Source organism: Novosphingobium sp. PhB57, assembly GCF_004342985.1.
Classification (GTDB): domain Bacteria; phylum Pseudomonadota; class Alphaproteobacteria; order Sphingomonadales; family Sphingomonadaceae; genus Novosphingobium.
Map to the genome: position 1 here is coordinate 1,590,037 of NZ_SMBO01000001.1, position 56,318 is coordinate 1,646,354.

At 63.6% G+C, this 56,318-nt stretch carries 53 protein-coding genes and 1 tRNA gene (2 of these 54 only partly in view); 21 read left to right on the top strand and 33 right to left on the bottom strand.

Annotated elements, in window-relative coordinates; all coding sequences use genetic code 11:
- Positions 1-98, top strand: partial view of a YdaS family helix-turn-helix protein gene (locus tag EDF58_RS07330; RefSeq protein WP_132263872.1) — the 3' portion only. The gene continues 202 nt to the left of window position 1, outside the view; only the last 98 of its 300 coding nucleotides appear in the window; its start codon lies beyond the left edge, outside the window; its stop codon occupies positions 96-98.
- Between the two features lie 358 nt (positions 99-456).
- Here EDF58_RS07330 and EDF58_RS07335 read toward each other — a convergent pair whose 3' ends face one another.
- Complete coding sequence (locus EDF58_RS07335) at positions 457-765, bottom strand: hypothetical protein (protein WP_132263874.1); 309 nt, start codon at positions 763-765, stop codon at positions 457-459.
- Between the two features lie 40 nt (positions 766-805).
- On the opposite strand from EDF58_RS07335, the gene EDF58_RS07340 reads away from it, so the two are divergent.
- The 3 genes from EDF58_RS07340 (at position 806) to EDF58_RS07350 (ending at position 4,917) form a co-directional block, all read left to right on the top strand.
- Positions 806-2,812, top strand: coding sequence for a tyrosine-type recombinase/integrase (locus EDF58_RS07340; RefSeq protein WP_132263876.1), 2,007 nt, complete (start codon positions 806-808; stop codon positions 2,810-2,812).
- A gap of 156 nt (positions 2,813-2,968) precedes the next feature.
- A complete protein-coding gene (locus EDF58_RS07345; RefSeq protein ID WP_132263878.1) occupies positions 2,969-3,214 on the top strand; it encodes a hypothetical protein in 246 nt (81 codons plus the stop codon).
- A 368-nt stretch (positions 3,215-3,582) separates the two neighbouring features.
- A complete protein-coding gene (locus tag EDF58_RS07350) occupies positions 3,583-4,917 on the top strand; it encodes a hypothetical protein (protein ID WP_132263880.1) in 1,335 nt (444 codons plus the stop codon).
- 358 nt (positions 4,918-5,275) lie between these two features.
- On the opposite strand, the gene EDF58_RS07355 is transcribed toward EDF58_RS07350, so the two are convergent.
- Genes EDF58_RS07355 through EDF58_RS07365 form a run of 3 tightly spaced genes read right to left on the bottom strand, consistent with a single transcriptional unit; the run spans position 5,276 to position 6,473 of the window.
- Positions 5,276-5,710 (bottom strand): hypothetical protein, encoded by a 435-nt coding sequence (locus EDF58_RS07355; protein ID WP_132263882.1) that lies wholly within the window; start codon positions 5,708-5,710, stop codon positions 5,276-5,278.
- Positions 5,707-6,183, bottom strand: a complete 477-nt coding sequence (locus EDF58_RS07360; RefSeq protein ID WP_132263884.1) for a hypothetical protein — start codon at positions 6,181-6,183, stop codon at positions 5,707-5,709. Before EDF58_RS07360 ends, EDF58_RS07355 begins: the two co-directional genes overlap by 4 nt.
- Positions 6,180-6,473: a hypothetical protein gene (locus tag EDF58_RS07365; protein ID WP_132263886.1), complete on the bottom strand. Its 294-nt coding sequence runs from the start codon at positions 6,471-6,473 to the stop codon at positions 6,180-6,182. The genes EDF58_RS07360 and EDF58_RS07365 overlap by 4 nt, the downstream gene beginning before the upstream one ends.
- Before the next feature lie 442 nt (positions 6,474-6,915).
- Between EDF58_RS07365 and EDF58_RS07370 the strand changes: the two genes are divergently transcribed.
- Complete coding sequence (locus EDF58_RS07370; protein WP_132263887.1) at positions 6,916-7,515, top strand: recombinase family protein; 600 nt, start codon at positions 6,916-6,918, stop codon at positions 7,513-7,515.
- A gap of 609 nt (positions 7,516-8,124) precedes the next feature.
- Here EDF58_RS07370 and EDF58_RS07375 read toward each other — a convergent pair.
- From EDF58_RS07375 to EDF58_RS07415, 8 genes are all read right to left on the bottom strand, one after another.
- Positions 8,125-10,026, bottom strand: a complete 1,902-nt coding sequence (locus EDF58_RS07375; RefSeq protein WP_132263889.1) for a hypothetical protein — start codon at positions 10,024-10,026, stop codon at positions 8,125-8,127.
- Positions 10,010-10,537 (bottom strand): ABC-three component system middle component 5, encoded by a 528-nt coding sequence (locus EDF58_RS07380; RefSeq protein WP_132263891.1) that lies wholly within the window; start codon positions 10,535-10,537, stop codon positions 10,010-10,012. The genes EDF58_RS07375 and EDF58_RS07380 overlap by 17 nt, the downstream gene beginning before the upstream one ends.
- Positions 10,525-11,097 (bottom strand): ABC-three component system protein, encoded by a 573-nt coding sequence (locus tag EDF58_RS07385; protein ID WP_132263893.1) that lies wholly within the window; start codon positions 11,095-11,097, stop codon positions 10,525-10,527. The genes EDF58_RS07380 and EDF58_RS07385 overlap by 13 nt, the downstream gene beginning before the upstream one ends.
- Positions 11,098-11,470: 373 nt before the next feature.
- The gene (locus EDF58_RS07395) at positions 11,471-11,947 is read right to left on the bottom strand and encodes a hypothetical protein (protein WP_165921344.1); all 477 of its coding nucleotides are present in this window, start codon (positions 11,945-11,947) and stop codon (positions 11,471-11,473) included.
- Positions 11,948-12,107: 160 nt separating this feature from the next.
- Positions 12,108-12,183: transfer RNA gene (locus EDF58_RS07400), tRNA-Lys, on the bottom strand.
- Positions 12,184-12,224: 41 nt separating this feature from the next.
- Positions 12,225-12,734: a 2-amino-4-hydroxy-6-hydroxymethyldihydropteridine diphosphokinase gene (gene folK / locus EDF58_RS07405; RefSeq protein ID WP_132263898.1), complete on the bottom strand. Its 510-nt coding sequence runs from the start codon at positions 12,732-12,734 to the stop codon at positions 12,225-12,227.
- 41 nt (positions 12,735-12,775) lie between these two features.
- Positions 12,776-13,639 (bottom strand): N-carbamoylputrescine amidase, encoded by an 864-nt coding sequence (gene aguB / locus EDF58_RS07410; RefSeq protein ID WP_132263900.1) that lies wholly within the window; start codon positions 13,637-13,639, stop codon positions 12,776-12,778.
- 14 nt (positions 13,640-13,653) lie between these two features.
- Positions 13,654-14,514 (bottom strand): class I SAM-dependent methyltransferase, encoded by an 861-nt coding sequence (locus tag EDF58_RS07415; RefSeq protein ID WP_132263902.1) that lies wholly within the window; start codon positions 14,512-14,514, stop codon positions 13,654-13,656.
- A gap of 116 nt (positions 14,515-14,630) precedes the next feature.
- Between EDF58_RS07415 and msrA the strand changes: the two genes are divergently transcribed.
- The gene (msrA, locus tag EDF58_RS07420; protein WP_132263904.1) at positions 14,631-15,176 is read left to right on the top strand and encodes a peptide-methionine (S)-S-oxide reductase MsrA; all 546 of its coding nucleotides are present in this window, start codon (positions 14,631-14,633) and stop codon (positions 15,174-15,176) included.
- 293 nt (positions 15,177-15,469) lie between these two features.
- Positions 15,470-16,546: a choice-of-anchor A family protein gene (locus EDF58_RS07425; protein WP_132263906.1), complete on the top strand. Its 1,077-nt coding sequence runs from the start codon at positions 15,470-15,472 to the stop codon at positions 16,544-16,546.
- A 181-nt stretch (positions 16,547-16,727) separates the two neighbouring features.
- Here the strand turns inward: EDF58_RS07425 and EDF58_RS07430 are convergent, their stop codons facing one another.
- Positions 16,728-17,957 (bottom strand): RsmB/NOP family class I SAM-dependent RNA methyltransferase, encoded by a 1,230-nt coding sequence (locus EDF58_RS07430; protein ID WP_132263908.1) that lies wholly within the window; start codon positions 17,955-17,957, stop codon positions 16,728-16,730.
- Positions 17,958-18,011: 54 nt separating this feature from the next.
- On the opposite strand from EDF58_RS07430, the gene EDF58_RS07435 reads away from it, so the two are divergent.
- Positions 18,012-18,203, top strand: coding sequence for a DUF1674 domain-containing protein (locus EDF58_RS07435; RefSeq protein ID WP_132263910.1), 192 nt, complete (start codon positions 18,012-18,014; stop codon positions 18,201-18,203).
- A 21-nt stretch (positions 18,204-18,224) separates the two neighbouring features.
- Here the strand turns inward: EDF58_RS07435 and EDF58_RS07440 are convergent, their stop codons facing one another.
- Positions 18,225-19,130, bottom strand: coding sequence for a LysR family transcriptional regulator (locus EDF58_RS07440; protein ID WP_132263911.1), 906 nt, complete (start codon positions 19,128-19,130; stop codon positions 18,225-18,227).
- Positions 19,131-19,221: 91 nt separating this feature from the next.
- Between EDF58_RS07440 and EDF58_RS07445 the strand changes: the two genes are divergently transcribed.
- A complete protein-coding gene (locus EDF58_RS07445) occupies positions 19,222-19,626 on the top strand; it encodes a DoxX family protein (RefSeq protein ID WP_132263913.1) in 405 nt (134 codons plus the stop codon).
- 28 nt (positions 19,627-19,654) lie between these two features.
- Positions 19,655-20,443 (top strand): class III extradiol ring-cleavage dioxygenase, encoded by a 789-nt coding sequence (locus EDF58_RS07450; protein ID WP_132263915.1) that lies wholly within the window; start codon positions 19,655-19,657, stop codon positions 20,441-20,443.
- Between the two features lie 66 nt (positions 20,444-20,509).
- On the opposite strand, the gene EDF58_RS07455 is transcribed toward EDF58_RS07450, so the two are convergent.
- The 4 genes from EDF58_RS07455 to EDF58_RS07470 all read right to left on the bottom strand — a co-directional run bounded on the left by EDF58_RS07455 (position 20,510) and on the right by EDF58_RS07470 (position 24,864).
- The gene (locus EDF58_RS07455) at positions 20,510-21,493 is read right to left on the bottom strand and encodes a sensor domain-containing diguanylate cyclase (RefSeq protein ID WP_132263917.1); all 984 of its coding nucleotides are present in this window, start codon (positions 21,491-21,493) and stop codon (positions 20,510-20,512) included.
- A gap of 264 nt (positions 21,494-21,757) precedes the next feature.
- Complete coding sequence (locus tag EDF58_RS07460) at positions 21,758-22,252, bottom strand: L,D-transpeptidase family protein (RefSeq protein WP_132263919.1); 495 nt, start codon at positions 22,250-22,252, stop codon at positions 21,758-21,760.
- A 4-nt stretch (positions 22,253-22,256) separates the two neighbouring features.
- Positions 22,257-23,546: an adenylosuccinate synthase gene (locus EDF58_RS07465; protein ID WP_132263920.1), complete on the bottom strand. Its 1,290-nt coding sequence runs from the start codon at positions 23,544-23,546 to the stop codon at positions 22,257-22,259.
- 166 nt (positions 23,547-23,712) lie between these two features.
- A complete protein-coding gene (locus EDF58_RS07470) occupies positions 23,713-24,864 on the bottom strand; it encodes an ATP phosphoribosyltransferase regulatory subunit (protein ID WP_132263922.1) in 1,152 nt (383 codons plus the stop codon).
- A 287-nt stretch (positions 24,865-25,151) separates the two neighbouring features.
- Here EDF58_RS07470 and EDF58_RS07475 point away from each other — a divergent pair, with 287 nt between their 5' ends.
- Positions 25,152-25,910, top strand: a complete 759-nt coding sequence (locus EDF58_RS07475) for an EF-hand domain-containing protein (protein ID WP_132263924.1) — start codon at positions 25,152-25,154, stop codon at positions 25,908-25,910.
- Between the two features lie 79 nt (positions 25,911-25,989).
- Here the strand turns inward: EDF58_RS07475 and serA are convergent, their stop codons facing one another.
- Together serA and EDF58_RS07485 are read right to left on the bottom strand one after the other, a co-directional pair.
- The gene (gene serA, locus EDF58_RS07480; protein WP_132263926.1) at positions 25,990-27,576 is read right to left on the bottom strand and encodes a phosphoglycerate dehydrogenase; all 1,587 of its coding nucleotides are present in this window, start codon (positions 27,574-27,576) and stop codon (positions 25,990-25,992) included.
- Between the two features lie 130 nt (positions 27,577-27,706).
- Positions 27,707-28,840, bottom strand: a complete 1,134-nt coding sequence (locus EDF58_RS07485; RefSeq protein ID WP_132263928.1) for a phosphoserine transaminase — start codon at positions 28,838-28,840, stop codon at positions 27,707-27,709.
- A gap of 272 nt (positions 28,841-29,112) precedes the next feature.
- On the opposite strand from EDF58_RS07485, the gene EDF58_RS07490 reads away from it, so the two are divergent.
- Positions 29,113-29,835: an extensin family protein gene (locus tag EDF58_RS07490; protein WP_132263930.1), complete on the top strand. Its 723-nt coding sequence runs from the start codon at positions 29,113-29,115 to the stop codon at positions 29,833-29,835.
- Here the strand turns inward: EDF58_RS07490 and EDF58_RS07495 are convergent.
- Positions 29,832-30,941 carry a hypothetical protein gene (locus tag EDF58_RS07495; RefSeq protein WP_165921345.1) on the bottom strand — a complete coding sequence of 370 codons (1,110 nt, stop codon included), beginning with the start codon at positions 30,939-30,941 and terminating at the stop codon, positions 29,832-29,834. The genes EDF58_RS07490 and EDF58_RS07495 overlap by 4 nt on opposite strands.
- 271 nt (positions 30,942-31,212) lie before the next feature.
- Positions 31,213-32,481, bottom strand: coding sequence for an amidohydrolase family protein (locus EDF58_RS07500; RefSeq protein WP_132263934.1), 1,269 nt, complete (start codon positions 32,479-32,481; stop codon positions 31,213-31,215).
- Between the two features lie 178 nt (positions 32,482-32,659).
- Here EDF58_RS07500 and EDF58_RS07505 point away from each other — a divergent pair, with 178 nt between their 5' ends.
- The gene (locus tag EDF58_RS07505) at positions 32,660-33,967 is read left to right on the top strand and encodes a cytochrome P450 (protein WP_132263936.1); all 1,308 of its coding nucleotides are present in this window, start codon (positions 32,660-32,662) and stop codon (positions 33,965-33,967) included.
- 69 nt (positions 33,968-34,036) lie between these two features.
- Here EDF58_RS07505 and EDF58_RS07510 read toward each other — a convergent pair whose 3' ends face one another.
- Together EDF58_RS07510 and EDF58_RS07515 are read right to left on the bottom strand one after the other, a co-directional pair.
- A complete protein-coding gene (locus EDF58_RS07510; RefSeq protein WP_132263938.1) occupies positions 34,037-35,407 on the bottom strand; it encodes an MFS transporter in 1,371 nt (456 codons plus the stop codon).
- Positions 35,408-35,462: 55 nt separating this feature from the next.
- Complete coding sequence (locus EDF58_RS07515) at positions 35,463-36,266, bottom strand: 2-keto-4-pentenoate hydratase (protein WP_132263940.1); 804 nt, start codon at positions 36,264-36,266, stop codon at positions 35,463-35,465.
- Positions 36,267-36,546: 280 nt separating this feature from the next.
- Between EDF58_RS07515 and EDF58_RS07520 the strand changes: the two genes are divergently transcribed.
- The 5 genes from EDF58_RS07520 (at position 36,547) to EDF58_RS07540 (ending at position 42,250) form a co-directional block, all read left to right on the top strand.
- Complete coding sequence (locus EDF58_RS07520) at positions 36,547-37,581, top strand: LacI family DNA-binding transcriptional regulator (RefSeq protein WP_132263942.1); 1,035 nt, start codon at positions 36,547-36,549, stop codon at positions 37,579-37,581.
- 171 nt (positions 37,582-37,752) lie between these two features.
- Positions 37,753-38,589, top strand: coding sequence for a 5-dehydro-4-deoxy-D-glucuronate isomerase (gene kduI, locus EDF58_RS07525; RefSeq protein WP_132263944.1), 837 nt, complete (start codon positions 37,753-37,755; stop codon positions 38,587-38,589).
- Positions 38,590-38,801: 212 nt separating this feature from the next.
- Entirely contained in the window at positions 38,802-39,572 is a 771-nt protein-coding gene (kduD, locus tag EDF58_RS07530) for a 2-dehydro-3-deoxy-D-gluconate 5-dehydrogenase KduD (protein WP_132263946.1), read from the top strand.
- A 14-nt stretch (positions 39,573-39,586) separates the two neighbouring features.
- On the top strand, positions 39,587-40,597 hold the full coding sequence (locus EDF58_RS07535; protein WP_132263948.1) for a sugar kinase: 1,011 nt from the start codon (positions 39,587-39,589) through the stop codon (positions 40,595-40,597).
- Between the two features lie 75 nt (positions 40,598-40,672).
- Entirely contained in the window at positions 40,673-42,250 is a 1,578-nt protein-coding gene (locus EDF58_RS07540) for a carboxylesterase family protein (protein WP_132263950.1), read from the top strand.
- 3 nt (positions 42,251-42,253) lie between these two features.
- Here EDF58_RS07540 and EDF58_RS07545 read toward each other — a convergent pair whose 3' ends face one another.
- Positions 42,254-42,535 carry a DUF1294 domain-containing protein gene (locus tag EDF58_RS07545; RefSeq protein WP_132263952.1) on the bottom strand — a complete coding sequence of 94 codons (282 nt, stop codon included), beginning with the start codon at positions 42,533-42,535 and terminating at the stop codon, positions 42,254-42,256.
- 145 nt (positions 42,536-42,680) lie between these two features.
- Here EDF58_RS07545 and EDF58_RS07550 point away from each other — a divergent pair, with 145 nt between their 5' ends.
- On the top strand, positions 42,681-44,849 hold the full coding sequence (locus EDF58_RS07550; RefSeq protein WP_165921346.1) for an RNA degradosome polyphosphate kinase: 2,169 nt from the start codon (positions 42,681-42,683) through the stop codon (positions 44,847-44,849).
- A gap of 47 nt (positions 44,850-44,896) precedes the next feature.
- Complete coding sequence (locus EDF58_RS07555) at positions 44,897-46,393, top strand: Ppx/GppA family phosphatase (RefSeq protein ID WP_132263956.1); 1,497 nt, start codon at positions 44,897-44,899, stop codon at positions 46,391-46,393.
- 163 nt (positions 46,394-46,556) lie between these two features.
- Here the strand turns inward: EDF58_RS07555 and virB11 are convergent, their stop codons facing one another.
- The 8 genes from virB11 to EDF58_RS07595 all read right to left on the bottom strand — a co-directional run bounded on the left by virB11 (position 46,557) and on the right by EDF58_RS07595 (position 54,701).
- Positions 46,557-47,627, bottom strand: coding sequence for a P-type DNA transfer ATPase VirB11 (gene virB11, locus EDF58_RS07560; protein WP_132263958.1), 1,071 nt, complete (start codon positions 47,625-47,627; stop codon positions 46,557-46,559).
- 18 nt (positions 47,628-47,645) lie between these two features.
- Complete coding sequence (locus EDF58_RS07565; RefSeq protein ID WP_132263960.1) at positions 47,646-48,725, bottom strand: TrbI/VirB10 family protein; 1,080 nt, start codon at positions 48,723-48,725, stop codon at positions 47,646-47,648.
- Positions 48,726-48,728: 3 nt separating this feature from the next.
- Positions 48,729-49,607: a TrbG/VirB9 family P-type conjugative transfer protein gene (locus EDF58_RS07570; RefSeq protein ID WP_132263962.1), complete on the bottom strand. Its 879-nt coding sequence runs from the start codon at positions 49,605-49,607 to the stop codon at positions 48,729-48,731.
- The gene (locus tag EDF58_RS07575; protein ID WP_132263963.1) at positions 49,604-50,944 is read right to left on the bottom strand and encodes a type IV secretion system protein; all 1,341 of its coding nucleotides are present in this window, start codon (positions 50,942-50,944) and stop codon (positions 49,604-49,606) included. The genes EDF58_RS07570 and EDF58_RS07575 overlap by 4 nt, the downstream gene beginning before the upstream one ends.
- Before the next feature lie 5 nt (positions 50,945-50,949).
- Entirely contained in the window at positions 50,950-53,379 is a 2,430-nt protein-coding gene (locus tag EDF58_RS07580) for a VirB4 family type IV secretion/conjugal transfer ATPase (RefSeq protein WP_132263965.1), read from the bottom strand.
- A gap of 31 nt (positions 53,380-53,410) precedes the next feature.
- Entirely contained in the window at positions 53,411-53,692 is a 282-nt protein-coding gene (locus tag EDF58_RS07585; protein ID WP_021233609.1) for a VirB3 family type IV secretion system protein, read from the bottom strand.
- Between the two features lie 28 nt (positions 53,693-53,720).
- Complete coding sequence (locus EDF58_RS07590) at positions 53,721-54,074, bottom strand: TrbC/VirB2 family protein (RefSeq protein WP_132263967.1); 354 nt, start codon at positions 54,072-54,074, stop codon at positions 53,721-53,723.
- A 252-nt stretch (positions 54,075-54,326) separates the two neighbouring features.
- Entirely contained in the window at positions 54,327-54,701 is a 375-nt protein-coding gene (locus EDF58_RS07595; protein ID WP_132263969.1) for a hypothetical protein, read from the bottom strand.
- A 297-nt stretch (positions 54,702-54,998) separates the two neighbouring features.
- Between EDF58_RS07595 and EDF58_RS07600 the strand changes: the two genes are divergently transcribed.
- Positions 54,999-56,318: the 5' portion of a hypothetical protein gene (locus EDF58_RS07600; protein WP_132263971.1), read on the top strand. Its footprint extends 276 nt past the window's final position; only the first 1,320 of its 1,596 coding nucleotides appear in the window; it begins with the start codon at positions 54,999-55,001; the stop codon falls past the right edge of the window.

The following is a 56,318-nucleotide window of genomic DNA, read 5'->3' on the forward strand; positions in this document are numbered from 1 at the left end:
TGGAACGCAAGCTCTCGCCCGCCTTCAGCGAAAACCTGACCGAAGCGCAGATCGAACACCTCGGCAATCCCGAAGGCAAGCGCCCCACCGCGCTCTGATCCCGGCGCTCCCGGGCGCTCTGATCTCAGTGCCCTCGGGCGCTCTGATCCCGCTGCCCTCGGGCAAAAAGAAAGGCCCCACGGAAAATCCGCGGGGCCCGAAGGATTGGGTCCAGTCCGAAATGCATTCCGAAAGTGCACGATGGCGACCGACGGGAAGCGTTCCTAAATTGCCGCGCGCGCATCCCGTGGGTGCGGGATAGGGTTCGCAACTGCGCCCGGCAGTGACTTAAGTCATTGGCGATGTCTTTGTTCCTGCGCGCAAAAATAAATCTCGCAGTTGCGAGATCGCACTGCCGCAAAGTCTCCCCGAATGCGCGGGAGACCTCTGCTTGTCTGGGGCCACCAGACCGGGCCGTTACTCCATCCGCTGCTGCGCGAAGGGCATTTCCTCGGCGGGACCGAGCTTCTCCGCGCCGGAGAAAATCGCGTCCAGACGCGCGCAGACATCCCGGCGAAAATCCTCTCGCAGGATCGGCCGCGGCGCGGTGAGAGCGATCTCGTTGGCGATCGCTTCCTTGACGCGGCTGACGGCGGCATCGCCCAGCACGCCCACGGCCTGCAACTCCTTGCAAAGCTGCACCAGCCCCGCCGCCGTCGCCTGCGCACGAAGCCCCACGTTCTTGAGGTCCTGATGCAGCCTCTTCTGTTCCACGCCGATCGACATCGCTCTCTCCTTTTCTGGCCGTTATGAATCTAACGCACAAATGCCGGAGAGTTCCGAAAAAGAACGATATATCGCGCTCGATCGCAGGGGCGCCGCAAGGCAGCACCGAGGCGAAGAGCAGCGACGTGGAAAGCCGCCGGAATGTCCGGAAAGCGGCAAAAACGGTGGTGAGCCCTGCTGGGTTCGAAAACGCGCAAAAAATATCCTAGAGATTCCAAATCCCCTTGATTTTACACGGTTCTACGAGCCAAGCTGTGAGTCATTTTGTGAGACAATCAAGGTGAAGGAAGAGCTTTTGGCGGCGGCGGTTAGGTATGTTCGGGAGCGTGGCCCCAACAAGGTTTTCCAATACGAAAGACGTGTTCCAGAAAGTGTAAAGCGCCAGCCCGCAAGCTACGCTCTTCATTTCGATTCCAAGCCGCTGTTTCGGCGGTCCCTGCGGACAAGTGACCAAGGGGAAATGCATACGGCTTGCGTCGCCGTACACCTTGAATTCGAACGGAAGGTCGCCGCAGCAACCGGGCAAGCTTCCATCATCCCAACGACAGCGCCAACTGCCGCTATCGTGGCGCCACGGAAGGTTACACAAACCGATCTGGACGAGCTTTCTGACCTGTATCGACGCCTAGTTGTCGAACCGCTTGAGCGCGCCCATGTTCGCGCCGACGCTGATCCTACCTATGCCGAAGAGTACGAGCGACTAATTTACGATATCGAGCTTCATGCCGAGGATGAGAACGAAGCGATTCACAAACGCGGCGTGGGAAATGGTCAGCATGAGACCCCAGCCGAAACTGCTGTGTGGGTAGTCGAAAATCGGGGCTGGGATGCGCCTATTGGTTCGCAAGAATTTGGCGCTGTTGTAGGAGCTATCCGTTCCGGCACTCTACGTGGTAGACGGGAGGCACAGGCCCTTATTATGGGTGAAGCTGCGCCCCAGCTCCTAAATGGAAAAAGTAGGCAAACAAAAGCAGCTCCAACGCTTAGAGATACCGTTGAAGCATACCTCTTGCAAAGAAATCTCCCGGCTCGCACCGCCGTGGAGGTAAAATCCTCCCTGCGTCAATTTGAGGAATTAATAGGAAACAAGCCTCTTGATGCTTTGACCCGTGGAGATTTTCAAACTTATATTATACATCTTGCCTCGCAATCGATTGGCGGAAAAACTGTTGGTAGTATAACTAGGCCTGCCAGCCCTTCCACATTGCGAAAAAAGATTGGCCTTCTTCGAGCGGCAATCAATCACGCTATCGACACTGACAAATTTACCGGCAAAAATCCTGCTAGCGGCATAAAGGTCGATCGATATGCAGCGCCCCCGAACAAGGCGATTATGCCCGAGAAACGGCGGTTCAGGGTCGATGAAATGAACCTCATTTTCCAGCACCCGTGGTTTACAGGTTGCGCTTCGCCTTCGCGGTCGCATCAACCCGGAAACTACCGGCTCACGGGATCTGAATATTGGGTTCCCGTCGTGGCGGCATATACCGGTTGCCGAGCAAGCGAACTCGGCGGCGTTATGCTTGATGAAGTCCGCCTGGATGGACACTATCCCCATTTTGTCATTCGCGATAACAAATGGCGTCGGACTAAAAAGGGCGAAGCTCGCAATGTGCCGGTTCTCGATGGGCTGCTTGAACTCGGTTTCGCCAGTTATGTTGAACGTGTGCGGAAGAGCGGAGCGGAAAGATTGTTTCCTGATTGGGAGCAGCCCAGCGGTAAGGGCACTGATCGCAATGACGACAACCAATGGTCGAATGGACGGGTGATCCGGTCCTTTAATCGAACCGTGATACGCCAGATGCTCGGAGATCGGTTGTCTTCGGAAGCTAGGCAGGAAGTAACGTTTCACGGGTTCCGTGGAGCGTTCAAAGCGATGCTCGGGAATAGCGAATACAAGCTACACCCCAACATCATCCATGAGATAGCTGGGCACGAGAAGGGCGGCATGGATGCTATTTACGTTGGCGAAATCCCTATTGAAGAGACGTACCCAGCCGTTCGGGGTTGCCACTACAAAGGTCTAACCATCCCCAAAATCATTTAACAGTGAGATAATTACATCTCTTTTTTAATGTAGTATTATTTCTTGATTTTACAGGTATAGATAATACTCAGAAACAATATTACGTCAAGACTTGAACCTTGCCTGCGGTCGGCGCAAATCCCCAACCTGTCCGACTGGCAGCAAAAGGGAACAATTATGACGCTAACGGAACTTAAGGCCGAAGAACTGCTTGCCGAGCAAGAGCTAATGCTTTTCAATTTTGACGGTACTCACGCCAACATTATGAGCCTGTCCGCCATTATACTTCACCTCCGAAGAGTTCGCCAAACCATATCAATGGTAGAGTTGGAAACGTGGAAAAACAAACAATCCCTCTGCCACGGGATAAACGTCGATGAATTTATCGAATTCACCGACGATGATGGCATCTTCATTCGCTAGCCCTACATCTGCGGCATAAAGCATTTAGCTGCTTCAAATACGATACAGAAACGACCCGAATTCGATGGTGAGGCATCTCAGATGCGTAAGGCAGGCCATAACCGTCGGTCTTGTCGGTACATCATTAGGCCTAGATTGAACCGAAAAAACTCCTCTTCTCGGTGTGAAGAGTGCGTTTCGCGTTCCAGCCGATTTCGATGAGCCGTTTCCCTCGCCATATTTCAATACAAATGGTCGATACTAACGGCTTTCAATTTGCACTCCCATTAATGGGTAAACAAAAATGAACATAGAATTCCGATTATTAAGCGATGAAATCGGTATATTTCTAAACAAAACTAAACATAGATTAATTTCAGAGAGTTTTTATGTCGGTAGATATTCACTCCCAAGAAGGGGTGCGCGAGACTGAAAGCCTTTATTCTAATAGCATACCCTTGTCCCTTCGGCAGCAGCCCTTGTCCGTGGAAGCTGTTGAGTTTGTAAGGCGGGTAGCCTCGGAGATTTCCGACCGGCGTAAGCCCCTGCGGAACCACGTTAAGATCGTAGGTGCGGTCATCGGTGACCTTTTGCGAGGTCAATCCTTTGTACCTGCACACTCCTGCTATCGGGCAGTGAGCAACCCTTCATTCACCCGTTTCCATTACGGATATAAGCCATTCGTTGCCGTCCGTGATAATCTTGTCAAAGGGGGCTATCTTCGGTTCGTGCGAGGGCAACAGCCCTTTGATGACGTTCCGGGCGTAGTTTCCCGTTTCCACGCCACTGACAAACTGATGTTGGCCCTTGCAGCGGCTGGCATTACCCCTGCGAACTTCACCAAGCATTTTGCCGTCCGAACCGACATTCCGTTGGTGCATGACCCTGTCCGTTTGAAAACGGCTTCCACGCGCCGTTACGGGCCGAAAGTCGATGGCAAACCGATGACGGTTAAGCGGACTTCGAAGGTTGTCAGGCTTGAAGAGGAAGTCCACCAGATAAACGACTTCCTGTGCCACCAATCCTTTGAAGGCATGACATTCGACGGACTATTCCGAGGCTTCAACGAAGGTGTTCGGGATGGCTATGGCTGGGATAAGGGGGGTCGGTTGTATGCCGTTGGTGGCGGCTTCCAAGCTCTAGATAAGTATGAAAAACGCCCCTTGATCCGCATCAACGGAGAGGAAACCGTTGAGGTTGATATCTGCGCCAGCCACCTGACAATCTTCCATGCCCTGATGAAAGCTACTTTGCCGGGTTCTGGCGATCCTTATGCCACCGGAGAGATAGGCAGGGATGGCATAAAGCTGTTCAGCGCCATCACCCTTGGCAACGGCAGCATTCCTTCACGGTGGTCGTCAAAGGCATCCGAGAATTACCTAAAGGCCTATAATAAAAGAATTAAACTTGGCCTTCCTGTCCCGGGAATGACGGGTGATCTTCGAAAGGATTATCCGTTTCAGCAGGTGAGAGACATTGCCATCCAGCATATTCCTTTGCTGAAAGCGGTTGAAGGTAGTGGATACACTTGGGCTGACTTCCAATTCATTGAAAGCCAAATCCTCATTGAGTCTATCAAAACCTTGATAGGAGAGGGAGTAGCAACCCTACCCCTACATGATTCACTTATAGCTAAAAGAAGAGATTCTAATAGGGTCGCAGAAGTGATATCAGATAGGTTTAATGAAGCATTGAAAGTAAGGTGCTATACTAAGATTAAGTAAAATATATATATTGAGATTATATTATCATACCAGTTCCATTTTTGATTGATCTGGATCGACTGTATTTATACGGTTGTCGATTTAAGGTCTGTACAGCGCGCTGATATTTGGAGGGGTAGGTTGGGGCCTTTTTCTCCATCTTCGCGCTGTACGGAGCCTTTGCGGGCAATTTAGAGCATATTCAATGCTGCAGGCGCTGATCACCCGCGATTTAGTCACCGTTATTTCCGTTTTTCGGGCAACCGGTGTGACGTTAGAGGCAATCGGGGTTGGGAGTAGGAATGGACTCGTTTTAGCCCTCCTGACCATTTCTAAGGGTTACCCCCTCCCCCGAGCACTCATGATTGAAGCCTAAGCTCTAGAACGTTTCATCCACTACGACTTTATCGCCATCCATGGAGTACGTCACCCGTTCATCGGCTGGATCGTCACGCCACCTTCCCGGACCAGAGCCAGGATTGATATCGACGGCACGCCACAAGATTCGATTGCCTTCCAGCCGACAATCATTCTTCCACAAGGTATTGTCCGAAGAGCGGCGATAGGAAACCCGGATGATCTCGCCCGCCATCGGCACGGCCTTCATGGAAGCAACAGGCTGTTGAAACAGCTTTGCTATCCCTGCCTTGCAGATGAGAGCCGCTTTAGCTGGATCGATGACCGCTGACGGCACTGGCATTGCATTAACTTCCACGACGGCGGAGGTAGGCACATCAGACGCCACCTGAGTTGGTCTCTCGCACCCCACAAGGGAAAGCGAACAGAGAAGGGGAAAGTATATCCCTTCCTTCATCGCAGCTTCCTCGTTTCGCCGTAAGGATCGGTAACCTCAAGGGATACAATGGTGTCCGTCTTGGAATTCCACTTGCAGGTGTAGCGGGAGGTAAGCTTCGCGCCGAAACCGTTAGTGGAGTCGAACTTCTTCGAAACGACTCCGATGTCACCTTCCGCATGGAAAGACCCACCCCACTCAGGGTCGAATGGGTCTTCCGACACCAAGACGCTTTTGACCGCCAAGTCGCACATAGCGTTGGTGTTGGTTTCGCTGGGGCCGCGTGTTGCCCTTTCCACTTCGGCAGCTTGTTCATCCTTTACGTGCTGAACTGCTGATTGCTGGAAGGAATATACTGTGTAACCGAAGAGCGCGAGCGCCCCCACGCCGAGGACGGTCAAGCAGCCGAAGCATCCCCGCTTCGCCGCCGGTCCATCATCAAAGACACCATCCCACCAATCGCGTTGCCTTTTTCCTCCAATTTCATCACTCATGCTGCTGGCACCGCCGCGCAAACCAGCGTTCCGATCAACTTACCATCTTGGTCGAAATCATCGGCAATCTCGCACCCGGTCACCTGCTTTGCTGCTTGGCGCATCCGGTTTCGAAGCTTGTAGCTGTACCCCGGAACGATCAGGCCAGTGCCGACAACCTTTACGCTATCGTTGTCATAACGAATGATCTTGAATGCCTGCCCTTCGACTTCGGTCTTATAGCGTGCCACCGCCTTTGCACCGGCGATGGCAGGCGATGCCAATCCATACACCGGCAGCAGAATGGACATTGTGAACGCAATACGTCGCAAACGCATATGATTCCCCCATGTTCACCGCGCCATCCCGCCAGCCGGGACGGTTAGTCGCACGTGAACACAGGGACACGCGCCCTGCGTATTCCCCGAAGGTATTTTATTCAGCAGGCCGCCCGACCTGAAAAGGCCGAGTACCTGTGTTCACCGCGCGAATGCGGGCTGACCCTCACGACTAAGATTAGGCCAACGATCAACCTTTAGATTGTACGAGCCGTTGAGTCTACGAGGTAATCCGCGACACCGTGACCCTGCTTTCCCACCGGGCGATACCGAAGCCGTTGGCGAGGCTCACAACTTGTAGGTATTGAGCCCGCCTTCCAACCAGCACTCTGCTTGGATCATAAGATATAACCTTGCATTATGATCCATGGCTCATAATAATATGGCATCTTATGAGCGACTCGAAGGGACATTTATGAGCAGGCTGGCATATTTTCGGGTTTCTACTGGCGATCAGTCCATTGAAGCGCAGCGCTCTTCATTGCCGGGGCCGTTCGACAAGGAGTTTGCAGACGAGGGCATTTCCGGTGCGATCCCAGCCGAAAGCCGTCCAGGATTCGCCGCCATGCTCGACTATGTTCGAGAAGGGGATACCATTCACGTTGCCTCTATCGACCGGCTTGGACGCGACGCCCTTAATGTCCAAGCGATTGTGCGGAAGCTCATCGAAAAGGGCGTCACCGTTGAAGTGCTTGGCCTTGGCGCTATCGCAAAGGGCGTAGGCGAACTCATTGTCGCCGTTCTCGCTCAAATTGCAGATATGGAGCGCAGCCGGATCAAGGAGCGCTGCGATGCAGGCAGGGAAGCCGCCAGGGCATCGCTAACGACAACAGGGAAGACCCATAGAGGGAAGGCAAGCCTTGGACGACCAATGGCAAACGATGCATCAACCGTTGCGCGTTGGCGCACCGAACACGAGGCGAGCATCCAAGTGACGGCTACTCATTTCAATTTGTCACCAGCAACGGTGAAACGGTACTGCGCATCTACTAATAAAATTAAGTCGAAATCTTAAAGTGTATGCACTAACCCTTGCTGCATTAACCTACGAGATGCTATAGACGGATTTACCTTGCACCCGGCGAAGGGCAATTCAGCTATTCCCGTAAAAAAAGGAGAATATTAGGATTATTGAACTTGACCGATACGACACCCAAAGAGGCCATTGGCCTAAAATGCTACGATTGTAATTATGACGAATTATCTGCCGGTACATTTTTACAGCAGACCGCTGCCTGTATAAATACCAGTTGTCCACTCCATGAACATCGCCCCCTTCCTCGATCCTGTCGAGTTCGCGGCGAAGTAGATGCCGATGCTATACGAAAAATTCGAGAAATGATTGATCGGGTAAATCGGGAGCGAAGCAACCGATAATGCCCTTCAAACGACCGGAAAACCCAGTCGTTTTGAGCGCCACAGCGCGATGAGGGCCTTCCCGTAAGGGAGAGGCCCTTTTCATTGTCGAAAGCCTGCGACGCGCCAATTGACAGTCTTTTCACGCCCATCTCTGCACGAATCCAACCCGCACATTGAAATCAACACAGATCATTACAGGCGCTAGATTTCGATACGGCGATTCGGGCCGAATCGGAACCGACAATTTCCGATGCGATGAATGCACTCACAAGTTGAGCGTCATTTTTTCCTGGGTGAAATAATGGCCTACAAATTTCACATCGCTGCGAACTGCCGGCGACAAGTCTGCTGTTGCTAACAGGATTTGCCAGTCTCCATTTAGTGCCTGCGTTCGCCGGACTATCGTCTCATGCAAGCGATAGTAGCGCGCAGGCTCCATTCCTTTATCCTCAAGGTTTTCGAGCATAAGAAATTGTAGATGCCGCATCGTTTTAAGCCAGTTTGCAGCGAACATTTCACCCATGAAAATTGAGTTACGCGCATAGCTTGTTGAACTAGCCGAAAATGAAGTTTTTCCACTGATTGAGAAAACGTTAGATCGATAGTCAATCTCGACACGCGGCTCGTTATGGAATTCAGATTGGCGGTCTAAGTCGGCATCGAGGATTTTTTCCGCCTCCCCGCCCACGGCAGAGAGGGCAGACCCAAGTCTAAGAAGGGCACTGTTGCGGGCTATGTCCAAACTTTCCTTGAGTGCAGCGGCAGAACTGGAAAGCCGATCACGGCCTTCTCGTAGATCTTCAAGCTTCTGCACAACCTTTTTGTCTCGACGAATTCGTTCCTTTTCGCCCCCGATGAAGCCCATTCTGTTTTGAACTTCTGTTAATTCGGCTTGCACCTTGCTAGAGAACACAGCCTTCTGACTATCTATATCAATCATTGTGATATCTATAGATCGATTAATTTCTCTAATTTTACGTTGGATACCAGCGAGTTTTTCCTCGCGAATCTTTTGAATTCGTTCGGATTGCTCAATTTGGGAATTAGTCGAATTTAGCAATGAAATGAAGCGATCGGACGAATGGTTCTCTGAACTAGGGCTATGACAGAGGTGGCAATGATCTGCCTCCGGCTCTTCAACAATTGGAACTCCGCAAGCTGGACAGGCATCAAAGTGAAGCGTCCCTAGCTGGTCAGCAGCATGAATTGCTTGCACGAGAGCGCCCGTTCGTTGACGCAGTGAGCGTATGAAGTCAGCCGAGTCCCCCGCCTGCAGTTCAATTTGAACCATTTCTCGTTCAGCGTCTGCCAGCTGAGCCTTTTTCTCAGTAACGAGTCGCGTGAGTTCCACCAGGCGGGAGCGATCAATATCCGCGGACGTAACTGGCTCGATAAGCCGGCTTTTCAATTCCAATGAACGATCTTCGAGTGCATCGAACTCATTGTTCAGCTTTATTTCAGCTTCCGCCAAGGCTATGGAGTTAAGTTGCTCGTAATCGGAACCTAACAGAGCGTTCCCTGCAGCCACTGCTCCTAACGCCTGAGCCAATTGCTTCTCGGTTTCCCGCAACTCGGCTTCCATTGCGCTGATATGGTGATCAGTACCCCCTAAAAGAAAGTTGCCTATGGCCTCTCTCGTAGAAGGTTTATCCCATTGAGGCTCGTGCCGGAGTACGGTTGAATTGGGGCTTTCTTGGTCGGCATAATGAGCGCGAAGAAATTGATTGAATGTAACGAAGTCGCCTGTTTCACCAAAAGCCTCAGGCATTTGGAGCAGATTGAATAAATACTGGCTGAAGCTCTGTTTATCAGTAGCGCGGCTATACGGAATTTCTATCCAAGCATCCATAGGAGCTACGAGCGCAGCACTTAATGCACCATCAATCACAATGGTCGGAGGGAATCCCGTCTCAACTATCTGACGAGAAATCGTAAAAATCGATTTGCCGATCTTGATTTCAAGAAAAACTCTATCGCATGATAATGCGGCATCTGTCCATTGCCTTACGGGAATAGTGCCACCTAATCCGTGATAGATAATTTTGAATAGCGTCGATTTCCCTGAAGAATTTTGCCCTTCAAATACGTTGATGCCATTTGACAGAGTTTCATCAAATGCAACTTTGCCTCGCGCGGCAATTCTAATCCGATTAATTATCAAAGGCATCAGACATTATATCCCGCTGAAACTCCATCAAACCCGTTCGGTCCTTAAGCCCTCCCGCTCCTTTTAAGCCATGCGATGTCAGCATTTCGCGCAGATAGTTCCATATCGGCGCCCTACTTTCCTGGTATTCTGCCATCGACATGCTCAATGTCTCGTTAGGAACAAAGTCATCGCTGAGCTTGATCTGCATCCGCTCAAATGCGGTCCGTTCAAGAACCCTTTCGTAGACGAGGCTATTGAGCGCCGCATTTTGATAGCCGTGCATATTAAGAAGCGTTGCTGCTGGCTCCGCTACCAAATGATAAGGACGTTCCGCCTCATAGCTTTCAGCTAATCGTTTCGGCACCTTGCCCCGGATTCGAAATGAAGCAAGTTCAAACGGGAATACCGAATAATAATCGAAAATTCGGTAAGCATCGCGCTCAAGTTCTCCGCTATATCCAATGATAGAAATCGCCCTAAACGCGGTATGATAAACATCATTTTCAGGATAGAAGGCTAGGTGGAACATTTTGCATACTCAATGAAGCAATTGTCTGCCAAGAAGAATAGCAATCCCAGCGCCTCCATTCGACCGTCGAAATTTGGAAGGCCAATTAGATTATCGGATAGGAAGTTTATTACCTTATCATCGAACAATGAAGCCTGAACATCGAACGTAATTTCATCGATTCTTGGGTAAATTTGCTCTCTGAACACACTGTAAGCGTGCTTAAATGCAGTAACCAATATTGCCTGACCGGACCTGTGCCGCCCCATCACCTCATAAAATTTTGCAAAACTCTCTTTGGCTTCTATAGCAAAATCATAATACTTAGAATTACAGCCCGCTTCGGTAAGTTTCGATTCCAAATTTCGTTCTGTTGGTACTCGACCGTAATGTGCGAGTTGTTCTATGAAAGTATCTAACGTTTCGCCTTGATCGATCTCGTCTAGGCAAGCCGCGACAAGTTTCTGGAGCGATGGATTAACCGTAGCTCCAGAAAGTATGATGTTTGTCTGATTTCCAGCGGAAACGTTCGTCGCAGTTATATCGCGAAGCCCGGTCGATGGCCCGGTGAGCAGCCCCAAGATTAGTCTTTCTTGCTCGAATCACGGCCCACCACATCCCCGAGTGTATTAACATCGCGGATGGTGACCTTGTTGCTGCTATCAGATTTGTTTTGTCGGCTAATTTTAACGGTAAGGATCGCGCCTCCCGCAGCACCTAAGCCCGCGCCCACTACAACCCCAACAACGAACGAATTAGGATCAATCATAACCAATCACCCCCCAAGCGATTGATTTACTCGCATATCTATAAAAAACGCTCAAGAGCTTCAATGCGAATTCATCGCTAGCCCCCCCCCCTAAGCGATCTGCGGTTTGCAACACCACCAACGCATGTGTGCGACCAGAGGTTGTGCAAAATAGAATTTTTCGAGGCAAGATTCTTCCCGCCTATTCACCCATCAAACAAGCCGTCGATTTCCCTGACTGAAACGTGGGACTGATCCGCCGCCCTCAACGCGTGCAGGTGACGGACATGCACCATGTGCTTGTTATCCCTTGCCGAATATCGAGCGAGCGCCTTAACCGCCGAGAACACCCCGTAATAGCATTCTGTCCATTGCCCGTCCGGCTCGACCTTGATCACAAGCAGGAGGTCCGCCTCCCCTCTAAAGCCGATGGTTGAAGCCGCGTGGTTCGCTTTAATTTGGACCGTCTTACCATCCGGCGTAGTCGCGTCATACCCGTTCGATCCCGCAGGAGCTTTTACAAGCCCATAGTGCTTGATCGCGACAAACTCGCCATAGTCTCCGAGTAAGTTCCCTAGCCCTGCCCACCGAAACTCAGGCGCAAGCTCGCGAAGAGCATTTTGTGCAGAAAACAGCGTTGCCATGATGTGCTGGACGGCACGAACCTTTGACTCCTCGGACACCCCTTGCCCCCATGCCTCTCAAATTGGATCGGAGACTTCATTGGCCACAGCAGGGCCAAAAATCACGAAAAATTTGTCGGTGTGCGCTACGGCTGAGATGTGAGACAAACTGAGAGACATTTGCCCTCTGCAACCACCTAAGTGCTTGATTTTACTTAGGTGGTGAGCCCTGCTGGGTTCGAACCAGCGACCTACTGATTAAAAGTCAGTTGCTCTACCGACTGAGCTAAGGGCCCCCGTTGCCGGGCGCAGGCCGGCGAAGCGGCTGCGGAAGGGGTCACCTAAGGGCAGGGCGAGGCTTGGTCAAGCGGGCATGAAGCTGATTAATGGTGAGACCCGTCAAAGGATCACGCCAGGGCCCCGCAATCCGCCGCGCCGGGCCGAGCACGAAATCGCGGCTGCGGAAGGCGGGGTGCGGCAGAATCAGGCTTTTCTCGCCCTCGCCGCCCGCCCAGGGGCCGCCGCTCCAGAGCACGAGGTCGAGGTCCAGCACCCGCGAGCCCCAGGCCTGGCCCATGCGGCGGCGGCCGAACTTGTTTTCCAGCTTGTGCAGCTTGTGCAGCATCTCGTCGGGTTCGCGCTTGCTGCGCACCAGCGCCACGCCATTGGCATAGCGGCGGCGCGAGGGGCCGAGCGGCGCGCTCTCGATGATGGGCGAGGCAGCCAGCACCTCGTACTTGCCGCTATCGAGCGCGGCCAGCGCCGCGGCGAGCACCTGACGGGGGCCGCCGTGGCGCGGATGGCGCATGTTCGAGCCGAGCGCGACGAGATACTGGTGCTTGGCCAAGGCCGATGTCCCCCGATGATGTCGTAACTGTCGAGGGTGTATCAGATATCCTGCGCAATGCGCGTGTAGAGTTGCGGACGGCGATCGCGGAAGAAGCCCATGCCGGCACGGTGCTTCGCGGCACGGGCAAGGTCGATCGTGGAGACCAGCACGCCGCTTTCCTCCTTGCCGAATTCCGCGACGTAATCGCCCCATTCGTCGGTGATGAACGAGTGACCGTAGAAGGTCTGCTCGGTGCCGCATTCGGTTTCGACGCCGATGCGGTTGGCGGCGATCACCGGCATGCAGTTGGACACCGAGTGGCCCACCATCGCCCGGCGCCACATGCGGCTGGTGTCCAGCGTCGCGTCATAAGGTTCCGAGCCGATGGCCGTGGGATAGAACAGCAGTTCCGCGCCCATCAGCGCCATCACGCGCGCGCATTCGGGATACCACTGGTCCCAGCAGACGCCGACGCCGACCTTGGTGCCGAGTACGTCCCACACCTTGAAACCGTCGTTGCCGGGGCGGAAGTAGTACTTTTCCTCGTAGCCGGGGCCGTCGGGAATGTGGCTCTTGCGATAGGTGCCGATGATCTCGCCGTCGGTGCCGATCATGGCCAAGGTGTTGTAGTAGTGGTGGCCGTCGCGTTCGAAATAGCTGGTGGGGATCACCACTTTCAGCTTCGCCGCCAGTGCCTTCATCGCGATCACCGAAGGATGCTCGGCGGTCGGGCGGGCGAGCGCGAAGAGTTCCTCTTCCTCGACCTTGCAGAAGTAGGGGCCGGAGAACAGCTCGGGCGGCAGCACGATCTGCGCGCCCCTGGCGGCGGCTTCCTCGACGAGCGCGGAGACGGCGGCGATATTCTCGCCCTCGTCCGCGGAATTGAGCGCGAGCTGAAGCGCGGCAACGGTGATTTCGGTCATGGAGGGGGCCTCTATCAGTCCCGCTTGCGGAACAGAAGGGTCATGCGGTCGCTCTCGCCGATGGCGAGGTACTTGTCGCGGTCCTTGTCCTTCAACGCCAGGCTGGGCGGCAGGGTCCAGACGCCGTCCGGCCAGTTCGCGGTGTCCTTGGGATTGGCGCTGATCTCGGACTGGGCGACGAGATCGAAGCCGTTGTCCTTCATGAAGCGGATCACGTCCGCCTCGCGCAAGTAGCCCTTGGAACCGTCGGCATAGTCGGCCGGGGCGTCCGGGCGGGCGCGGTGCTGCTCGATGCCGATCAGGCCGCCGGGCTTGAGCAGGTCGCGCATGGCCGCGAATTCGCTGCCGGCGATGTTCCAGCGCAGCAGGTTGTGCATCATGCGCGGGACGACGATGACGTCGAATGTGCCCTTCTCTCCTTCCGGGATCGCGCCGAGGGTATAGGCGGCGAACTTGTCGGCCGGCATGCCGGTGAACTTGGCCACGTCTGCCGGGTAGTTCGCAGCGCCCTTGCGGATGCCCTCCCTGGTTTCGGGCTTGAAGGCCGGGGCCTCGGGGTTGAAGTAGAGGCCGACGAGGTGCCCCTGCTGGCCGAGGTAGAGCCCGAGCAGGCGCGAATACCATTCGCCGCCCGGTGCATATTCGCCCACTTTCATGGTCGGCGCGACGCGGAAGAAGCTGAGCGTTTCCACCGGATGGCGATACTTGTCACGCGCGCGGTCTTCCTTGCGCGAAGGATTGGAGGCGGCCAGTTCGAGCAGCGCCTCGCAGCCCTTGCAGGATTCCGCCTCGGTGGTTTCGTCGGCAGCGGTGGCGGCGCCGGGCATGGCGATGACGCCGAGAAGGGACGAAAGGGCGATGAGGGCGCGGCGCATGCGATTCTCCCGTGGAAGCTGGTCAGTGCTGAACCTAGTTTCCGACGCCCCAATGACAAGCCGTCCCAGTGTACCTATCTAGCGACAAATTCCCCCTCATGAGGACATTCAAGACAATGGAAACGGCAATCGTTGCAGGCGGGTGCTTCTGGTGCACCGAAGCGGTGTTCCGCGACGTCATCGGCGTGGACTCCGTGGAAAGCGGTTATATCGGCGGCACCGTGGCCAACCCGACCTACAAGCAGGTCTGCGGCGGCGACACCGGCCATGCCGAGGCGATCAAGGTGAACTACGACCCCTCCGTGCTGTCCTATGGCGACCTGCTCGACGTGTTCATGGGCACCCATGACCCGACGCAGCTCAACCGCCAGGGCAACGACGTGGGCACGCAGTACCGTTCGGCGATCTTCCCGCTCGACGATGCCCAGGCCGCCGAGGCCGAAGCCGCGCTCGCCCGTTCGAACCAGGACAACGCCGGCAAGGTCGTCACCACGATCGAGGGCTTTGCCGAGGGCAGGCAGAACGAGGCGTGGTATCCCGCAGAGGACTATCACCAGGAATACTGGGACGGCGAAGGCCAGCGGAATCCCTATTGCCTCGCGATCATCCCGCCCAAGCTGATGAAGCTGCGCAAGAGCTTCCAGAACAAGGTCAAGGGCTGAAGCGCCTGCTCTTCGGGGCTTCGGACTGTGCGGCGACGGACGTGGCGGAAGCCATCCCGTCCTTCGTCATTGCGCGCGTAGCGAAGCAATCCAGGGGCAGTTCCGTGCCGCTCTGGATTGCTTCGTCGGCTTCGCCTCCTCGCAATGACGAACTGGGTGGCTCTACCCACTTCGCGTAAGGCATTCGCTTTCGCCGTGTCTCACCATGAGACACGGCGAAACGAACCATATCCAAACCTTCCCGGACAAGTACTTAGCTCGCCTATCGATCCGTTCCATTGGCGAGTCCCATCATGTCCCGTCTCCGCAAGCTGTCGCTTTCCGTCGCTGTTGCCGCCGTCGCCTTCGCGGCCAGCCCCGTGCTCGCATCCTCGGGCATGATCGCCGGGATCGACGTGCTGAAGACCTGGAACCTGGTGGTGCTGGGCGACCTCACCTCGTCCTCCGAAGTCGAGGGTCGCACGTTCGTCGGCGGCAATCTCGAAGGCAATGCCTCGAACTACCAGATCACTGCCCTTCCCGCCTCCAGCACCGGAACGCCGGGGCTGACCGTGGTGGGCGACGTCAATGGCGGCTACAAGAACCTCAACAACGGTTCGGGCGCGATCGTCGGCGGCAACGTCAACAGCGGCCTCAACCTCAACGGCGCGGCGCAGACGGTGCTGGTGGGCGGCACGATCAGCAACACCAACGTCAACAACAACACCGTCACTTCGGGCCTGGCTTCCAGCGATCCGCAGTTCGCCCAGAACCTCACGCAGCAGAAGAGCCTCATCGGCACCTCGATGGAGGGCCTGAGCCATTCGATGAGCACCGAGACGGCAAACAGCCAGCTCTCGATCAGCGGCAACACCGGCACTTTCAATGCCCAGCCGGGTGCGGGCGGCGTGGCCGTGTTCAACATCTCCGCCGCCGACCTCGACAAGATCGGCGAGATCAAGTTCAACCTGAACGGCGCGGACACCGCGATCGTCAACGTCTCGGGCACCTCGATCAAGCTGGACGACAACTTCCTCGGCGGTACCGCGAACCTGGGCGAGCACGTCGTCTGGAACTTCTACGAGGCGGAAAACCTCGCGCTCACCACCGCCTGGGGCGGCTCCGTGCTGGCGCCGGGCGCCAATGCCATCACGTCGAACTACATCCAGGGTTCGGCCGTGTTCGGCAATCTCGTCCAGAACGGCGAGATGCATGTCGGCACTTATACCGGCGGCTACACGCCGGGCGATCCGGGCAGCTCGACCACCTCGGGTGGCGGCAGCAGCTCGGGCGGCAGCACCGATGTGCCGGAGCCGGGCATGATCGGCCTCTTCGCGCTGGGCCTCGGTGCGCTGGTGTTCTGGCGTCGTCGGCGCGCCGTCGCGGCCTGAGAAGCAGGGGCCATCGTCCCTGCACCCCAGTAATGTCGAGGTCACGCACCGCTTATTCGTCGTGCGCCCATGGCCGCGTCGGTAGGCTCAATGGCTGCGCCGCCAGGAGCGCTCGATAGCCAGGCAGCGCGCCACGCCGACATTTCCAGGGGTCTGGGGGATCATCCCCCAGAACTTCCCCTTACTTCTGCCACCTTCCGATAAAGAACCCGTCCAGCCCGCCGACATCGGCCAGCATCCCCGGATCGGTCCGCACCCAGCCCTCGGCCGTGGGCGCAAGCCCTTCCGGCAGTTCCGATGCCGTGACCGGAACCGGCGTCAGCGAGACCTTGTCCGCCTGTTCCTCGCCCTCTTCCGGTTCCATCGAACAGACCGCATAGACCAGCCGCCCGCCCGGCTTGAGCCAGCCCGCGGCGCGTTCCAGCATCTTTTCCTGGATCGCGGTCATGTCCTCGATCTGGCGCCCGGCGATGCGGTGGAGCACGTCGGGATGGCGGCGGGCCGTGCCGGTGGCGGTGCAAGGGGCGTCGAGCAGGATCGCGTCGAACTTTTCCTCCGGCTCCCAGGTCAGGACATCGGCCTGCACCACTTCGGCCTCCAGGCCGATGCGCCTGAGGTTGTCGCGCAGGCGTTCGAGGCGGCGCTTGGAATTGTCGATCGCGGTGACCTGCCAGCCCGCCGCCGCCAGTTGCAGCGTCTTGCCGCCCGGCGCCGCGCAGAGATCGAGCGCCTTGCGCCCCTCACCCGCGCCCAGCAGCCGTGCGGGCAGGCTGGCGGCAAGGTCCTGCACCCACCAGGCGCCGTCGCGGAAGCCTTCGAGATGCTCGACCGCGGTGCCGCGTGCCAGGCGAACATGGCCGGCCATCAGGGAAGTGCCGCCAAGGCGCTCGGCCCATTCGGCGGTCTGCTCGGGATAGCGTAGCGCCAGATCGAGCGGCGGCGGCTCGGCCAGACCGGCAGCAATCGCCTCGGCGCGCACGCCCCAGCGCCCGGCCACATCCTCGGGCAGGGTCGGCACGTCGGGAAGCGTGACGCCGTTCTTGGTCAGGGTGGAGAACACGCCATGCGCCAGCCTGCGCGGGCCGCCCATCAGCAGCGGCAGGCCGGTGGCGATCACCGCGTGAGCGGGCGTTTCCAGCCGCAGGACTTGCGCCAGCATGATCTGCAGCACGGCGCGCGCCTTGGCATCGGGGGCGAGCGGCAGACGCGTGGCGCTGTCGATCAGTTCGTCGAGGTCGGTGCGCCAGCGCAGCACTTCGCCGGCAATGGCGCGGGCGAGCGCCCGGTCGGCATCGCCGCCGACACGGGCCAGCGCGGAGCCACCCGCCTGGTCAAGCGTTTCACCCCGCCGCAGCACGGCATCGATAAGGTTGAGCGCGGCACGGCGCGCCGGAAGGCCGGGAATGTCCATCGCCTGCCCCTATAGCGGATTGCGTTTTGACGCTACCTCCACCACATGGGCTGAATGACACAGCGCGCCACCCAACGTCCCGAAGGCTTCACCAAGCCCACCCACTGGACGAACGACCCCGCGCCCCAGCCCTCCCCGCCGTCCGCAGAAACGGCAGGGGCCGCGCAGGAGGAGCAGGACCCCGACGGGATTTCGCCCACCCGCTACGGCGACTGGGTGCGCAACGGCATCGCCATCGACTTCTGATTCCCCGCTACCGGGGACGGCCTACCAGTCCCGCGCCATCGGCGGCAGGCGCTCGACCAGGAAGTCGATCCAGGCCCTCGTCTTCGCTGCCGGCCGCCGGGTGCGGTGCGTGACGGCGTGGACCGCGCCGAGGTCGAGCAGTTCGGCGCCCAGGTCCAGTTCCACCAGCCTCCCTGCGGCGATGGCGCGGTCCACGAAGAAGCGCGGGCCGTAGACGAGTCCCATGCCCGCCTCCGCCGCCTGGGCCAGAACCTGCCCGTTGTTGGCATGCAGACTGCCCCGCACCGCGACCGCGCGGCTGCCGTCGCGGCCGAAGCCCCAGCGCGTGGCGCCGGTCTCGTTGCCCAGAGTGTAGCCGAGGCATTCATGCCCTGCGAGATCCTCGACGGATTGCGGCCTGCCGTGCCGTGCGAGGTAGGCGGGCGCGGCGCAGATCGCCATGCGCACCGGCGCCAGCTTGCGCGCCACCAGGTTGCTGTCCGCCAGTCGGCCGATGCGCACGGCAACGTCCCAGCGCTCTTCGAGCAGGTCCACCACCCGGTCGTTGAGGCCAAGCTCGACCGTGACGGCCGGGTAGAGCGCGTGAAATTCCGTGACGAGGCGCGCCAGATAGGCGCTGCCGAAAGCGGCCGGACCGGAGACGCGCAGCAGGCCCTCCACTGCGGCGGACTGGGCCATCGCCTCGGCATCGGCATCCTCCAGTTCGGCCAGGACGCGCTCCGCCTTGTCGAGATAGGCCGCCCCCACTTCGGTCAGCGCCAGCCGCCGCGTCGTGCGGTTCACCAAGGTCGCACCCAGGCGCTGCTCCAGCGCATTGAGGTGCTTGGCCGCCATCGCCGGCGACATCGAAAGGTCCCGCGCCGCTGCCGAGAGGCCGCCGAGCCGAATCGCCTTCACGAAGACTTCGATGCCTTTCAGCCGGTCCATTCAACACCCCTGGTAGAAAGTCATTCAACGTATGGCATGATTATCACCAGCGGGGCGAAGGTCTAGAGGAGTCTTCGAAAGGAAGCCCCCCATGACATCTACCCCTTCCACCAGCCCCTACGGCGCGTTCATCCTGCGCGTCGCGCTCGGCGTGCTGTTCCTGGCGCACTTCTCGCTCAAGATGTTCGTCTTCACCCCGGCCGGCGCGGCCGGCTTCTTCGGCAGCCTCGGCCTGCCGCCGGCGCTTGCCTATGTGACCATGGCGGCGGAACTGCTCGGCGGTCTGGCACTGATCCTGGGCATCTACGCCCGCGCCGTGGCGCTGGCCTTGATCCCGCTGCTGCTCGGCACCATCGTCATGGTGCATGGAGCCAACGGCTTCTTCTTCGATGGCAAGGGCGGCGGCTGGGAATATCCCGCCTTCTGGTCCATTGCCCTCCTCGTCCTGGCCCTGATCGGCGACGGCGCCCACGCGCTCGTGCCGACCCGGCGCTGAGGCTTCCGCTCTGAAAGGAACGCGATCCATGACCCGCCAACCCACCTTCTTCATCCCTCACGGCGGCGGCCCCTGCTTCTTCATGCCCGACCCGCAGGGCAACTGGGCCTCCATGGCCGCGTTCCTGCAAGGCCTTCCCGCGCGCCTGCCAGAGGCGCCCAAGGCGATCCTGGTCGTCTCGGGACACTGGGAAACCGAGGGCTTCGCCTTCACCGGCGCCGAGCAGCCGCCGCTGCTGTTCGACTACTACGGCTTCCCCCAGCACACCTACGAACTGCGCTTCGACGCGCCCGGATCGCCTGCCCTGGCCGCCCGCGCCAGCCAGCTCCTGCGCGAGGCAGGCTTCGCGGCCGCCCCGGACCCGCAGCGCGGCTATGACCACGGGGTGTTCGTGCCGCTCAAGGTGGCCTGGCCCGAGGCCGACGTGCCCGTCGTCGAGATGTCGCTCGACCGCTCGCTCGACCCGGCCCTGCATCTTGCCGCCGGACGCGCGCTCGCCCCGCTGCGCGATGAAGGCGTGCTGATCCTGGGTTCGGGCATGAGCTTCCACAACATGCGCGGCTACGGCAATCCAGCCTCCACCGAGCCCTCCCAGGCCTTCGACCAATGGTTGACCCGGGCCGCCGGATCCGGCGCCGAAAACCGCGCCGAGGCGCTGTCGCACTGGGCCGAAGCACCCGGCGGGCGCTTCTCCCACCCGCGCGAGGAACACCTCCTGCCGCTGATGGTCGCCGCTGGCGCGGCCGAAGGTGCGGGCGAGAAGGTCTATTCGGACCTCGTGCTCAAGACCGCGATCTCGGCGTTCCGGTTCGACTGAGACAAGGGAAGTCGCGGGGGTCCGGGGGCATTTCCAGCGTCCGGGCCCCGGATCCTCGCTCTTTCCTCAATGCAGCAATTCGCAGCGGTTCCGCCCGCCGCGCTTGGCGGCATAGAGCGGGCCGTCCGCCGCGGCGAGCCAGTCCTCAACGCTGCCGATCGCCTCGCTCAGGGGCGCGATGCCGAAGCTGGCGGTGACGCGGATGCTCATGCCGCCGGGCAGCGGAATGTCATGCTCCGCCAAAGTCTCGCGGAATCGCTCCACCGCCGCGAGCGCTTCGCCGGGGCCGGTTTCCGGAAGGAGCACGGCGAACTCCTCCCCGCCCAGCCTGCCGAGAAAGTCGACGGGACGCGTGGAGCCGACCACCGTGGCCGCCATTTCCCGCAGCACCGCATCGCCCGCAGGATGGCCGTGCGTGTCGTTGACCTGCTTGAAGTGGTCGAGATCGATCAGCACCAGGCAGCAAGGCCGCCCATAGCGGCGGAAGCGCGCGATCTCCTGCTTCGCCTTGTCCACGAAGCCGCGGCGCGTGAGCGCGCCGGTCAGCTGGTCGCGCTCGGCGATGCGGCGCAATTCCAGCTCGTTCATGACGATGCGCGCGAAGTTGCCGAGGATGGCGACTTCCGCCTCGTTGAAATCGCGCACTTTGTCGTCGATCGCGCAGAGCACGCCGATATTGTAGCCTTCCGGCGTCAGCAGCGGGATGCCCGCGTAGCTGCGCACGCCGGGGTCGGTGGCGACGAAGGGATTGTTGGCGAAGCGCGCATCGAGCCTGGCGTCGGAAATCAGGAACGGCGCGGTCTGCTGGATCGCATGGGTGCAGAACGAGACATTGCGCGGCGTCTCGGCCACATCCAGCCCGCTGCGCGCCTTGAACCACTGCCGATCCGCATCGACCAGGGTGACGGCCGCCATCGGCACGCCCAGCACGGCCCGCACCAGCGAGACGACATGTTCGAACGCTTCTTCCGGTTCGGTGTCCAGCACGTCGAGATTGCGCAGCGCCGCGAGGCGGCCCTGCTCGTCGTTGAGGATGGTTTGGGGGAGCATAGAGGCGTTCCGACCGCGCCATGGCCGCAAGGGCCCTGGCGATGTTGATCCACTGACCGAAAACCGGCGGTTCGACCTGCCGGCACCCGATCTCGAAAGGGCGCTTGAGCCACGCGCAAGGCATTTGTGCCGATTCCCGGCGGCGGCTCCCTGTCCACGTAGACATCCCTAGAGCAGGATTGAATTCCTAAAAACGCCCGTCGTCGTCCGTGGAATGCAATCTACATCAATTTTCGGGAGCGGGCGGCAGGTGTGATCGCAATATCAGGGGTTTATCTCGATCGGCGTGCCATCAGGCACCGTTTCGTAGAGCGCCTCGATCTCCGGGTTGGAGACGGCAATGCAGCCGTCCGTCCAGTCACCGCGCACTCGGCCGGTCTCCAGGTCGTTGGGCTGGCCGTGGATCATGATCATTCCCCCCGCCGAACGGCCGCGAGCCTGGGCATAGGCCCGGTCCGCGGCATTGGGGTAGGAGATGTGGAGCGAGAGGTGATAGGCGCTTTGCGGATTGCCCCAGTCGATCTCGTAGCGGCCTTCGGGGGTGCGCTCGTCGCCTTCGAAGCGCTTGGGGCCGATGGGCGCGTCGCCGAGCTGGATGTGCTCGATCACATGGACGAGCCGGTCGCCGGACCAGAGTTCCATGGTCCGCGCCGCCTTGCGCACGCGGATCAGGTCGATTTGGGGGAGCTGGAGAGCAGGCTCGGCTTCCGCAGCGCCCAGCAAAAGCAGGAGCGGCGCGAGTTTGAACCCGCGCCGCACCGCATCAATCCAGGAAGGGATCGCGCACGAGGATGGTATCCTCGCGCTCGGGGCTGGTGGAGACCAGCGCCACCGGGGTCTCGATCAGTTCCTGCACACGCTGGATGTACTTGATCGCCTGTGCGGGCAGATCGGCCCAGGAACGGGCGCCGGCCGTGGTGCCCTGCCAGCCGTCCATTTCCTCGTAGATCGGCTCGACATTGGCCTGGTCGGCGGCGTGGCTGGGGAAGTAGTCCAGCACTTTGCCGTTCAGGCGATAGCCGGTGCAGATCCGCACCTTCTCGAAGCCGTCGAGCACGTCGAGCTTGGTCAGCGCGATGCCGGTGACGCCGGAGATCGCGCAGGACTGGCGGGTGAGCACGGCGTCGAACCAGCCGCAGCGGCGCTTGCGGCCGGTGACGGTGCCGAATTCATGGCCGCGTTCGCCGAGGCGCTGGCCGGTCTCGTCCTCCAGCTCGGTCGGGAACGGGCCCGAGCCGACGCGAGTGGTATAGGCCTTGACGATGCCCAGCACGAAGCCGGTGGCCGAGGGGCCGAGGCCCGAACCCGAAGCCGCCGTGCCCGAAACCGTGTTCGAGCTGGTGACGAAGGGATACGTGCCGTGATCGACGTCGAGCAGCACGCCCTGCGCGCCTTCGAACAGGATGCGGGCGCCGGCCTTGCGGACCTTGTTCAGGCGCTTCCACACCGGCTGCGCGAACTGGAGCACGAACGGCGCGATCTCGCGCAGTTCGTTGATGAGTGCCTCGCGATCGACCGGCGGCTGGTTGAAGCCGGCACGAAGTGCGTCGTGATGCGCGCAAAGGCGGTCGAGCTGCGGCTCCAGCGCATCGAGGTGCGCAAGGTCGCAGACGCGGATGGCGCGGCGGCCGACCTTGTCCTCGTAAGCCGGGCCGATGCCGCGGCCGGTGGTGCCGATCTTGCCCGAACCGGCAGCAGTTTCGCGCAGCCCGTCGAGGTCGCGGTGAAGCGGCAGGATCAGCGGGCAATTGTCCGCGATCGCGAAGTTGTCCGGATTGATCTCCACGCCCTGGCCGCGAAGCTTCTCGACTTCGGACTTGAGGTGCCAGGGATCGAGCACCACGCCATTGCCGATGATCGACAGCGTGCCGGTGACGATGCCCGAAGGCAGCAGGCTGAGCTTGTAGACCTGCTCGCCCACGACGAGCGTATGGCCGGCATTGTGGCCGCCCTGGAAACGGACGACGGCGTCGGCGCGGCTTGCCAGCCAGTCGACGATCTTGCCCTTGCCCTCATCGCCCCACTGGGCGCCGATCACGGTTACGTTGGCCATGGATATACTCCTCCACCCTGCCACGGTGGATCCTATAACGCCCTTCGACAGGTCTCGGCGATATGGATTTTCATTGGGGCGGAAGCGCCCCGGCTTTTCGTCCGCGCCCTAGTGGCAAGGCGCATGGCTAGTCAAGGGCCGTGATCCCGGACCCGATCGGCCGATATCAGAGCGCGACAGCCTCTGCGCCGTCCAGCCGGTGCGAGCAGCCGAGCGCGACGGGATCGTCGCTTTCGGCCAGCGCCGCCACGGTGGTCCAGCCGATGGCACGCTGCTGCCCGGCCACGCGCGGGTCGTGGCCCAGAGGCAGGAACAGCTTGCGCTGCGCCTGCGGCTCGGCAGCCAGCAGGTCCACCAGCGGATCGGGATAGAGCGAGAAACCGGTCGCCGCTTCCGGGTGGTGCCCGGTCTGGCCGAGGATCCGGTAAGTGCCGCCCCGGCCGAGGCTGCCGGAGATGCCCTCGGCATAGATCGTGAAGCCGAACCACGACTGATATTCGAAGCCGTGACGCTCCGAAGGGTCGAGCGTGATGCGGGCCTTGTCGCCCACACGTGCGGCGATCTCGCGCAGGCCGGCGATGCGGCTGGCGAGCGCCCCGGCACTGCCGACGACGCCGGCTTCACCGGGCGTGTCGAAGGCGGCAAGACGCTCGATCGCGCTGGCGAAAGGACCGACCGCGTAGAGCAGCGGCAGATAAGCCTCGCCGCCCACGTCGACGAGGCCGCCGGCATCCTTGGCGTCGAGCATCTGGCGCACCGCGCCGATCCGCGCTTCCGGCAGCGGCAGCGCTTCTGCGGAAAGGGTGTCGACGATATCGGGCAGCGTGAAGTCCACCGAGATCCCGGTAGCCCCGGCCGCGCGCAGCGCTTCGATCGCCAGTTCCACCACTTCCCCGGCGGCAGCGACCGAATCGGTGCCGATCAGCTCGGCGCCGAGCTGGAGATGCTCGCGGCGCGGATCGAGGCCGTCGCCCTTGATGGTGCAGACTTGTCCCGAATAGGACAAGCGCAGCGGGCGCGGCGCTTCCGCCAGCCCCGTGGCGGCAATGCGGGCGATCTGCGCGGTCATGTCCGAACGCAGCGCCAGCATCCGCATCGACACCGAATCGACGAAGCGGAACATGCGCCGCACCTGCACGCCGGCCATGCGGCTGGCCAGCGCTTTTTCGAATTCGATCAGCGGCGTTTCGACACGCTCGTAGCCATGGCCCTGGAGCACGTCATGCGCCATTCGGCGCACTTGCTGGGAGGCCCAGGCCTGCTGCGGAAGACGGTCGCCCAGTCCTTCGGGCAAGAGATCGCGGTCGTTGTCCTGCATGATGGTGGCGCCCTTAGCGGGGTGGGCGGGAAATGTCGAATGACACCTGCCCCCTGCGATGCATCTGTCGCCAGAAAGCGAAAGCCTGCGACAATTTGCGTGAAATTTCCTGTCAACAAACGCCGGCCATGACGCTATCCCGCCGGCATCGTCTGGCGGGACGACACATCCAGTCACAGCCCATCCCTGCATGGGCCGGACCGCCAGGCATGCGCCCTGCTCGCGACCGAGCCCGGCTGTCCTGCCCGCTGCGTCCTGCCCTGCCCTGCGAACAACGGTCGAGGTCCATGCGCAAGATTTCCCTGCTTCTCCTGCCCCTGCTGCTCATCCAGACGCCTGCCCATGCCCAGATGGGAGGCGGCGACGACATGGGGGGAATGGGCGGAATGGGCGGCGGCGGCGGAATGGGCGGCGGCGGTGGTCCGGGGGGCGGCCCTCCCGGGGGATCCGGCGGCGGCGGAAAGCCCCGCGCCCCGAAGCCGATCTCCCGCGCGCGCTATGACAAGATCGTCACCGCCATGTTCCGCGAGGCCGATACCAACCGCGATGGACTGGCCACGCTGGAGGAATTCCACGCCCTGGTGAACGCCCGGCGCGACGCCGCGATCAGGGGCCGCTTCGCCAAAGTCGATGCCAATGGCGACGGCACGATCTCGATGGCGGAGTTCACCGCCTGGCAGCAGCAGATGGGCTCGCTCGCCACTGACGAACGCGGCGCGGTGGGCGATCGCGCCGGCCAGGTCCTGGAAGTGATCGCCCCCGACCTGGGCTCCGGCAGGGACGATGAAGATGCCCTGCTCGGCAACCTGATCGAGCCAATCTCCGGTACGCTGATCGCCAGGGCCAACACGAATTACGACGCGGGCGTCTCGCTGGAGGAACTCCTGGCTTACGAAGGCGCGAAGTTCGAGGCCGCCGATACGGACAAGGACGGCTATCTCTCGATGCAGGAACTGCGCCCCAGGGGCAGCGGCCGCGATGGCCCGGGCGGCATGGGGCCGCGCGGCGGCATGCCGCCGATGGGCCCGCCGCCGTCAGGCCAGTAAAGCACCCGGGACACAGAAAAGGGGCCGACATCCGAAGATGCCGGCCCCTTTTTGCGTCAAGAGCCTTGAACGTGAACGATCAGGCGAACTTGAGCGCCTTGACCGTCTTCACGCCGGGAAGTGCGGTGGCCGCCTTGAGGACGTCCTCCGACACGGCGCTGTCGACCGAGAGCAGCAGCACGGCTTCGCCGCCGGTGTCACGGCGACCCAGGTTGAACGTGCCGATGTTGATGGCGTTCTCGCCCAGCAGGGTGCCGATGCGGCCGATGAAGCCGGGCGCGTCTTCGTTGACGATGTACATCATGTCGCCGGCCAGCTCGGCCTCGACCTTGATGCCGAACATTTCGACGAGGCGCGGCTCGACGTTGTTGAACAGCGTGCCGGCCACCGAACGCTCGCCGGCTTCGGTCTTCACCGAAACGCGGATCAGCGTGTGGTAGTCGCCCTCGCGCTCGGTCTTCACTTCGCGCACTTCAAGGCCGCGCTCCTTGGCGAGGAACGGGGCATTGACCATGTTCACCGTGTCCGACTGGACGCGCAGGAAACCGGCCAGCACGGCGGCGGTGATCGGCTTCTGGTTCAGTTCGGCAGCGGCGCCCTCGACGTGGATCGAGATGCGGGGAACCGAGTCGCGGGTCAGCTGGCCGACCATCGAACCCAGCATTTCGGCCAGCTTCATGTAAGGCTTCAGCTTCGGCGCTTCCTCGGCCGAGAGCGACGGCATGTTGAGCGCGTTGGTGACGCCGCCATTGACCAGGAAGTCGGCCAGCTGCTCGGCCACCTGAAGCGCCACGTTGACCTGGGCTTCGGTGGTCGAGGCGCCGAGGTGCGGGGTGCAGATGAAGTTCGGCGTGCCGAACAGCGGCGAGTCCTTGGCGGGCTCGGTCTGGAACACGTCGAGCGCGGCACCGGCGACGTGGCCGTTGTCGAGCATAGTCTTCAGCGCGGCTTCGTCGATCAGGCCGCCGCGGGCGCAGTTGACGATGCGCACGCCCTTCTTGGTCTTGGCCAGGTTCTCGGCCGAGAGGATGTTGCGGGTCTGGTCGGTCAGCGGCGTGTGCAGCGTGATGAAGTCCGCCCGTTCGAGCAGGGTGTCGAGATCGACCTTCTCCACGCCCATTTCCACGGCGCGTTCCGGCGTCAGGAACGGATCGAAGGCGGCGACCTTCATCTTCAGGCCAAGCGCGCGGCTGGCGACGATCGAGCCGATGTTGCCCGCGCCGATCAGGCCCAGCGTCTTGCCGGTGACTTCAACGCCCATGAAGCCGTTCTTCGGCCACAGGCCTTGCTGGGTCTGCGCGTTGGCTTCGGGGATCTGGCGCGCGAGGGCGAAGATCATGGCGATGGCGTGTTCGGCGGTGGTGATCGAGTTGCCGAACGGGGTGTTCATCACCACGACGCCCTGGGCCGAAGCGGCCGGAATGTCGACGTTGTCGACGCCGATACCGGCGCGGCCGATCACCTTCAGGTTCTTCGCGGCGGCGAGGATTTCCTTGGTGACCTTGGTCGACGAGCGGATGGCAAGGCCGTCATAATCGCCGATGCGGGCGATCAGCTGCTCGGGGGTCTCGCCGGTGATGACGTCTACGTCGCAACCGCGGATCTCGAAGATACGGGCGGCATTGGGATCCATCTTGTCCGAAATGAGGACGCGGGGCTTGGTCATGGAATTATTCCTTCACTCGTCATCCCGGACCTGATCCGGGATCGGTGGAAGTGTTGACGGAGCTTCGCCGGTGGTTTGGCTTCGGCTCCGTCAGCGGTCCCGGATCAAGTCCGGGACGACGTGGAATGGTTTAGCCGGCCTTGACGGTCGCGTAGGCCCAGTCGAGCCACGGTCCCAGCGCCTCGACGTCGGCCGTGTCCACGGTCGCGCCGCACCAGATGCGCAGGCCCGGAGGGGCATCGCGGTATCCGGCGACGTCGTAAGCCGCGCCTTCCTTTTCGAGGAGGGCTGCGAACTTCTTGATGAAGTCGGCATCGGCGCCTTCGACGGAGAGGCAGACCGAGGTCTTGGAGCGGGTGCCGCTGTCGACTGCCAGATGGCTCAGCCAGTCACGCTCGGCGACGATCTTGTCCAGCGCATGGGCATTGGCGTTCGAACGGGCCTTCAGCCCTTCGAGACCGCCCAGACCCTTGGCCCATTCCAGAGCGAAGATCGCGTCCTCGACAGCGAGCATCGAGGGAGTGTTGATGGTTTCGCCCTTGAACACGCCCTCTGCCAGCTTGCCCTTCGAGACAAGGCGGAACACCTTGGGAAGCGGCCAGGCCGGGGTATAGTTTTCAAGGCGTTCAACGGCACGGGGGCCGAGGATCAGCACGCCGTGGCCGCCTTCGCCGCCCAGAACCTTCTGCCAGGAGAAGGTGGCGACGTCGATCTTCGACCAGTCGATGTCGTAGGCGAAGACCGCCGAAGTGGCGTCTGCGAAGGACAGGCCCTCGCGGTCGGCCGGGATCCAGTTGGCGTCCGGAACGCGCACGCCCGAAGTGGTGCCATTCCAGGTGAAGAGCACGTCGTCGGACCAGTCGATCTTGTCGAGGTCGGGCAGCTGGCCGTAATCGGCGCGGAACACGGTGGGTTCCAGCTTCAGCTGCTTGACGGCGTCGGTAACCCAGCCCTCACCGAAGCTTTCCCAGGCCAGCGCGGTCACACCGCGGGCGCCGAGCATGGTCCACATGGCCATCTCGAAGGCGCCGGTGTCGGAGCCGGGGACGATACCGATGCGATGCGTGTCGGGCAGCTGCAGAACTTCGCGCATCAGATCGATGCAATACGCAAGGCGCGTCTTACCGATCTTGGCGCGGTGCGAGCGACCGAGTGCTTCGGTGTTCAGTTTTTCGGGGGCATATCCGGGCGGCTTGGCGCAGGGACCGGAAGAGAAGTGCGGACGCGCAGGTTTGCGCGCGGGTACGCTAATAATATCAGTCATTTCTGACTCTCCTTACAGAGAGCACGCGCGGCGTTGGGACCGCGTGGCCCGGCGCTGCGTCTAAAGAGGCCGGGAAATTTGTCAAACGATTCTCCGGCCGCTTGCGCCAGATCGTTTCCCGTTTTCGATCTTTCCCAGTGCTTCCATGCGCAAAACCAGCGGAATTCCGCGCATTCGCTATTCGGTGGAAAACCGCGCGCCGCGCGTTTCCCGCCTCATGGCTGGCCGGGTAAGCTCCCGTTCACGCCAGTCCCGGATGCTTGGACGCGATGATGACGCCCCGGATTACGACGCCGCCGCACCGATTGCTGCCTTCACGGTCTTCGCTGGGCCTCTCGCTGCTGCTGCCGCTGGCGGCGGTTCTGAGCGGCTGCATCGATCGCGCGGAACAGCCGCGCGGACGAGGCGCCCGCCCCTCGGCCCAGTCGCGCCCCGCCGCGCCGCCGCCTTCCCGCGAACTGCGCCAGTGCATGGCAACGCTCGGCGCGCAGAACGCCGTCTTCACGCCCGTGACGGACCGGTACTATGGGAACGGCTGCTCCACCCTGGGCACGGTGAAACTCTCGGCCCTGAACACCGACCGGGCGACCGTATCGGTGACCAACCTCGGCCCCGTGACCTGCACCACGGCCACGCCCTTCGCGGCCTGGGCGCGCTACGGCGTCGACCGGGCGGCGCAGCAGATCCTCGGCAGCCGCATCCTGAGCATCGAGACTTATGGCAGCTACAACTGCCGCAACGTCGCCGGCACCGCGCGCCGCTCAGGCCATGCCACCGCCAATGCCATCGATGTGTCCGGCTTCGTCCTGGCCGACGGCCGCCGCATCACCGTGCTGGGCGACTGGAGCAACGGCACCCCCGCCGAACGCCGCTTCCTGCGCGTCGTCCACGACAGCGCCTGCAAACGCTTCGGCACCACGCTCGGCCCCGATTACAACGAAGCCCACAAGAACCACTTCCACCTCGAAGCGGACGGCGCGAACTTCTGCCGCTAAGGCTTCGCGTTCATTTTGGAGGTCAGGTCCATCGTCATCAGTTTCGGCAGGCCGGCCTTCAGGTTGAGCCGCGTGTTCGTGACTTGCGCGGTATCGGCTACGACCATGAAGCGCTCCCGGCGCAGCATACCGGTGGAGTCGGCCGGAAGGTCAAGCGGCGCATAGCGGCGCCCGACCAAGGCCTTTTTCATGATGCCAATCAGCCCTGAGCTTACTTTGGGGGCCTGAGACACGATCTCCACATCCCGAACCGCCCCGTCCGGGCCGATCCGATAGTTGAAATCGACCCACTGGTTAGACCCCGCGGTCGGCATGACATAGCCGAGTTCGGCGGACGAGCCCGCCCCCAATTCGACCGAAGGCGCATAGATCAGGAGCGGCGTCGAAACCTTGACCCCGGCCAGCCCCCGCATGACCTCATCCACGTCTGCATCCTTGTCCGAAAGGAGCTTGAGCCTGGCGGTCAGGGCATGTGCTGCATCGCGCATGGGCTTCATGGCGGGATCTGTCGTCTCGCGCAAAGCCGCGTAGCGCTTTCGGCTTTCATAGGCATAAGCCGGATTGACGCTGGCAGCCATGGCATAGAACCGCAGCGAGCGGAACATGGCGGCACCCTGCACCGCCGGCCAGCCCGATTCCTCCGCGCGCCGCGCCACGGCATCGTACATGTGAACGGCCGCGGAATACTTGCCTTGTCGCAGGAAAACGTCAGCTACCGTCAGGCGTTTGGCGGCAATGGAGGGATCGTCGGCCGGCAAGCCTGCCTTCAAGGCATCGATCGAATCGAAAGTCGCTATTCGCCCATAGTCCGGCATGCCCAGCAGCAAAGCCACGTCCGCGTCGAACTGGAGCAATCCGCTTACTTCCCGGGGCAGGCTTTCGGCATAGCGCTTATTGCGGGAGCGCGACTTTATGAGCGTTTTACGCGCGCCCTGGATCTCACCGGCGACGAGCTGGTTCTCCGCATGCTCCATGGAGGCAGCGATGTCTTCGGCGGGCGTGCAACGCCGGGCGAGGCACTGTTCCAGCGAGGCCGCCGTGGAGCGCAGGCTGCGCCCGGTGACCGTTACCATCGAATCCGCGAATTCGTCCTGGGCCGGCGACACCCGAACGGGGGGCGCCTTATTCGCCGAGTCGGCGGCTTGCAGCAGCAGAAGCGGTAGAATGAGCATCACGATCTCCTCCAGGGGCGAGGATGGAACGAGGACCGGAACGGGGCACGATCCAGCGATTACTCATTAGCATGTAGTAAAATACAAGATTATCAAGGCTTCGTAGCGCGCCTGCGCGCGATCGCCGCATGAGAAACAACCAAACCGGATTGAACAGTGCCGGAGCGACTGCTCGCCCCGGCACGGCTTCAGGCTTTCGATCTACTCAGAACGGCAGTTTGTAGAAATTGACCGCGTTGTCCTGGAGGACCTTCTTCTTCACCGCGTAATCGTAGCCGCCCAGCACGTCCTTGATATGCGCCTGCACGCCCGGATAGAGCGAGGTCGGGTGCGGGAAGTCGGTTTCGAACATCACGTTGTCGACGCCGATGGTTTCCAGCAGCAGCTTGGGCGCGATCTTCTCGAACCAGAAGGTGCACTTGAAGTGGTCGCGGAAGTAGTCCCAGGGCTGCTTCTTCAGCACGTTGCGCTTGCTGGGCAGCATTTCCTGGAACTGGTGTTCCAGCGCTTCCACGGCGAAAGGCACCCAGCCCATGCCGCTCTCGATCAGGCCGATCTTGAGGTTCGGGTGACGGTCGAGTCGGCCCGAGACCATCCAGTTGCCCAGCGTCGCGGCATTGCCGATGGAGAACATCGTCGCGACCACCGAAAGGGTCTGTTCGAAAGCGAAGCCTTCCCAGGTCAGGGTGTTCGGGTCGATCGCGGCGTTGAGGTGGAAGTTGAGCGAAATGCCTTCCGCGTCGATCATTTCGAGGAACGGCGTCCAGTATTCATGGTTGAAGCTGGGCACGCCGACGCGCTCGGGCGTATCGGGCAGCACGAAGCCGCGCAGGCCCATGTCGATGCAGCGGCGCGCTTCCTTTTCCATCTCCGCCTTGTTCCAGAACGGCAGGTGCGCCATCGGGAACAGGCGCTCGCCCGAGTCGCGCTGATATTCGGCGTTGAAATCGTTGAACACTTTCATGATCGTGACGGCGAGATCGTCGTCGCCCAGCGTCATCAGCATGCCCGCCTGGGTGATGCCCGAGTTCTGGAAGCAGATCTGCGCATAGACGCCCATGTCGTCCATCGCCTTCAGGCGCGGGGCGATCTCGTGACCACCCGGATGGGCTTCCTCCAGGGTGGGGAAGGCCAGGCGGCCGAGCAGCTTGTTGTTGTCCTTGCGGATCACGTTGCCGCCGAGCGAGCCGCAGTTGCGGTCCCCGATGTACCAGCGGTCCACCCCGTCGGCATCGCGCTTCACGAACGGCATCTTGGCCTTCAGGCCCACCGGCGCGCGGTCCGTGAACAGCGTTGGCGGTTCGCTGAGGTGCGTGTCCGTATCGACGATCTTGATGCCTTCCAGCGTCGGATCGAGGCCGCCGGACTGGGTTGCGTAGTCAACCTCGCGGATCACTCCGCCCTTGGTGTAGCCTTCCGCCGACCAGTACTTGCGCGCAGATTCCTGCATTTCCTTCGTGTCGCCATCAGCCATGGCCTGTCTCCCAAAACAATTGGGGCTCATGTCGCAACCTCGGGGGCTGCGGGTCAATCGAGAGCCCAACGCCGAGACGATGAATGGCCGCAAGCCCTGCCGGGAACGGCGCGCGCGCTGCGCTGCGCCTTGCCGCGCGGGGGATGCCCGGGCATCCATGGCCTCGGGAGAGAACATCATGCCACACATCCGAACGCTCGACGACATCCGCGTCGATTTCGATGCCGCCCCGGACAACGTTCCGAAGGATCGCATCGTCGACCTGGGCTTTGCCATGGGCACCGAGCCCAACGACCTCCTGGATCCCTATGAGCCCTGCGGCTGGCTTTCCGGCCCGGAGATCCCGCGCCTGCTCTACGCGCCGCCGGCCCGGCACGGCCTGGGCGCGATCAGCGGGCGGCAGCAGGGCAACTGGGTGGTCAGCCACTATGAGGACATCGAGCGCGTCTATACCGACAATGCGCATTTCTCGAACGCGGGCACGGCCGAATTCCAGCGGCTGATCGGCGAGACCTTCAAGTCGATCCCCCTCGCCATCGATCCGCCCGACCACCAGAAGTACCGGCTCTACCTGATGCCCTATTTCTCGCCCGCCCGGATCACGCGCGAGCTGGAACCGCGCATCCGCGACGTGGTGACCGAGATGATCGACGCCGTGGCGGGCAAGGGCGAGGTCGACATGGCCTGGGACTTCGCACGGGTCTATCCGGTGCGGATATTCATGGGCCTGATGGGCTTTCCCGACGAGAAGTTCGAACAGTTCCTCGACTGGGAATGGGACATCCTCCATTCCGGCAGCCTCGAAAAGATGCAGGCCGCACTGCGCGGCGTGCTCGAATTCCTGCGGGGCTTCATCGCCGAGAAGGAAGCGGAACCCGACGAGCACCTCGTCTCCGCCATCGTCCACGGCAGGATCGGCGGCCAGGCCGAAGGTCGCCCGCCGACCGAGGACGAGAAGATCGGCATGGTGTGGTTCCTCTGGCTGGGCGGCCTCGATACCGTGGCGGCCACCATCGCCCAGATGTTCCGCCGTCTCGCGCTCCAGCCCGACCTGCAGCGGCGCATCCGCGAGAATCCGGCGCTGATCAACTCGGCGGTCGAGGAATTCCTGCGCACGCAGCCGATCCTCTCATCCGCCCGCACCGCCACCCGGGACTTCGAGTGGCATGGGATCCAGGTGCGCCAGGGCGATTCGTTCTCCTGCCTCAACCCCTCGGGCAATTTCGACCCTGCCCATTTCGAGAACCCGCGCACCTTCGATCCCGAGCGCAAGGCCAACCGTCACTTCACGTTCGTGGGCGGGGTGCACATCTGCCTCGGCGCGCACCTGGCGCGACGCGAGCTGCGGCTGCTGCTGGAGGAGTGGTTCGCGCGCATTCCCGAATTCCGGGTGAAGCCGGGCGCGGACACGGCCGTGTTCCCGGGGCTGCTGTCGATCCGCAACCTGCCGATCGTCTGGGACGTGACGTCACCGCCAGCGTCGTAGCCGAAGCGGCAGGTGGCCGCAGGTTCCGGGGACATCGCCCCCGGAACCTGGCCGTCAAGTCCGGCGCTCTCAGACTTTCGCCGGTGCCAGCCTCGGGCTGAGCAGGTGGACCACTGCCAGCGCCAGCAGATAGGCCCCCGCGCAGATCCCGAAGAGCACCTCGTAGCTGTGCGTCGTGTCGAGGATGTAGCCCGCGAAGAGCGCCATGCCCATGCCGCCGAAAGCGCCGACGGTGCCGCCGATGCCCACCACCGATCCCACCGCGCCGCGCGGGAAGACGTCGGACGGGAAAGTGTAGAGATTGGCCGAGAAGGCCTGGTGTGCGGCCGTGGCGATACCGATTACCAGCACGGCGGCCCAGACGCTGTCCAGCGACTGCGCGAACCAGATCGGCAGCACGCAGAAGGCGCAAATCAGCATCGTGATCTTGCGCGCGAAGTTCGGCGTCTTCCCCGCCTTGATGAGCCTGGAGGAAAGCCAGCCGCCGCCCACGCTGCCAAGGTCGGAAATCAGGTAGATCGCCGCAAGCGGCAGGCCGAAGGTCTTGAGGTCGAGGTTGTAGCGCTCGAACAGGTAGCCCGGCAGCCAGAACAGGAAGAACCACCAGATCGGGTCGATCAGGAACTTGCCGAGGGCGAAGGCCCAGGTCTCGCGCACGGTCAGCAGCTTCGACCAGCCGATCTTCTCGACCGGGTCGGCCGGGTCCTGCTGGATCCAGGCGAGTTCGCCGCGCGTGACGCGGGCATGCTCGTTGGGATGGCGGTACATCGCCCACCAGGCGATCAGCCAGAGAATGCCGAAGATGCCGGTGACGAAGAAGGCCACGCGCCAGTCGAACCAGAGCACCAGCAGCGGCACGATCAGCGGCGTCAGGATCGCGCCGACATTGGCGCCGGCATTGAACAGGCCGATCGCGAAGGCGCGCTCCTTCTGCGGGAACCAGTCGGTGACGGCGCGGATGCCGGCGGGGAAATTGCCCGATTCGCCGATGCCGAGGCCGAAGCGCGCCATCGCGAAGGAGGTCACGCCGCTGGCGAAGCCGTGCGCCATGTGGCTGATGGTCCAGATGACCAGGGCGATGGCATAGCCTATCCGCGCGCCCAGGACGTCCACCACTTTGCCGAAGGAGAGGTAGCCGATCGCGTAGGCGAGCTGGAACCAGAAGACGATTCCCGCGAAGTCGGACTCGGTCCAGTGGAATTCGGCCTCGAGCGTGGGCTTGAGCACGCCGATCATCTGCCGGTCGATATAGTTGATCGCCGTCGCCGCGAAGAGCAGCGCGACGATCACCCAGCGATAGCGCCCCGCGGTGGGATGGATTCCCTGGCGGTCGGCCCCGGAACCGTCTGCTCCCGGAACCCCAATTCCGGATTTGGCGCTTCCGGAGTTGGCGGCTCCGGAACCATCCGTGAGATGGCTTTCGGGAATGCCTGCGTTCATCTGATCCTGCTCCCTCTTCGGCGGCACCGTTTTCGGGCCTGCCGATGCATTCTTCCTATGCGGGCACCGCCGCCGCGATCTTGCAGCCTATGCTGCCATGTCCCTCGAAATGCGCCAGAACCCTTTGCCCCGGCACCACCGGATGGACCCCCGTGACCGCGCCGGTCGAAACCCAGGTCCCGCCGCTGCAGTCGATACCGCGCGAGGCAAGGTTCGCAAGCAGGAACCGCACCGCGCCCAGCGGGCCGTCCAGCATGGTCGCGGTGGTTGCCGAGGCGATCTCCTGCCCGTCGATCTCGAAGCGCACGGTGATCGCCTCGAAAGTGGCGGTCTCCCAGCCTTCCAGCACCGGACCGATCACCATGCCGGCGTTGTTGCCGAAATCGGAAACGGTGACCGGCGGCCCATCGGCGTTGATGCCGGGGTAAGGCGAGCTGGCCACTTCGATGCCGATGTGCACGGCGTCCAGCACCTTGCGGGTGGCCTCGTCATCGGCGGGCACGACACCGTCCCAGCCCGGCGCGACATGCAGCAGGAATTCCGCTTCCGCCGCGGCGAAGCCCCGGGCGAAGACCGGCATTTCCGGCGCCTCGGCCGCAGCGACGGTGACGACGCTGTCCGTGAAGATCGGCCCGGTCAGCCGGTCGGCGCCCAGGCGCGTGTCTTCGGGGACGTTGATCCTGCCCACTTTCCAGCCCGCGACCGTGCGGCCGTCCAGCCCGATGGCAAGGTCCTGGATCGCATAGGCGGCGGCAAGATCGGAAGGTGCCTCTCCGGGGTATTCGGCCAGCGCCCGCATCTCGCGCCGCGCCGATACGAATGCCCCCGCAATCGTTCTGGCCTGCTCGTTGGAACTCATCCCAAACCCTTCGTTGTTCTGGTTGCCGTCGTTAAAGGAAACCGGTGTCATAGGCAAATCAAAAGCGCGATGCCTCTCGATCCCGTGGCCTTGTCAAAGGGTTGCATTGCCGGGGCAGCGGGTGGAGCGGAGGGCGTGTACGCCGCAGGGGGCGGTAACGCGAAATTGAGGGCTTCCAAGATATGGAAACCGGTGTCATCTTGCCTTTCCGCGCGCAAGAAGGCAAGCGGCTCACAACATATCGGGCGAAGCCGCAAGCGGTGCCGCCAAAGGGGCTAGGATGCCGGACGAATTCAGACGCGACACCAAGCCGACCATCAACGACGTCGCGCGCCTTTCCGGCGTCTCCAAGAAAACCGTCAGCCGCGTCATCAACAAGTCCCCGCTCCTGGGCCAGGCCACGCGCGAGAAAGTGGAAGCCGTGATCGCGGAGATCGGCTACGTGCCCAATCCGCAGGCGCGCGCACTGGCGCTGCGCCGCAATTTCCTCATCGGCCTGATCCACGACAACCCGAACGCGCAGATGGTGCTGGGCGTGCAGGAAGGCATTCTCGAAGCCATCCGCGACACCGAATTCGCCCTCGTCGTGCGCCCGGTGGACCGCCACTCGCCGACGATGCTGGAGGACATCCGCCGCTTCATCGAACAGCAGCGGCTCTACGGCGTGCTGCTGCTGCCGCCGATTTCCGAGAACGACGGACTGGCGGCGGTCTGCCGCGAACTGGGCTGCACGCTGGTGCGCATGGGTTCGGCCCGGCTGGACGACGACAGCCACCTCGTCGCCTCGAACGACCGTCATGCCGTGCGCGAAGCGGTGTCGTGGCTGACCAGCCTGGGCCATCGCCGCATCGGCTTCATCGCCGGACCGGAGGGCTTCCGCTCGGCGCATGAGCGCGAACTGGGCTTCATCGACGGGCTGGCCTCGGCCGGGCTCAAGCTCGATCCGAAGATCGGCGCGCGCGGGGACTATCGCTTCGAATCGGGCCTGGCCGCGGGGGAGCGCCTGCTCTCCGCCGATCCGCGCCCCACCGCGATCTTCTGCAGCAATGACGAGATGGCCGCCGGCGTCCTCCATGCGGCGCGGGCCAAGGGCATTTCCGTGCCCGAGCAGCTCTCCATCATCGGCTTCGACGATACCGCCATCGCCGCCCATATCTGGCCGCCGCTCACCACCGTGCGCTGGCCGATCGTGCCGATGGCCACGGCCGCCGCGCACAAGCTGATCGACCCGGGCGGCGCGGCCGACCAGCCTTCGCTGTTCCTCTCCGACCTGGTGCGCCGCGCCTCGGTAGCCGCGCCCGAACGCACGGCCTGAGCGCCGACCGGACACCCGGCCCGTTGCCGGGGCCGAAAACGGACGCGCCGGAACCGGGGAGAAACACGCCCGGCGGAACATTGACACCGGTTACCAAGACCGGATAAGACTTGACCTGAAGCGTAATAACGTCCCACCATACGGAACTGAATTCCACAAGGGAGAGCCCCCGTGTTCTGCAAGACCTACCACGCCACCCATCCCGACATGATGGAGTGCGTCTCCAACGAGGAACTGCGCGATCGCTACCTCGTCACCGGCATGTTCGAAGACGGCAAGGTCAGCCTCAACTATTCGCACAACGAGCGTTTCGTGATCGGCGGCGCGGTGCCCTCGCAGGGGCCGCTCAAGCTGCCCGCCCAGACCGTGCCGAAAAGCGCGGAAGGCCACCCCTTCCTTGAGCGCCGCGAAGCCGGCATCGTCAACATCGGCGGCCCGGGCGCGATCACGGTCGACGGCCAGCGCTTCGAAATGCAGAACAAGGAATGCCTCTACGTGCCCATGGGCTCGACCGAGGTCACTTTCGAGGGCGAGACCGCCCGCTTCTACATCGCCTCGGTTCCCGCCCACAAGACGCTGCCGATCAAGCACATCACGCTTGACCAGGCCAACCCGCTGGCGCGCGGCGATCTTGCCAATTCGAACCAGCGCACGATCTACCAGCTGGTGATCCCCGGCGTCTGCGAGAGCGCGCAGCTGCTGCTGGGCCTGACCGTGCTGGAAGAAGGCTCGGTCTGGAACACGATGCCGCCGCACCTCCACGACCGCCGCTCGGAAATCTACCTCTACTTCGAGCTGCCGGAAGAGAACGACCGCATCTTCCACTACATGGGCGAACCCGACCAGATGCGCCACATCGTGATCGCCAACGAAGAGGCCGTCATCAGCCCGCCCTGGTCGATCCACATGGGCTCAGGCACCAAGAAGTACGCGTTCATCTGGGCCATGGGCGGGGAGAACCTCGACTATACCGACATGAACGTGCTGGATATCTGCCAGCTTCAGTAAGGCAGCAGCCTTTCGGAACTTGCCTCGTCGCTCCCCTACCCTCGTCTTTGCGAGGAGCGGAGCGACGAAGCAATCCAGGGCGTCGTGGACCACCGCTCTGGATTGCTTCGCTACGCTCGCAATGACGAAGTGGCGGCCGAAGAGGAGCGGGGGCCGAAGATGGGTTCGGGGGATTTCCGGGCCACGAACGAGATTGGGACAGGACTTAACTTATGGCGATTTCCTTCAGCCTCGAAGGCAAGGCCGCGCTGGTGACCGGCGCCAACACCGGGATCGGGCAGGCCATAGCCGTTGCGCTTGCGGAAGCGGGCGCGGACGTTGCCCTCGCCGGCCGCAGCGAACCGGCCGAGACCATCGCGCTGATCGAAGCGACCGGGCGCAAGTGCGTGAACATCAAGGCCGACCTCTCCTCGATCGAGCCCGTGGGCCGCGTGATCGACGAGGCGGTGGCCGGGCTGGGCAAGGTCGACATTCTCGTCAACAATGCCGGCATCATCCGCCGCGACGACTTGCTCCAGTTCTCCGAGGAGGACTGGGACGCGGTGATGGACACCAATCTCAAGACGCTGTTCTTCCTCAGCCAGGCGGCGGCCAGGGGCATGGTGGAGCGCGCCCGGGAAGGCACCAGCGCCGGGAAGATCGTCAACATCGCCTCGCTGCTGACGTTCCAGGGCGGCATCCGCGTGCCCAGCTATGCGGCGGCGAAGTCCGGCGTGGGCGGCGTGACCAAGGCCATGGCCAACGAACTGGCGCCAAAGGGCGTGCAGGTCAATGCCATCGCGCCGGGCTACATCTCCACCAACAACACCGCCGCGCTGCAGGGCGACGAGACGCGCAACCGCCAGATTCTGGAGCGCATTCCCACCGGCCGCTGGGGAGATCCCAAGGATATTGCCGGCGCCGCCGTGTTCCTGGCTTCCCCGGCTTCGGACTATGTGACAGGACACGTCCTCGCCGTAGACGGCGGTTGGCTCGCGCGCTGAGGAATTTCTAGACTATGACTGGCCACGTTACCTGCTTCGGCGAAGTACTGATCCGTTTCGCCACCCATGACGCGCGGCTGGTGGTCCAGTCCGATGCGCTCGACATGGTCGTGGGCGGGGCCGAAGCCAATGTCGCCTCGGGTCTTGCCTCGCTCGGCCACGATGTGCGCATGGTGTCCCGCCTGCCCGCCAACCCGCTGGGCGACAAGTGCCGCGCGGCGCTGGGCGCAGCAGGCGTGGGCCTTTCCGGCGTGACTTCCGGGCCGGGCCGCATGGGGCTCTATTTCCTGGAGACCGGCGCGGGCCTGCGCCCTTCGGCCATCACTTACGACCGCGCCGGCAGCGCTTTCGCGCAGTCCGCCGTGGACGATTTCGACTTTGCCGCCGCGTTGGACGGCGCGCGTTTGCTGCACTTGTCCGGCATCACCCCGGCGCTCGGACCGGGCGGCGTCTCGCTGGCCAAGGCCGCAGTGCGCGCCGCGCAGGAAGCCGGCGTGCCGATCTGCTTCGACGGCAACTACCGCGCCCTCCTCTGGGAAAGCTGGGACAGCAACCCGCGCGAGATTCTTACCGAGATGGTTTCGGCCGCCACGGTGATGATCGGCAACCACCGCGACATCTCGCTGCTGCTGGGTGAGACCTTCTCCGGCGACGGCGCCGACCGCCGCCGCGAAGCGGCCGAGGCGGCCTTCGCGGCCTTCCCGAACCTGCAGGTGATCGCCTCGACCGCGCGCCATGTCGTCAATGCCGGCCACCACCGCATCGCCGCCCGCGTCGACGGCCGGGACGATGCCGTCCAGACCGCCGAAGCCGACGTGACCGGCATCGTCGACCGCATCGGCACCGGAGACGCTTTCGCGGCCGGCGTGCTGCACCAGTGGCTGGAGGCGGGCGACTTGTCCGCCATGGCCCATGCGGGGCTGGCCTATACGGTGCTTAAGCACTCGCTGCACGGCGACATGAGCCTCATCGGCCGCGCCGAACTGGACGCCTTCTCGATTTCCGGAGGCGATGTCAGGCGGTGAGCCTGGGCGCACTCTGAGGCCGGCCGGATCGTCGCCCCGGACCCGATCCGGCACGACCTGGGGGAGAGGGAGCATATGACGGCACCGCGCATCACTCGCCGCACCCTGGTGGCCTCGGCAGCGACCCTTGCCGCAGCCCCCGCGCCGCTTCTGGCACGGCCCTCGCCGGGCTCGGCCGCCGCGCCGGTCGTTGGCCGCTACACCGGCCTTGCCGAACAGGGCGTGCTCGCCTTCAAGGGCATCCGCTACGGCCACGCCGCGCGGTTCGCGCAGGCAGTGGCCGAACCCTGGGCCGGGCCGCCGGTCAAGGCCCAGGCCTCCGCCCCGATCTGCCCCCAGCGCGGCCTCGACAGCGAGCGTCAGGCCGAGGACTGCCTTTTCCTCAACCTCTGGACGCCCGAGGCGAACCCGGCCGCCAAACGCGCGGTCATGGTCTATTTCCACGGCGGCGCCTATACCACCGGCTCGGTCACCGACCCCCTCACGCACGGCGCCCGGCTGGCGGGCAGCGGCAACGTGGTGGTCGTTTCGGTGAACCACCGCCTCAATGCCCTCGGCTATGCCTGGCTCAAGCCCTTCGGCGCGACGTATGCCGACAGCGGCAACCTGGGCCAGCTCGACCTCATCCTCGCGCTGCAATGGGTCCGCGATCACATCGCCCGGTTCGGCGGCGACCCGGCGCGCGTCATGGTGTTCGGCCAGTCCGGCGGCGGCGCCAAGATCGCCACGCTCATGGCCATGCCCGCCGCACGGGGACTGTTCCACAGCGCCGCGACCATGAGCGGCCAGCAAGTCCAGGCCAGCGGCCCGATGCACGCCTGGGCGCGCACGCAGGCGCTGATGGCCGCCGTCAAGCTCGCGCCCGGCGATGTCGAGGGCCTGCGCAACCTGCCGATCGAACGGCTGGTGGACGGCCTTGCCGCCACCGATCCGGTCATGGGCAGCGGCCCGCTCTACTTCGGCCCGGTGCTGGACATGACCAATCTGCCGCGCCATCCCTTCTGGCCGGACGCCGCGCCGCAGTCGGTGTCGGTGCCGATGATCCTGGGCAATACCCACGAGGAGACGCGCGCCTTCCTCGACCCGCGCGGCCCCAGGCTCAAGGGCCTCGACTGGAGCAACCTGGCCGAGCGCGTCGGCCGCGAGGTCAAGATCGACCTCGATCCGCAGTGGATGATCGACCAGTACCGCGCCCGCCAGCCGGACTGGACCGCCGAGCAGATCTACTATGCCGCCACCACCGCGGGCCGCTCATGGCCGGGCCAGGTGATCGAGGCGGACGCGCGCGCCAGAGCCGGGGCCGAGGCCACCTGGGTCTACCAGCTCGAACGCCCCTCGCCCGTCGATCCCCTGCGCGGCGCGGCGCATACCGACGACATTCCCTATGTCTTCGGCACGCTCGACGCTCCGGGCAGTTTCTCCGGCACGGACGACAAGGCCCGGGCGCTGAGCAAGACGATGATGGCGGCCTTCACCGGCCTTGCGAAAACCGGGCGTCCCGGCTCCGGCGATCGGGCGGCGGACTGGCGCCCTTACACCGTCCCCACGCGGGCGACGATGGTGTTCGGCGAGGAGACGCGGATGGAGGACGACCCGCGCGGCTGGCAGCGCAAGCTCTGGGCTACCGCGCCTTATGTCCAGCCCGGCACCTGATCGTCAGGCCCAGGCGGCCCAGATCAGGCCCGCCACCACGCCCGCCTGAACCGTCACGATCCAGCGCAGCCGGTCCACGAACGGCTGCTTGCGCGTCTTGTGCCGCAGCACGCGGCGCGCCAGCAGGGCGCCGGGCGAGCCGCCGAGCGCGGCGAACGCCAGCAGGCGCCGCTCCGGCACGCGCCGTCCGCCCGCGATCGCCCGGCCCTTGTCGAAGGCGAAAGCGAAAAAGGCGATGAGGTTGGCCAGGGCGAGATAGGCGGCAACAAGGGTGGGAATGTCCATCCCCGCCGCCATTCCAGCAGAGCGCGGCTCCGTCCAGCCGAAAGAACCGGCAAACCGCCCGTAAGACTGGCCAGACTGCCCGCAAACTGTCATCGTGGCATGCAAGTGCAGTGACTGACACGGAGCAGATGTGAAGAGCCAGGACATGCTCGAAATTACCGAGACCACCGAAGCCCCGGAAATCGTCGAGGTCGACGATATTTCCACCCAGCCCGCGCGGTTCTTCAACCGCGAGCTGAGTTGGCTCGCCTTCAACGAGCGCGTCCTCGCCGAAGCCACCAATCCGAACTATCCGGTGCTCGAACGTCTGCGGTTCCTGTCGATTTCCGGCAGCAACATCGACGAATTCCTGATGGTGCGCGTCGCCGGTCTCGCCGGGCAGGTCCGCCGCCAGATCGAGGAAATCTCGATCGACGGCCTCACTCCCTCGCAGGCGCTGACCTCCACGCACGAGAAAGTGATCGAGCTGGAGCAGATCCAGCAGGAAACCTGGAAGGACCTCAAGCTCCAGCTGGCCGATTGCGGCATCCGCGTGGTGGGCGACGCCCGCCTCGACGGCGACCGCGAGGCCTGGCTGCGCAGCTACTTCCTCGAACACGTCATGCCGGTGATCACCCCGCAGGCGATCGATCCCGCGCACCCCTTCCCCTTCGTGGCCAACCAGGGCATCGGCGTGCTCTTCGCGCTGACCCGCCTGGCCGACGATGCGCCGGTCATGGAAATGGTCCTGATCCCCGCCCCGCTGCCGCGCTTCGTGCGGATCCCGGGTGAGGACGCGGCCTGGATTTCCATCGAGGACCTGATCTGCCGCAATGCGGACGAGCTGTTTCCCGGCTTCGGCGTGAACGGCCACGGCGTGTTCCGCATCCTGCGCGACAGCGACATCGAGATCGAGGAAGATGCCGAGGATCTGGTGCGCTACTACCGCACCGCGATCCAGCGCCGCCGCCGCGGCCTGGTGATCGTGCTCCAGCTTCAGGGCGCCTTCGATCCTTCCGCAGAGGAACTGCTGCGCAACCAGCTCGGCCTCGACAAGGCGCTGATCATGAAGACGGAAGGCCTGATCGGCTTCTCCGGCCTTTCCGCGATCTGCGACGAGGATCGGCCCGAGCTGAAGTTCGAGCCTTATTCCCCCCGCTATCCCGAACGCATTCTCGAACATGACGGCGATATCTTCGCCGCCATCCGCGAGAAGGACATCGTCGTCCAGCATCCTTACGAAAGCTTCGAGGTGGTGATCGACTTCCTGCGCCAGGCCGCGCGGGACCCGGACGTGATCGCCATCAAGCAGACGCTCTACCGCGCCGGCAAGCAGTCCGCGATCATCTCCGCGCTGATCTACGCCGCCGAACAGGGCAAGTCGGTGACGGCGGTGGTCGAGCTGAAGGCCCGCTTCGACGAGGAGCAGAACCTGCTCTGGGCCAGCCAGCTCGAACGGGCCGGCGTCCAGGTGATCTACGGCTTCGTGGACTGGAAAACCCACGCCAAGACCTCGATGATCGTGCGCCGCGAGGGTGAGGGTTACCGCACCTACTGCCACTTCGGCACCGGCAACTATCACCCGATCACGGCACGCATCTATACCGACTTGTCCTACTTCACCGCCGATCCCGCGATCGGCCGCGACGTGGGCCGGCTGTTCAACTTCATCACCGGCTATGTCGAGCCCAAGGTGACGGAGTGCCTGTCGATCTCGCCGATCTCGCTGCGCTCGACGATCTACGCCGGGATCGACGGCGAGATCGAGAATGCCCGCAACGGCAAGCCGGCGGCGATCTGGGCCAAGCTCAATTCGCTGACCGATCCCGACCTGATCGACCGCCTCTACGCCGCCAGCCGGGCCGGGGTGGACATCGACCTGGTGGTGCGCGGCATCTGCTGCCTGCGCCCCGGGATCGAGGGCCTGTCCGAGAATATCGCGGTCAAGTCCATCATCGGCCGATTCCTCGAACACTGCCGCATCTGGGCCTTCGCCAATGGCGCGGAACTGCCCAACCGCAAGGCCAAGGTCTACATCACCTCGGCCGACGCGATGAGCCGCAATCTCGACCGCCGGGTCGAGGTCATGGTGCCGATCACCAACAAGACCGTGCACGACCAGGTGCTGGACCAGGTCATGCTGGCCAACCTGCTGGACACCGAACAGTCCTGGATTCTCCATCCGGACGGCACTTCGGAGCGCGTGGGAGAGAGCGACAACCCGTTCAATCTCCACCGCTATTTCATGACCAACCCGTCGCTCTCCGGGCGCGGCGCATCGCTTGCCAGTGGACGAAAGGTGCCAAAGCTCTCGCTAAGGCGCGGCAATATCTGACATAGGGAGCGCAGGCAGCCCGCTCCCGGGCGATTCGTCTGAACGGAATGATCGGCATTAGCCACAGCAGCGAAAAGCGCGCGATTATCGACATTGGTTCGAACACCGTGCGCATGGTCGTCTACAACGGGCCGCCGCGTGCGCCGGTCGTCATCCTGAACGAGAAGGTCAATGCCCGGCTCGGCCGCGATCTGGGCAAGACCGGCGCGATCAACGACAAGTCGATGAAGACCGCGCTGGTGGCGCTGGCCCGGTTCTCGGGCCTTCTGCGCCTGCTCGACGTCAAGGACGTGGAGTGCGTGGCCACTGCCGCCGCGCGGGACGCCTCCAACGGCAAGATCTTCCTCGATGCCGTGCGCCAGTTCGGCCTCTCCCCCCGCCTGCTTTCGGGCGAGGAAGAGGCCCGCGCCAGCGCCACCGGCGTGATCGCCGCCTTCCCCGGCGCGCACGGCGTGGCCGCGGACCTTGGCGGCGGCAGCCTGGAACTCGTGGAAATCGCGGAAGGCCGCAGCACCGGCGGCATCACCCTGCCGTTCGGCACCCTGCTGCTGCCCGACTTGCGCGCCGCGGGCGAGAGCAGGTTCTCCGAAACCGTGCACAAGGCCCTCGACAAGGCCGGTTGGGGCGATCCCCATGACGCCAAGGGCCGCGGCCAGCCGCTCTACATCGTCGGCGGATCCTGGCGCGCCCTGGCGCTTCAGGCGATGCGCGCGCTCGACTTCCCGGTGGACGATCCCCACGGCTTCGAGCTTCCCGCCTCCGAAGCGCTGCGCCTCGCGCGGATCTTTGCCAAGGGCAAGCTCAATGACGTGGATCCGCGCATTTCCGCCAGCCGCCTCGCCACCCTGCCCGATGCCGCCGCGCTGATGGTGGAAGTGATCGCGCGGCTCAAGCCGTCGAAGCTGGTGTTCTCCTCATGGGGCCTGCGCGAAGGCCTGCTTCATGCGCAGCTCCCCGCCGAAATCCAGGCGCAGGACCCAATGCTCGCCAGCGTCGCCGGTTTCTCCGCCTCGGCCCGGGTCACGGCGGACGACGCCATGGCCCTCGCCCGCTGGACCGCGCCGGTCTGCCGCGAGGAACCGCAGGATCGCCAGCTTCGCCAGGCCTCGGGCCTGCTCGCCCTGGCCGCGATGCGCACCGAACCGAACCTGCGTACCGAGGAAGCCATGACCTGGGCCCTGCGCAAGCGCTGGATCGGCCTCGACATGCACGGACGCGGCATGATGGCCATGACCGTCTTCGCCAATTCCGGCCAGACCGAAGTGCCCGAACAGTTCACCCGCCTCGCCGTGCAGGAAGACCTGGACCGGGCGATCGGCTGGGGCCTGGCCGTGCGCCTGTGCCGCCGCCTCACGGGCTGCTCGGCGCAGGGCCTTGCCCAGAGCGCCGTCCGCAGCGAGGACGGCAAGCTGGTGCTCACCCTCTCTCCCGCCATGCGCCCGCTCTACAGCCCCGGCGTCGCCAAGGACCACAAGGCGCTGGCCGATTGGCTGGGCCTGGCCTGCGAGGTTCGCGATTCCAGCGGGCTGGCCTTGGTGGATTGAACGCCGCCGGAAGCTGACCCGATAGGTGCAGCCGGTCGCCGAACAGGCCACTCGGCGGTCACGAACGGATCCTGAAACACGTTCACGATGACGGGGGTGTTTGCGCGCCTCTGGACGATCGCGGGCTCGCTTTGGGGAGCGCTCGAAGGTCGAGCGCTCCGTGCTATCCCACCAGGGTCGCGCTTTCGGCGATCTGGCTGATGCCGCGCTTGCCGCCCTGGCGGTCCAGCTGCACGACGATGTCGATCACGGACGCCGCATACTCCAGCGTCTCCGCGCGCGTGAGGCCGATGCCGGTCTGCATGGACATCAGCGCGATCTGCTCCAGCGCGCCGCGCGGCGTGTTCGCGTGGACAGTGGAGAAGGAGCCGGGATGGCCGGTGTTGATGGCGCGCAGGAACGAGACGGTCTCGCTGCCGCGCAGTTCCCCCAGCACGATGCGGTCGGGGCGCAGGCGCAAGGCGGCCTGGAGCAAGTCGTTGGCCGAAACCTTGGCCTCGCCGAGTTCGCCCTTCACCGCGATCAGGCCGACGCCATTGGCGCCCGGCAGTCGCAGTTCGGCGGTATCTTCCACCACGACGACGCGCTCGTGCTGCGGGATTTCCGAAAGCATGGCGTTGAGGAAGGTGGTCTTGCCGGTCGACGTGCCGCCCGAGATCAGGATGGTGCGGCGGCGGCGGATGGCATCGCGCAGGAAGGCGATCGGCTCGGCCATGGGGTCGGGCGTCGGCTCTTCCACCAGCGGGGCGATCGGCCCGCGGTCGTAAGCGTCCAGCGGCAATTCGAGCAGACGATGGCGACGGATCGCCATGGCCCAGTTGGAACGCGTCGCCGGCGGCCCGACGAGCTGGATACGCGCGCCGCCGCCGCTCTGGCCGGAGTGGCTGCCGTAGCCGGGCAAAGTGGCGGAAAGCAGCGGATGTTCGCGGTTGATGCCCTGGTGGCTGATCCGCGCCACCTGTTCCGCCAGGCGCTGGAGCAGGCGGTTGTCCATCTCCGGCAACCGGATATGCTGCATCCCCGGATGCGCCGCGTCCTCCACCCAGATCTCGCCAGGGCGGTTGACGAGGATCTCGGTCACCGTCTCGCGGTCGAGCCACGGGCGCAGCGGCGCCAGATAGGCGTCGAGATAGACCGATCGCGCCGCGGAAAGGCCGGCCCCGGCCTCGGGGTCAGTCACGGGCTTGCCGATCGCGGAGCGCTCGGGCTGAAGGGAGAAGACGTCGGCGACCATGTTGCAACGAGACCTGGATCACTGGACCTGGCTGAAATCCAGGTCCTTGGCGGTGAAGACGCGGATCGGTTCGCCCTGGCGGACGCGGATCGTCGGACCGACGCTGCCGCTCTGCTGGACGGCGGCTGCCGCCGCGGACTGTCCGCCGCCGACCACCACGCTGGAGCCGCTGGTGGCGAGCGTGGACAGGCCGCCGACGACCGAAAGCAGCATGGCCGAACCGAAGCGTTCGAAGAAGTGGCTATTGACCTTGCCCGGAAGGCCCGTCTCGCCGCCGAAGGCGATGGCCGGAGAGCCGAGGTTGACCGAGACGCCGTCCGGACGGATCAGGCGGCTCCAGATCACGTAGGCGCGCTTCTGGCCCGCGGTCAGGCCGCTCTTGTACTGGCCGATCAGGCGCGAGGAGCGCGGGACCAGCGTGCGCTTGCCGTCGAAGCTGCGGACGTCGGCCGAGACGATGGCGCGGACGTAGCCGGGCACGTCCGTGTCGATCGCCGTTTCCAGCACGGCCGGGATCAGGGTGCCCTGGGTGACCGTGGTGGCGGGATCGAAAGTATGGGCCGCGGCGGCCGTGGTGCCGGTGCCGCCGATGCGCGCGGCGAAATCATCGTTGGGATTGGCCGCCTTGCCTTCTCCGGCTGCGCCCACGGCGGGGATCGTCACGGCATTGCCGCCGGCATCGAACACCACGGTGGGGTTGGCGAAGGGATTGGCCTCGGGCGCGGGCGCAGCGCCGGGAGCGGCCGCCAGGACCGGAGCGGGCGCAGGCGCCGGCAGCGGGGCGGGCGTCGCTTCGGGCTGCGGCGCAGCGGCGACCGGCGCAGGAGCGGGCGGCGCGATCGGCTGCGGCGCGGCGGGCTGGGGCTGGGCCGCCGGTCCATTGCGGACCGAGTCCATCGACCAGAGGGTCAAGCCGCCCAGTGCGGCCACGATCAGGACGCCGGCGGCCAGGCCCAGGCCATCGGCCTTCTTGCGCTGGCTGACCTGCGGCATGACGTTGCGCGTGGCCAGGTCGATGACCTGAGCGCCCTCGCCGTCACGCGGATCGGCGCCGGCCGTGCTTTCGAACTTCTCACGCAGTGTGGAATTGGGCGCCATGTGTCAGTTCCCGTTCGATGAAGCGAGGTTTGCGGCAGTCGCCACCGGAGCCGCGGCGCTGGCACCCGAGCCGGCGGGGGCGGGCGCGTCGGGCCGCTGGTTTTCCAGCGTGGCGCTGGCCTTGCCGGAGCGCAGGATGATGAGCTTGGGCACTTCGCCCAGCACGATCGTCTGGCCGCGCACCGCGTAGTTCACCGGGCCTTCGTCGCCCTTCTCGTTCTGCACGAGAATGGCGGGCACGGCCGTGTTGTCCGGCCAGAGCAGGTACGTGGAGATCCCGTCGTCATAGACGCGCGCGGGTTGCAGCTTGGCGATGCCGGCGCGCTTCCATGCAAAGTTCAGGGCCGAGGCGTCGACCGGCGTGGCCGCCGGATCGCCCGCCGCCAGCGCCTGTTCGGCAGGGTCGAGCGCAGCCGTCCGCGCGGCACCGGGGGCACCGGGCACGGTCTCTGCCGGCTCGTCCTTGTACGTGAAGCGCAGCATGTAGAGCGGGCGCGCCTTGGGCGAGGCGACGAGGTCGAAGAAATAGGTATGGCGGTTGGTCACCACCGTCATGTTCGTGCGGCCACTGGCGTCGAGCGGCTTCACGAACAGCAGATCGGCGCGCTTGTTGGGCGTGATCTGCCAGGTCTGCGAATCGCCGACCGCCACGTTCTCGATCGCCTCGTTCTTGCCGAAGGCGATGGTCGCCTGGACGCCGGTGCGGCCGTCGATCCGGACGACTTCGTTGTCGGAATAGGCGTGCTGCACCAGTCGCTCATCCGCCTGCGCGGGCGCGGCCAGAAGTGCAAGCGCCGGGACGGCGGTCGCGGCCAGGGCGCAAGCGTAGGCACGGGCGTAGGCGCGGGCGTAGGCGCGGGCCGGGGCCTGAAGCCGAATCATGTGAACTTCTCCTTGGCCGGAGCGCGGCCCGTATTGCCGGACGCGCCTTTTCCGGGCCCGTTTTGACTTTGGCCGTTATGAATTGCCGCGGTGTCATTGGATGCGCGGAAGCGGCTGCCGATACCGCGTGTGCGCGAGGCCTGACTCGCGCCCAGGGGTTCGATCCCGCCGCCCGAGACCTGGGTGATGACGGTGCGCCGGTCGCCCGAAGACGCGCCGCCAGCCTGATCGTGACCGGGAACGGGCGCCATGGCGGCCGCACTGGCAGCCGAAACCGCCGCGGTGCGCGACTGGGTGGCGGTGTTGACGAAAGGCTGGACCTGCCCGCCGGAAGCCGGGGCCGAAGCGGCCGGCGCCGCGGCGCCGCGTCCGCCGCGTCCGCGCTCGGCATTGGCCAGACCGAAGACCCGCCAGCCGGACACCAGCGTTCCCGCGACTTTAAGAACCATGCCCATCAGCGCCAGATGCACCGCCGCTACCACGAAGAGCGCCATGGCGGCGCGTCCGTCGATCTGGCCGAGCTGCGCGCCCTGCACCAGCGCCGAGACGATCGGCACCAGCAGTTCCAGCGTGATCCCGCCGCCAAGCACGACGAAGAGCGGGGTGGTCGCCGTCAGCACGACGCCGCGCAGCCAGCCCGCGGTAAGGCCCCGCGTGCCGCCGAACAGCGCCATGACCACGAAGATCGGGCCGAGCGCCAGCAGGATGGCAAGGGCGATGCGTGCCGTCAGCAGGACGCCGACAGTGCCGAGCAGCAGCATGAGCGCGCCCATCCACATCACGCTGTCGGGCGAAAACAGACCCGCCGCGCCGCCGCTGGCGGCAACCGACTTGGCCGCACCGGCCGTCTGCGCAGCGCCTTGGGCCGCGCCCTGTGCCACTTCGCCGCCACCACTGCCCTGCCCCGCGTTCTGCGAAGCCTCGGCAATGGCGTTGAAGACCACGTCGATGCGGTCTCCGAACAGCTGGGTTGCCGAACCCTTGGCACCCATCAGCAGCGAGGCGATCCAGTCGGGTCCGCCCACCGCAAGGTTCCAGACGACGCCCTGATAGGCGATCCAGCTCGTCGCGAACGTGAGGACGAGGCCCAGCGTCAGCATGCGCGGCGTAAGCGCCGAAATGCCAAGGCTGGAACGGCCCGTCAGCAACGAGGTCGCGAAGAAGGCTATGTAGAGCGTGAGCAGGATGGTCAGCACCGGGGCCATGGCCCCTTCGGCGCCGAACAGGCGGCCGAAGGCGGCCGAAGCCATCTCGTTGGCCACGCAGTCGACCGCGCGGAGCGCCGGGGCGACACCGCCGCTGGCGACTTCCGTAAGCTGTTCGCAGGCGGTGCTCATCGCCCTTACTCCGCCGCCTCGATCCAGGCGGCGTCGTCATCGCTTTCACCGGGCCACTGGAAGCCGGTCAGCACCGGATACCAGGCGGCTGGGTCATCGCCGTAGCGCTCGCGCAGCTGGTCGAGCTTGCGCACGGTGCTCTCGCGGCCCGAAAGCACGGTGAGCACCTCGGGCATGCCCGAAAGGTCGAGGCGCACCACGACCGACGCGTCCGACTGACGGATCAGGAAACAGCGCGACTGCGCGGGCAGCGTCTTGATGACGTCCAGTTCGTGCTGCGAAAGGCCGAAGCCCTCGCAGTAGTCCTCATAGCGGGCGCGGGCATTGGGCATGAACACCATCGTCGCTGTCTGTTCGACCAGGGCCGTGGCGATCTTGCTGTCCAGCGCGTCGCGCGCCGACTGGGTGGCGAAGCCCACCAGCGCGTTGCGCTTGCGCAGCGTCTTGAGCCAGTCGCGGATGCGGGCGGCGAAGACCTCGTCGTCGAGCGCCTTCCAGCCCTCGTCGATCAGGATCATCGTCGGCTCGCCGTCCAGGCGCTCGTCGATGCGGTGGAACAGGTACATCATGACCGGCGTGCGCAGGCGCGGGCTTTCGAGCAGCGCCGTCATGTCGAAACCGAGCACGCGGGCCGAAAGGTCGAGCTTGTCGTACTGGTTGTCGAACAGCCAGCCATGCTCGCCGCCCTGGATCCAGGCATCGAGCCGCGATGCGAGATCGCCGGGTTCGGGGCGGCGCGCGCCCGCCAGCAGCTCGCGGAAGTGCGAGAGGCGGCGCAGCGACGGGTCGTTGTGATAGGCGGCATCCACTGCGCCCGCGACCGTTGCCAGTTCCTCAGGCCCCTTGGCATCGAGCAGCACGCCCAGCCAGTCGCGCAGGAAGGCGCGGTTGGCGGCGGTGTCCGGCAGGGAGAGCGGGTTGAAGCCCGTCGGATGTCCGGCAGCGACGCGGCTGTAGGTGCCGCCGATGCCGCGCAGGAACACTTCGGCGCCGCGGTCCTTGTCGAACAGCACGGTGCGCGGATTGAACTTCTGCGCCTGCGCGGCAAGGAAGTTCATGACCACGGTCTTACCGGAACCCGACGGACCGATGACAGTGAAGTTGCCGAGGTCACCCTGGTGGAAATTGAAGAAGAACGGCGTCGAGCTGGTCGTCGCCAGCAGGGTCACTGCATCGCCCCAGTGGTTGCCGCTCGCCTGGCCCATCGCGAAGCCGTGGAGCGAACCGAAGCAGGCCATATTGGCGCTGGAAATCAGCGCGCGGCGGACGATGAAGGCCTCGTTGCCGGGGAGCTGGCCCCAGAACGCCGGCTCCATGTTGACGTCCTCGCGCACGGCGACCGCACCGGCATCGGCAAGCGAGGCCGCGCAGAGCGCCGTGACTTCATCGAGGGCGTCGAGCGAATCGGCGCGTACGAGAACCGAGAGATGATGGTCCCCGAAACCGACCGCGCCGGTGCCGAGCGAATCGCGCGCGGAAGACATCTCGCGGCGTTCCGCCATCGCTTCCTCGTCGGCCGAGCGCAGGCGGCGGATGGCAAGGTCGATGCGTTCGCGGGCGATCTGGCGGTCCGAAGGCGCATACGTCTCGGTCAGCACCAGTTCGCAGGGCAGGCGCAGCAGTGCGTCCGTCAGGCCCGGCGCCGTGCTGTCGGGATAGTCCTTGAGGCTGACGAGCGAGCCGAACGAAGCGCTGGCGGCGCCGCGCAGTTCGAGCGCGTCCATGCCGAAGTTGATGCGGCGATAAGGCAGCATATGGCCGATGTCGGTGCCGTCCACCGGACGGCGCACCGGGCGCATCTCGCCGTTATAGAGCGCCGAAAGCAGTTCCAGCACTTCCGAGCACTGGCCCGCCTGGCCCTCGTAGTCGCCCAGGAGGCGCGCGCCATAGGCGCCCAGCGACGCGACCATGGCCGAAGCAGCGGCACGAAGCGCGCGCACGTCGGCGGGATCGGCCTCGGCCGGGGCATTGCCCTTGTTGCGGAGCATGCGCGAAAGCTTGTCGGGCCAGCCCGCCTTGCCGCGCGCCGGGCGGCGCACCAGGGTGACGAACTGGTCGTTGACGAAGAGCGCGCCCGATCCGGTGCGCGCACGCCAGCGTGCATCGATATGCGCGGCGAGCGAGTCCTCGAACTGGCCCTCCATCGCGATCTCGACGCGGCGGCGGATGACGTGATGATAGAGCACGAAGCGCGCATCGAGCGCGGAACGCAGCAGCACTTCGCGGGTGGCGACGTGGGCGTTGAGTTCCTCGCTGTCGGCGGTTTCGAAAGCGAAGCCCGGCACCATCAGCGAGAGCATCACCGAACCGTCGCGCAGCAGCACGACGTTTTCGTCCACCAGTGCCTGATAGGGCAGCCGGTCGCCGACCAGCGTTTCCTTGGCGCCCCAACCCCCGAGCGCACTCTTGAGGACCGATTTCCTGTTCTTCGCCATCGTCATTTCCCCCGCGTCCCTTGTTATTCGATCAGGGCGCGTAGCTGTTGCAGCCCCATCGCTGCCAGTTCGGCACGCGCGGGCATTTGCTGACCTTGGCGATCCACAAGTCGAACACCCGGGGTTCGCGAAGACATGCGAGGTATCCGGCGCCGTGGATCGCGAGCGCTGCTGGCAGCGCCCAGAAGCTCTTGGTGATGAGGAAGATCTCCGTCGTCACCGCGGCATTGATGATGAAGAAGCTGTACGTCACGCCCGCAAACATCTGCGGGCGCGTGAGCGCGCGGTGCACGGGATAGCGTGCGAGGCTCATGGACAGCTCCTGGACCCGGGGGCCGGCATCAGCCGGCGGCCGACTGGATGCCCGTCACGATCGCGCCGGCGCCGAAGAGCACGAAGCAACCAATGATGACGGTGGCGCCGAAGCGCCAGTTCATGCGGCCGGTCAGCATCATGAAGCCCACCGCGGCCACCGCCATGACGGCCACGGCCGTGGCGACATTGCCGAGCAGCGTGCCCTGCAACCATCCGAGCGCGGCCACGATCGGGCCGGATCCGGCCGGATCGGCACGCGTTACCTGCTGGGCCTGCGCCGCCATGGGCGCGAAGCCCAGCGACGCGGCAACCAGGGTCGCGAAAATCGAGAAATATCCCCGTACCTTGCGGGTTTGAAGCTGTGCGTACCGAATCACCATGCCCTCCGTATGAGGGCGCAGTGCTCCATCTGGATGACAGCAATGTGACGACGAGACGGCCAATCTGGCAGTCCTGTTGCACGCGTCACAGAAATTCAGGTCAACTCAGAAGGGGCGCCGCAACCCACCACACCCTTTTTTGTGTGGGCGTCTTATAATTCAGGTGCGTCCCGAAAGGCCAGCGCCGCTTGATTCATCGGGGAGGGAACGATCCCTCCCCGCATTACAGAGACTTGATCGTACAAACGGCGTTCAGCGCGATGCGCGGGCCGTCGTACGCAGCAGGTTATTCAACGCAAGACGGGCCGCGGCGCGCGAATCGACCCACGATCCGTCCGCCAGTTGCAGGTCGTAGCGATCGGAACTGGCGACGGCGGCGCGATAGGTCGCCAGCGCCTTTTCGGTCTGGCCATTGGCGGCATAGGCCGACCCCAGGTTGATCAGCGTTGCCGGATCTTCGGACTTCGTGGCTCCGGAGGCTTCCAGCTTGCTGACGGCGGCCCCGGCCTGTCCGCTCGACAATTCGGTGTAGGCCACGTCGATCCTGTCGTTCAGCGGCGTTGCGGGTGCGGCCGAAACGGCGGCCTGGCTGAGCAGGAGAGTGGCGGCGAGGGCAGTGAAGGACATGGCAATCTCCCGGTTTTTCGATCTGTTGATGAAATGCAACATCCGCGCAAAAACCGTGTCTCACAAGAAAATGACGCAATTGTCATAAAACTGCAATCGACGTGTGAATCCGGGCAGAAACGCGAGTCGCCCCTACCTCTTTCGAGGTAATGCCGGTCAATTGTCACATCACCGTCGCATAACTGCAGATTAGTGTCACGTTAGCGCCAACAAACTGTCACTCCCCCCTCCTAGACCCCGCGCTCAGCGAAGGCGGACTCGCCGCCTCGGCTCGACCTGACAAACGGGGGAATTCACGTGAAGACCATTCATGGCGCGCTGCTGATCGGTTGCAGTGCTCTCGCTCTCGCCGGCTGCGGCGCCGACGACATCTCCTCGCCGGGTGCCGGCAGCATCGTCATCAACAATCCGACGCCGACTCCCGCTCCGACCCCCGCCCCGACCTCGGGCACGGTCGTCGCGGCAGCCAGCTGCCCGACCTTCAACGCCACCGGCGGCCTGACCGACAGCGGCACCGTTTCCGGTCCTGAAGGCTCGTGGCGCGTCTGCACGCTGCCCGCGCTCGTCGACGTCAACGCCAGCCTCCCCAAGGTTGCCGGCGTTCTCTATCGCATCGCCGGCCGCGTGGACGTAGGTTGCGATGGCGGTTTCGCCGCGCCGACCTCGGCCGCGACGTTCACCACCACCACCGCCAGCTGCAACGGCCGCGTCCTCTCGGCCGACACCAACGTCACGCTGACGATCGATCCGGGCGTGATCATCTACGGTGAAAACGGCGCCGAAGCCGCCTGGCTCGCCGTCAACCGCGGCAACAAGATCAACGCGACCGGCACTGCCGCGAAGCCGATCATCTTCACCAGCCGCGAAAACGTCGTCGGCACCAACAACGACAGCTCGATGGGCCAGTGGGGCGGCGTCGTGCTGCTCGGCCGCGGCAAGGTCACGGACTGCAACTACGGTTCGACCGCTGCCGGCACCTGCGAGCGCGACACCGAAGGTGCGGTCAACAAGGCCGTCTTCGGCGGCGCCGACAACACCTACAACGCCGGCACCATGAAGTACGTGCAGATCCGCTACTCGGGATACATCCTGAGCAACGGCAAGGAACTGCAGTCGCTCACCACCGAAGGCACCGGCACCGGCACGACCCTGGACTACTTCCAGTCGGTCAACAGCTCGGACGACGGCGCCGAATTCTTCGGCGGCGCCGTGAACTTCAAGCACTACATCTCGGTCAACGCCGACGATGACAGCCTCGACATCGACACCGGTCTCCAGGGCAACTTCCAGTACGTCATGCTGCTGCAGCGCAGCGGCGGCGGCGACGCCCTGGTCGAAGCCGACTCGAACGGTGCCGAAACCGATACGCCGCGTCAGGTCACCAACATCGCGAACTTCACGATGGTCCAGCCTGCCGCCAGCTCGAACAACGAAGCCAACGACCTGGCCTCGCTGCTCATCCGCGGCAACGCCGACGTGACGCTGGCCAACGGCATCATCGTTTCGCCGGCCAACGAATGCCTTCGCCTCAACGGCTCGGGCACGGTTCCTGCCACGCTCAAGGCCTTCTCGGTGGTCATGAGCTGCAACGCGACCAAGTACCTGGGTTCGGGCACC

Coding starts and splice junctions, on each gene's coding strand:
- EDF58_RS07335 (WP_132263874.1), bottom strand. CDS start 765: ATGTCGATCGGCGTGGAACAGAAGAGGCTGCATCAGGACCTCAAGAAC.
- EDF58_RS07340 (WP_132263876.1), top strand. CDS start 806: ATGCCGGAGAGTTCCGAAAAAGAACGATATATCGCGCTCGATCGCAGG.
- EDF58_RS07345 (WP_132263878.1), top strand. CDS start 2,969: ATGACGCTAACGGAACTTAAGGCCGAAGAACTGCTTGCCGAGCAAGAG.
- EDF58_RS07350 (WP_132263880.1), top strand. CDS start 3,583: ATGTCGGTAGATATTCACTCCCAAGAAGGGGTGCGCGAGACTGAAAGC.
- EDF58_RS07355 (WP_132263882.1), bottom strand. CDS start 5,710: ATGAAGGAAGGGATATACTTTCCCCTTCTCTGTTCGCTTTCCCTTGTG.
- EDF58_RS07360 (WP_132263884.1), bottom strand. CDS start 6,183: ATGAGTGATGAAATTGGAGGAAAAAGGCAACGCGATTGGTGGGATGGT.
- EDF58_RS07365 (WP_132263886.1), bottom strand. CDS start 6,473: ATGTCCATTCTGCTGCCGGTGTATGGATTGGCATCGCCTGCCATCGCC.
- EDF58_RS07370 (WP_132263887.1), top strand. CDS start 6,916: ATGAGCAGGCTGGCATATTTTCGGGTTTCTACTGGCGATCAGTCCATT.
- EDF58_RS07375 (WP_132263889.1), bottom strand. CDS start 10,026: ATGCCTTTGATAATTAATCGGATTAGAATTGCCGCGCGAGGCAAAGTT.
- EDF58_RS07380 (WP_132263891.1), bottom strand. CDS start 10,537: ATGTTCCACCTAGCCTTCTATCCTGAAAATGATGTTTATCATACCGCG.
- aguB (WP_132263900.1), bottom strand. CDS start 13,639: ATGACCGAAATCACCGTTGCCGCGCTTCAGCTCGCGCTCAATTCCGCG.
- EDF58_RS07415 (WP_132263902.1), bottom strand. CDS start 14,514: ATGCGCCGCGCCCTCATCGCCCTTTCGTCCCTTCTCGGCGTCATCGCC.
- msrA (WP_132263904.1), top strand. CDS start 14,631: ATGGAAACGGCAATCGTTGCAGGCGGGTGCTTCTGGTGCACCGAAGCG.
- EDF58_RS07425 (WP_132263906.1), top strand. CDS start 15,470: ATGTCCCGTCTCCGCAAGCTGTCGCTTTCCGTCGCTGTTGCCGCCGTC.
- EDF58_RS07430 (WP_132263908.1), bottom strand. CDS start 17,957: ATGGACATTCCCGGCCTTCCGGCGCGCCGTGCCGCGCTCAACCTTATC.
- EDF58_RS07435 (WP_132263910.1), top strand. CDS start 18,012: ATGACACAGCGCGCCACCCAACGTCCCGAAGGCTTCACCAAGCCCACC.
- EDF58_RS07440 (WP_132263911.1), bottom strand. CDS start 19,130: ATGGACCGGCTGAAAGGCATCGAAGTCTTCGTGAAGGCGATTCGGCTC.
- EDF58_RS07445 (WP_132263913.1), top strand. CDS start 19,222: ATGACATCTACCCCTTCCACCAGCCCCTACGGCGCGTTCATCCTGCGC.
- EDF58_RS07450 (WP_132263915.1), top strand. CDS start 19,655: ATGACCCGCCAACCCACCTTCTTCATCCCTCACGGCGGCGGCCCCTGC.
- EDF58_RS07455 (WP_132263917.1), bottom strand. CDS start 21,493: ATGCTCCCCCAAACCATCCTCAACGACGAGCAGGGCCGCCTCGCGGCG.
- EDF58_RS07465 (WP_132263920.1), bottom strand. CDS start 23,546: ATGGCCAACGTAACCGTGATCGGCGCCCAGTGGGGCGATGAGGGCAAG.
- EDF58_RS07470 (WP_132263922.1), bottom strand. CDS start 24,864: ATGCAGGACAACGACCGCGATCTCTTGCCCGAAGGACTGGGCGACCGT.
- EDF58_RS07475 (WP_132263924.1), top strand. CDS start 25,152: ATGCGCAAGATTTCCCTGCTTCTCCTGCCCCTGCTGCTCATCCAGACG.
- serA (WP_132263926.1), bottom strand. CDS start 27,576: ATGACCAAGCCCCGCGTCCTCATTTCGGACAAGATGGATCCCAATGCC.
- EDF58_RS07485 (WP_132263928.1), bottom strand. CDS start 28,840: ATGACTGATATTATTAGCGTACCCGCGCGCAAACCTGCGCGTCCGCAC.
- EDF58_RS07490 (WP_132263930.1), top strand. CDS start 29,113: ATGACGCCCCGGATTACGACGCCGCCGCACCGATTGCTGCCTTCACGG.
- EDF58_RS07500 (WP_132263934.1), bottom strand. CDS start 32,481: ATGGCTGATGGCGACACGAAGGAAATGCAGGAATCTGCGCGCAAGTAC.
- EDF58_RS07505 (WP_132263936.1), top strand. CDS start 32,660: ATGCCACACATCCGAACGCTCGACGACATCCGCGTCGATTTCGATGCC.
- EDF58_RS07510 (WP_132263938.1), bottom strand. CDS start 35,407: ATGAACGCAGGCATTCCCGAAAGCCATCTCACGGATGGTTCCGGAGCC.
- EDF58_RS07515 (WP_132263940.1), bottom strand. CDS start 36,266: ATGAGTTCCAACGAGCAGGCCAGAACGATTGCGGGGGCATTCGTATCG.
- EDF58_RS07520 (WP_132263942.1), top strand. CDS start 36,547: ATGCCGGACGAATTCAGACGCGACACCAAGCCGACCATCAACGACGTC.
- kduD (WP_132263946.1), top strand. CDS start 38,802: ATGGCGATTTCCTTCAGCCTCGAAGGCAAGGCCGCGCTGGTGACCGGC.
- EDF58_RS07535 (WP_132263948.1), top strand. CDS start 39,587: ATGACTGGCCACGTTACCTGCTTCGGCGAAGTACTGATCCGTTTCGCC.
- EDF58_RS07540 (WP_132263950.1), top strand. CDS start 40,673: ATGACGGCACCGCGCATCACTCGCCGCACCCTGGTGGCCTCGGCAGCG.
- EDF58_RS07545 (WP_132263952.1), bottom strand. CDS start 42,535: ATGGACATTCCCACCCTTGTTGCCGCCTATCTCGCCCTGGCCAACCTC.
- EDF58_RS07550 (WP_165921346.1), top strand. CDS start 42,681: ATGCTCGAAATTACCGAGACCACCGAAGCCCCGGAAATCGTCGAGGTC.
- EDF58_RS07555 (WP_132263956.1), top strand. CDS start 44,897: ATGATCGGCATTAGCCACAGCAGCGAAAAGCGCGCGATTATCGACATT.
- virB11 (WP_132263958.1), bottom strand. CDS start 47,627: ATGGTCGCCGACGTCTTCTCCCTTCAGCCCGAGCGCTCCGCGATCGGC.
- EDF58_RS07565 (WP_132263960.1), bottom strand. CDS start 48,725: ATGGCGCCCAATTCCACACTGCGTGAGAAGTTCGAAAGCACGGCCGGC.
- EDF58_RS07570 (WP_132263962.1), bottom strand. CDS start 49,607: ATGATTCGGCTTCAGGCCCCGGCCCGCGCCTACGCCCGCGCCTACGCC.
- EDF58_RS07575 (WP_132263963.1), bottom strand. CDS start 50,944: ATGAGCACCGCCTGCGAACAGCTTACGGAAGTCGCCAGCGGCGGTGTC.
- EDF58_RS07580 (WP_132263965.1), bottom strand. CDS start 53,379: ATGGCGAAGAACAGGAAATCGGTCCTCAAGAGTGCGCTCGGGGGTTGG.
- EDF58_RS07585 (WP_021233609.1), bottom strand. CDS start 53,692: ATGAGCCTCGCACGCTATCCCGTGCACCGCGCGCTCACGCGCCCGCAG.
- EDF58_RS07590 (WP_132263967.1), bottom strand. CDS start 54,074: ATGGTGATTCGGTACGCACAGCTTCAAACCCGCAAGGTACGGGGATAT.
- EDF58_RS07595 (WP_132263969.1), bottom strand. CDS start 54,701: ATGTCCTTCACTGCCCTCGCCGCCACTCTCCTGCTCAGCCAGGCCGCC.